Source organism: Kitasatospora sp. NPDC096128 (assembly GCF_040303105.1).
GTDB lineage: Bacteria > Actinomycetota > Actinomycetes > Streptomycetales > Streptomycetaceae > Kitasatospora.
The window spans coordinates 285511-342908 of the sequence record NZ_JBEOSP010000004.1 but is presented as its reverse complement, the minus strand read 5'-3'; the positions used below and the strand labels follow the sequence as shown (position 1 = coordinate 342908).

The following is a 57398-nucleotide window of genomic DNA, read 5'->3' as shown; positions in this document are numbered from 1 at the left end:
CTGAACATCATCGAGCCGTACGAGGACCCGGACACGTTCGACGCGTAGACCAGGTGCTTGCCGTTGTAGACGACGTCGGTGAAGTCCTTCACCGAGGCCCACCCGTTGCCCGGCTTCGCCAGCGAACCCGTCGAGGACCAGTGGTACGTCGACGGCAGGGCGCAGGTGCTGCCCGACGGCGCGGGTGTCGTCGGAGTGGAACCGGCCGGGGTGAGGTTCCAGTGCTGGTTGGCGGCGCCCCAGGAGTCCCAGATCTGGACGGGGGTGCCGTTGGCGGTCTGGTTGCCGGGCGTCTCCAGGGCCTTGCGGGTGGCGACGTTGGTGAGGGTGTAGGAGCCGTCGCTGTTGCGGGCGGCCTTCCAGTGCTGGTTGGCGCCGCCGTTGTCGTCCCAGACCAGCAGCTTGGTGCCGTTGGCGGCCTGGCCGGCCGGGTCGTCCAGGACCCGGCCGCTGGCGAGGTTGGTGAAGGTGTAGGAGCCGTCGCTGTTCCTGCCGGCCCGCCACTGCTGGTTGGCGGCGCCGCCGGCGTCCCACACCTGGACCGGGGTGCCGTTGGCGTTCTGCCCCGCGTACTCGTCGAGAATGCGGCCGGCGGCCACGTCGGAGAGGGTGTAGACGGCTCCGGAGGTGATGCCCCCGCCCGGCGTGCCGCCGTCTCCGCCGCCGTTGCCGCCGCTGCTCGCGCTCAGGGTGGTGAGGACCGCGCCGTAGGCGGGCTTCTTGTTGCCGTTGCCGTCGAACAGCAGCGCGTTCTCGCCGGTGCGCCAGGAGTCGCTGTCACGGATGCCCCACACGGTGATGCCCGTGCAGCGGGCGACGTTGAGGCAGTCCTGGACGGCGGCGGTGTACCCGCCGGTGGGTGCCTGGGCGATGTCGAGCTCGGTGATCTGGACGTCCACGCCGAGTGCGGCGAAGCTCGACAGGGTGTTCTGGAAGCTCGCCGGGGGGCCGCCGGCGCCGAAGTGGCTCTGGAAGCCGACGCAGTCGATCGGCACACCGCGGGACTTGAAGTCCTTGACCATGCGGTAGACGCCCTGGGTCTTGGCGTCGGACCAGTTCTCGATGTTGTAGTCGTTGTAGCAGAGCTTGGCGGAGGGGTCGACGTTCCGGGCGGTGCGGAAGGCCTCCTCGATGAAGCCGTCGCCCAGCACGTCCTGGAACACCGAGCTGCGGTGCCGGCCGCTGCCGTCGTCGGCGAACGCCTCGTTGACCACGTCCCAGGCGTAGATCTTGCCCTTGTAGTGGGACATCTCCTGGGTGATGTGGTTGTCCATCACGCCGCGCAGGGTGTTGGCGTCGGTGGTGGCACGCACCCAGGCCGGCAGCTGGGAGTGCCAGACCAGGGTGTGGCCGCGCATCCGCTGGCCGTGCGCGGCGGCGTGACTGACGATCGAGTCCGCGGGGGCGAAGTTGAACGACCCCCGGGAGGGCTCGGTGGTGTCCCACTTCATCTCGTTCTCCGGGGTGATCGCGTTGAACTCCCGGTCGAGGATGGTGGAGTACGTCGGGTCGCCGAGCCTGCCCGAGGACACCGCCGTGCCGAAGTAGCGGCCGCTGCCGGCCGCCGCCTCGGCGGTCGTGGTCGGTGCGGCGGCTTTCGACGTGCGGGCGGCCTGGGCGATCAGCGGCACGGCGGCGCCCGTGGCGGCGAGGGCCACGGCGACGGCGATCACACGGCGGGTCGCCGGGCGGCGGCGATGGGAACGGTTCTGATCGGGCAACGGCTTCTTCCTCTGGCACGGTGGGCCTTGGTCCTGGCCTCGTTCACCTGCTGGTTGCCGCCGCCCGCAGGAAGGTTGCCGTGATCCGGGAAATTTTTTTCAGCGGATGCGGGAGCCGGTGAAGCGGGCGACTTCGGCCAGGTCCTCCCCGATCCGGCGCGCGGCCTCCCGCAGCGGTGGGAGGACGGTGCCGTGGATCCGGTCGGCGGCGCCGCGGCCGGCGCGGAGGGCGAAGTCGGCGGCGGTGCAACCGCCGCAACCGCCGCAACCGCCGCACTGCCTCCGGAGGTCGGGACCTCGGGGACAGTACGGCAGTTGCGTCCGGTGACCGCTCAGACGGCCCACTTCTGGTTGCTCTGGCCGTTGCAGGTCCACAGGTCGATCAGGGCGCCGTCGGCGGTGGACCTGGCGGTGACGTCGAGGCAGAGCCCGGACTGGGCGCTGGTGATGGTGCCGTCGGCGTTCACCGTCCACTGCTGGTTCGGCTGGTTGTTGCAGGTCCAGATCTCGACCTTGGTGGCGGGCGCGGTCTGGCCGTTGTACGCGTCCAGGCACATCCGGGTGCCGCCCGAGGAGACGGTCAGCTGGCCGGAGGAGGTGCGGGTCCAGGCCTGGTTCGGTTGGCCGTTGCAGTCCCAGATCTGCAGCTGGGTGCCCGGGGTGGTGGTCGAGTTCGGCACGTCCAGGCACTTGTCCGCGCCGACCGCGCGCACCGGGCCGGTTCGGTCCGTGCCGCCGCCGGTGCCGCCCGCGACGCGGAACATGGTGGTGCCGTGCGCCGGAACCGAGGCGCTGATGGTGCCGGTGGTGGTCGAAGTCGCGCCGGACCACAGGTCGGTGAGGCTGTAGCCGGAGGCGTCGGCCTTCCCGATCGCGGCGGCGGTGGTGCTGATGGTCGCGGTCGATCCGGTCTCGTTGAACAGGGCCACCGAGACGTCGCCGTTCGCCAGCGGCTTGGCCAGCACGTCGAGACCGCCGGTGGAGGAGACGAGGGTGCCCTGCTTGCCGAGCGGGTCCTGGTCGACCGCGATCACCCGGGCATTGGTGAGCGTGGCCAGGGTGGCCGCGCCGGCCGAGGCGATGTTGGTGCCGGAGATCAGCGGAGCCGCCATCTCTGCCCACAGGCTGAACTCCGAGCGGCTCTCGGTGTCGGTGAGCGGGCTGTTGCCGACCTCGAGCATGTCCGGGTCGTTCCAGTGACCGGGCCCGGCGTAGGCGGCCAGGTTCACGTTGCTGTGGAAGATCGACAGCATGCTGGAATAGCCGGCGTTGATGTCGCCGGTGGTGCGCCAACTGTTGCCGACGCCGGCGCCCCAGGTCCACACGGCGTCCTCGCCCCAGCTGCACAGGCTGAACAGGACGGGCCGGCCGGTCGCGGCCAGGGCGTCGCGCATCGTGGCGTACCGGGTCTGCGCGGGCGCCTTGGTGCCCTGGGGGCAGGAGTTCTGCCAGCAGCCAGGCCCTGCATAGCAGTTGTCGTACTTCAGGTAGTCCACGCCCCAGTCGGCGAAGGTCTGTGCGTCCGTGGTCTCGTGGCCCAGGCTGCCCGGGAAGCCGGCGCAGGTCTGCAGTCCGGCGTCCTCGTAGATGCCCAGCTTCAACCCCAGCGAGTGGACGTAGTCGGCGGTGCCCTTGATCCCGTCCGGGAACTTGTTCGGATCAGGCACCAGACGCCCGTCGGAGCCCCGAGCGCGGGTCATCCAGCAGTCGTCGATGTTGACGTACTCGTACCCGGCGCTCTGCATGCCGTTGTTGTGCATGGCCAGCGCCGTGCTCTTGATCAGCGGCTCGGAGACGTCGCAGCCATAGGCGTTCCAGTCGTTGAAACCCATCGGCGGCGTGATCGCCAAACCGTTGCCCACGGCCGGTGCGGCCGGTGCGGCCGCGCCGAGGGCCGCAGCCGGCTGGGCTGCGCCGAGGGAGAGCAGTGGAATCGCCAAGGACAGGAGTAACGCCGAGAGTACGCAGGCAAGCGTCCTCCGCAGCCGTGCGCGTGCCGTCGGCCGGGTGACGCGCGGGTTCGCGTGGAGCATGTGGTCGCCTCCTGGCGGGAGTGGTGGGGGAGGTGTCTGTTTCTCGCGGTTCGGCATCAACCCGATATAGGTGTGGGCATGACAAGCACATTTCGGTGGATGGCTCCACAGTTGTGGTGTGGGGGCTCCGAGAGGACCCGATCGGGGGCGGTGAGGTCGCAGCGTGAAGAAATGGAGGACTGTGCGCCGGTATTTCCGGTGCGGCTCCCCCGGCATGTCGGGGCGGCGAATCCATCCCGGATCTCCGGTTCGGCCTCGTGGGCGCCGGAAGAATCGGAGAAGCGGCCGCACGAGCCGCGCGGGTGGCCGGTCGTGGCGCTCAGGTCCGCATGCCGGCCTCCCGATCGGCGGTGGATTCGACGGCTGAGTGTTAGCGCTAACAATCACTCGCAAAAAATGTCACCGGGATGAATGCCCCCGGCGTCGGCCAATTGGGAGCTTCCAATACCCTGCGCGCAGTGTCAACCCTTCTCGCGACAATGCACGCCTCCTGGCGATCTGTCCGGGTTGATACCGGTTCAGATGGCCGAGGTGGCTCATGAGCCAATGCCGCCACGCCGCCTTCCTGCTGCCCTCACCGCGCCTGCGGCTCGTCCGGCGACCGGCTCGCCCCTGATGAGGAGCCCACGCCTGCCGACGGCCGGGGCAGTGCCAAACGGTGTCCTGACGCCGGGGATGAGCCACAGTCGCATCGGCATGCAGTGGCGGCTGCTTGCGCCGCGTTCTGGCGTTGTGGGCCGCTCGGCGGCAGACTGTGCGTGACTTCCAGTCAGGAGGTCGTCACGCTATGGAGGCGTTGAGGCATGGGCATGCTGTCGGCTGATCCGCGGACCTTGGCCCGCGAGGCGTACACCTACCTCTACCCGCTGGTCATGATGGACGTCACGCGTCGGCAGGCCACCTCTCCGGCGGCAGCGCAGAAGCCGGGCTACGGCGCGCCGAACGAGTTCCATCACCTGCGCGAGTTCCCCTCGGCGGAGTTCCGTGCCGTGGTGCGGCCGAACTTCGACACGCTGTACTCCAACGCCTGGCTGGACCTGACCGACGGCCCGGTGGAACTGCACGTCACCGACACCGCCGACCGGTACTTCATGCTCCCGCTGATGGACATGTGGACGGACGTGTTCGCCACCATCGGCAAACGCACCACCGGAACCGGCGACCAGGACTACCTCATCGTCGGTCCCGGCTACGCCGACACTCCCCGGGCCGGGGTGACAGTGCTGCGGGCGCCGACACCCTACGTGTGGATCATCGGCCGGACCCAGACCAACGGCCCGGCCGACTACGCCACCGTCTGGAAAGTCCAGGACGGCTACACCCTGACCGCGGTTCCCCCGCGCGGGTACGTGCCCGGCGAGCCGATTGACGTCCAGACCGACGCGCTCGCCCTGGTGAACAATCTCAGCACTGTCGAGTTCTTCACCTCGGCTGCCCAGGCACTGGCGGTCAACCCGCCGCACGCCGCGGACTTCTCCACCCTGGCCCGGATCGCGCACCTGGGTATCGTGCCGGGCCAGGCCTTCGATCCCGGCCGGTTCACCGATGCCGACCTCGCCGAGATCGACGCCGGCGCCAAGGAGGCACTTGCGAAGATCCTCGGGTCGATGGCGAGCTTCGGCGTCGCGGCCAACGGCTGGCGGACCTCCCTGGACACCATGGGTGTCTACGGCAACAGCTACTTCAAGCGCGCCGTGGTGGCTGCCGGCGGCCTCGGCGCCAACCCGCCGGAGGACGCCGTCTACCCGGTCCTCGCCGCCGACGCGGACGGCGACCCGGTCAACGGCGACCACGACTACACCCTGCGGTTCGAGGCCGGTGAGATGCCGCCGGCCGGTGCCTTCTGGTCGGTCACCATGTACGACGGCGAGGGCTACCAGGTCGCGAACGACATCGACCGCTTCGCCCTCGGCGACCGTGACGACCTGGCCTACGACGAGCAGGACGGCTCGCTCACCATCTTCATCTCGAAGCACAACCCGGGCCCGGAGCGGGTGTCGAACTGGCTGCCTGCCCCGTCCGGCCCGCTGGGCATCACGATGCGCCTCTACGCACCCGAGCCCGAAGTCCTCGACGGGACCTGGAACCCGCCCGCAGTCGTCAAGGGCACAACAGATCGTTCGACGATGGGTTGAGCCCGGGCCCACCACCCGGTGATCCGGCCCGGCAGGGTGTCCGGATGCGCATGGATCCTGTTCCGGACGATCTGTGGGAGCGGGCGGATCCGCTGTTGCCGCCCGCTCCTGAGCGGGCGGCAACAGCCCGGCCGGCTGCGTGCTTCCGGCCGGGCGGCACTCGCCGGGGGTTCGGGCCGCCGCGGTCCGTCAGTTGGCCGGGAGCCTCGGGGTGCGGGTCGGCTCGGTGCGGCGCCGGCCGGTGGCCTCGAAGGCGGCGGCGAGGCGCAGGAGGGCGGTGTCGTCGTATGCGCGGCCCGCGAAGGTCAGCCCGACCGGCATGCCGGTGTCGGTCATGGTGCCCATCGGCACGGTCACGGTCGGGATGCCGAGGTGGCGCGGCACGAGGTTGCCGTTGGCGACCCAGACACCGTTGCGCCAGCCGAGGTCGGCGGAGGCCTCGTCGACGTCCATGTCGGCCGGGCCGACGTCGGCGACCGCGGGGAAGACCACGGCGTCCAGGGCGAGTTCGTCCATCCAGCCCTCCAGGTCGAGGCGGCGGGTCTCCTCCAGCCCGCGCAGTCCCTGTTCGAGGTGGGGGATCTCGGTGAGCGACGCGTACGGGCGCTCGCGCACCAGTCGCGGGTAGTCGGCGATCGTGTCGTCGAACCCGGCGTAGCGGTCCGGCAGTTCGCCGGGGTGCTTGGGCCAGATGCGCGCGGGGTCGACGTCGGCGAGGGTCGGCAGGGCCGGGTCCCCGTTGGCGCGCAGGAAGTCGTCCCAGGACCAGGCGGACAGGTCCTCGATCTCGACGGTGAGGAAGTCACGGCCGACGAGGCCGCGGGTGAACAGCGACGGAGCGCCGGGGCGGTCGGACTCGTAGTTGGTCACCACCGGGAAGTCGACCTCGACGACCTCGGCCCCGGCGGCCTCCAGGTCGCGGCGGGCGGCCTGCCACAGGGCGAGGACCGAGGCGCGGGTGTCGATCCGCTGCCCGGTCTGGCCGCCGATGCCGCCGTCGGGGTTGGTCCCGGCCTCGGGGTCGGCGTTGATGTACATCCGGGGCACGCCGACGCGTCGGCCGGCGAGGGTCGAACCCGCCGCCGCGGTGTCGGCGGGGGCCAGTGCGGGGTACGAGGCGGGGCGGACCTCGGAGGCCGCGGGCAGCGGGATCCAGGGCTGGGAGCGCCACAGGTCGCCGCGGGTCTCCGCGTCGTCGGCGACGATGACGTCGAGCAGTTCGAGGAGGTCGGCCATGGTGCGGGTGTGCGGGACCACGACGTCCATGGTCGGGACCAGCGGCCAGTTGCCGCGCACCGAGATCACGCCGCGGCTGGGGGTGTAGGCGCACAGCGCGTTGTACGAGGCGGGCGCCCGGCCCGAGGACCAGGTCTCCTCGCCGAGGCCGAACGCGCCGAAGGAGGCCGCCGTGGCGGTACCCGAGCCGTTCGAGGAGCCGGAGCCGTACGCGCTGGTCAGCCAGTCGGCGCTGTACGGGCTCTCGGCCCGGCCGTAGACGCCGCGCTGCATGCCGCCGTTGGCCATCGGCGGCATGTTGGTCAGGCCGATGAGGACGGCGCCGGCGGCGCGCAGCCGCTCGATGGCGAAGGCGTCGCGCTGGGCGACGAGGTGCTCGAAGGCCGGCGAACCGGCGGCGGCGGTCAGGCCCTTGGCGAGGTAGCTGTCCTTGGCGGTGTAGGGGATGCCGTCGAGCGGGCCGAGGGTGCGGCCCTGCGCTCGGCGGGCGTCGGAGGCCTCGGCGTCGGCGCGGGCGTCCGGGTTCATCACGACGAGCGAGTTGAGCGCTGTGCCGGTGCCGGGCCGGTCGTAGGCCTCGATCCGGGCGAGGTAGGCGTCGAGCAGGCCGACCGAGGTGGTCTCGCCCTTCTCCAGCGCCGCGCGCAGGTCGGCGATGCCGGTCTCGACGACGTCGAAGGCGTGTGTCATGCGGGTTGCTCCAGGGGTGTTCGGTCGAAGGTCGAAGGTCGGAAGCGGAAGGTCGGAAGCGGAAGGTCGGAAGCGGAAGGTCGATGGTGCCACCGTCTCGGGGCAGCGGGGCAACTACACGACGGCGGGCGCGAGTTCGTCGCTGTGCGGGCGGTCGTGGGCCGGGTCGGGCATCCGGCGGTCGGGGCGGCGTGCGAGCAGGTAGGCGAGGCCGGCGAGGGTGACGGTGCCGACGCCGAGCGGTGCCGCCCAGATCTGGTACCAGGGCGCTCCGGCGGGGGCGAGGATGGCGCGCGGCCAGCAGATGTTGACCACCTCGAAGCCGGTCCACAGCACCGCGAGGACGTTGAGCGGGGTGCCGAGTCGTCCGTAGCCGACCGCTCCGGCGGGCTGCCAGGTGCCGCGCAGGCGGGCGGTCAGGGCGACCACGGTGAGCAGGAAGAACGGCACGAAGGTGGCGGCACTGCCGAAGGTGATCAGGCTGCCGATGGCGGAGGTGTTCAGGCCCAGGGGCAGCGCGGCGCAGCTGATCACCGTGGCGGCGAGCAGGCCGCCGATCGGTGCCTTGTGCCGGTTGACCTTGCGGATGTGGCGGGAGAAGGGGAAGACGTCGTCGCGGGCGAGGGAGTAGAGGCCGCGGGCGGCGCCGCCCTGGGAGGCCATCAGGCAGGCGGTGAAGCTGATCAGGACGACCAGGACGAAGGGCTTGTCGGCCCAGCCGCCGAAGGCGTGGGTGACGGCGGTGGTGACCGGGTCGAGGTCCTTGACGGCGACGACGTCGGCGGGGTCGGGGTGGGCGAGCTCGACCGAGACCGCGTTGAGGATGACGACGAGCCCGACGCTGATCAGCGACCACCACATGGCCCGGGGGACCTGCCGGGCGGCGTCCTTGGTCTCCTCGGCGGTGGACACGCAGGCGTCGAAGCCGATGAACGCCCAGCCGGCGACGGCCACGGCGGCGAGCAGGGCGCCGGTGTCGCTGACGCCCAGTCCCTGCGGGGCGTCGAGGAAGTCGGTGAGCAGGGACAGGCCGTGCTGCCGGAAGACCAGCAGCAGGGTGAGGCCGACCAGGACGGAGGCGACGGCCTCGGCAGCGATGCCCAGGCTGACGAACCAGCGCAGGAGGTTGATGCCGTAGGCGTTGACCAGGGCGCAGAAGAGCATGAAGCCGACCGAGACGAGGACCTGCTCGGCGGGCGTCGGGACGGTGCCGAAGAGGGCGAAGAGCCAGGGCGAGGCGAGGTAGGCGACGGTGGTGTTGCCGAACATCACGGCGAACTGCCACAGCCAGCCGCTGAGCCAGGCGACCGCCGGTCTCGCCAGGCGTCTGCTCCATTGGTAGGCGCCGCCGGCCAGCGGCCACTGCGAGGCGAGTTCGGCGTAGACGGCGACGACCAGGCACTGCCCGAGCAGGCACAGCGGCAGCGCCCAGACCCAGGCGCCGCCCGCGACGCTCATGCCGACCTGGACGGCGGCGTACAGCCCGACGACCGGGGAGACGACGGCGAAGCCCATGGAGATGTTGCCGAGCACGGTCAGGCTGCGCCGCAGCTCCTGCTGGTAGCCGAGCGCGGCCAGCCGGTCGGCGTCGGTGGCGTCGCCGGCATGGGTGGCATCGGTGGGGGTGTTCTCGGCCACGGGCGGCGCCCTCCTGATAAAACTAACTTTGTTAGCAACTGCTGTCGGTCTGGCACGATAGCCCCCGGACACGGAGAGCGGAAGAGGGGAATTTTTCGGTGGGCCGACCGAGCAGAGCACTGCTGACCCGCGAGCGGATCGCGCGCGCCGCACTCCAGGTGGTGGACGAGGAGGGTCCCGACGGCCTGACCATGCGGGCGCTCGCCGAGCGGCTCGGGGTCAAGGCGGCGTCGCTCTACAACCACGTACCGAGCAAGGACGCCCTGGTCGACACGGTCTCCGGGCTGGTCAACGACGAGATCGACCACGCGCCGCTGAGCGATCCGGACTGGCGGGCCGGCCTCGCCGGGTACGCGCGCGGCTACCGCGCGGTCTTCCTGCGGCACCCGAACGCCGTCTCCCTGCTCGCCCGCCGCCGGGTCGAGGCCGACAGCGCACTGCGCGGCTACGACGCGCTGCTCGCCCTCCTCGGCCGGGCCGGCCTCGACCCCGCGGACGCGGCGGAGGTCGCCGCGGCGATCGACTACCTGGTGCTCGGCTCCGCGGTGGAGACCTTCGGGGCGGGCTTCACCCGGGAGCCGGCCGCGTACCGGCCGCAGTACCCGGCGCTCGCGGACGCCCTGGAGGGCTCCGCGGCCCGGGGCGGTGGCCCGGCGGGGCTCGACGACCGGGGGTTCGAGCTGGGGCTCGGGCTGCTGCTGGACGGCGTCCAACGGCGGACGGCGTAGGCGGGGGCGTGGGGGGCTCGGTCCCGCGGCCGGCGCGTCTCGCACGTCGCCACAGCCCGAGCGGCGGCCCCCCGTCCCGGTGATCGGGACGGAGGGCCGCCGTCGGGGATGATCCGGCCCGAGTGGGGGATCGGGGGATCAGCCGGCCATGGTGGTCTGGATGAAGTCCTTGAACGCCGTCACGTTGGTGTAGATCGAGGGGTCGACCGCGCAGGTGGAGGAGCTGCCGCCGGCTCGGCTGGTGGCGCCGAGCAGCCGCCACTCACCGTTGATCTGCGCGATCGCCGGGCCGCCCGAATCGCCGTAGCAGGCGCCCTGGTTGTTGCCGTCCGGGCCCTGCGGGTTGTTGACGCAGAGCTCGGAGGAGGGGTCGTAGCCCTCGGCGCAGCCGCTCGGGAGCAGGCTGGTGTCGAGCTCCTTGAGCTGGTCCGGGCCGTTGTCGCCGCCGGGCTGCGGCGTCTCCTGGCCCCAGCCGAGCAGCTTGGTGGCGGTGCCGGCCGGCGCGCTGTCGGCGATGGCGATCGGGGTGGCCTGGACGGGGCCGGCGAGTTGGAGCAGGGCGATGTCGTTGTTGGTGCTGTAGTTCGGGTGGGGGACGATCTTGGCCAACGAGGCGACCTCGCCGCCCGAGGTGCGGTCGTTGGAGCCGACCCGGACGGTGAACTGGTCGGCCGTGCCGCCGGCCACGCAGTGCGCCGCGGTGACCGCCCAGGTGGGCGAGATCAGCGAGGCGCCGCAGATGTGCTGGCCGTTCTGCTGCAGCGAGACGATGAACGAGTAACCCTGTGCGGCGGTGCCGCCGCCGATGATGGTCGGGCCCGGCAGGCTCGCGGCCGAGGCGCCGGTCGCGGGTACGGCGAGGGCGAGCGCGGTGGCCGCCGCGGCGGTGGCCAGGATCCTGGGCAGGGGGAAGCGACGCATGACGTGTCCTTGTCCGGCGGTGTGTGGGGCCGCCTGTGGGGGTGACGTGAACCTGTCGAACTGCCCGCAAGGCTGGCCCCTGACGGATCGTCGGGGAAATCCGCCACTCGGCGGGAAGAAGTCCACCCCCAGGAGGCTTGCGTCGACACGCAAATATGCGCGAGGATCGCGCACCCGAGGCCGGGTGGCGGCACGGTGACTCGCGGGCCCGGCCGCGGGGGAACGAAACGAACAGCGGACCTTCTCGTGGGCGTAGCCCGGCCCTCCACCGTCCACAGGCCGAGGCCGCACCTGCGGGGGCAGGTGCGGCCTCGGCCTGTGGGGTGGTCAGACCGTCGCCGGGGCGTCGGCCTCCTCGGTGGACTTCGCGGCCGGCTTCGGCCGGGCGAAGTACTGGTAGGCGATGGTGAGGGCCGCCAGCGATGCCCCGACCAGGCCGGTGACCGCGAAGCCCCAGGCCGGTGCGGAGTGGTCGATGACGGCGCCGGCCAGTGGTGCGCCGATCGCCCCGCCGATCGTCATCGCCGAGCCCTGGAGTCCCGCGGCCTGGCCGACCACCGACGGTGGCACCGCCCGGGTGATCTCCTCGGAGGCAGAGGCGAGGGTCGGCGCGCACATGAAACCGGAGGGGAGCATGGCCACGGCGAGCCAGATCCAGCCCGCGTGGCCGGCGATCCCGACGGGCGCGATGGTGAGCCCCATCAGCAGCATCAGCCGCGGCAGCCGCCAGGGCCGGCTGGTGGCGCCGTGCCAGAAGCCGCCGACCAGGGAGGCCGCGCACCAGATCGCCACGCAGACCCCGGCCCACTCGGTGTCGCCGACCCCGCGCAGGACGGCGGTGATCGAGATCTCGCTGCCGGCCAGGACGAGGTTGGCCGCCAGGCTGACGCCCAGCACCAGCAGGAAGCCCGGACGGAGCCAGAGGCTGCGCCCGGTCGGCTCCGGGACCGCCGGGTCCTTCGGCGCGGCCGCCGCCCCGTCGGCCCCGGCCGGGGCGAGCCGGGTGAGCAGCAGCCCGGCTCCCAGGTAGAGCACGCCGATCCCGGTCATCGTCGCGGTGGCGTCGTTCACGGCGGTGATGGCACCGACCGCGACGGCCGGTCCGACCATGAACACCACCTCGACCAGGATCGCGTCCAGGGCGAAGGCCTGCCGCTGCTGCTCCGAGGGGATGTTGGTGGCGATCGCCCGGCGGATGGCCGTGAACACCGGGAGCCCCATGAACCCGGCCACCAGGGAGGCCGCGAGCAGCCACGGGTAGGGGAGGTAGGGCGCTCCGATCCAGAACACGGCGTCGACCGTGCCGGTGACGAGCACCACCGGGCGCACGCCGAAGCGGTCCAGGGAGCGGCCCAGCAGGGGCGCGCCCACGGCCCCGCCGAGCGTCAGCATCAGGTCCGCGAGCCCGGCCGCGCCGTAGCCGCGGTCCAGGTCGATGACGACGTGCAGGGCGAGGGCCATCGAGGCCGCGGTGAACGGGAGACGGGCGAGCAGTCCGACGACGAACACGGTGCGCGCTCCGGGGAGCGCCAGGAGTCCCCGGTAGGACGCGAAGGCCTTGAGCACGGGTCACTCCTCCCCGACACGGACGAGCATCTTGCCGGTGTTGTCGCCCCGCAGCACCCCGAGGAACGCCTCGACGACGTGCTCGAAGCCCTCGACGACCTGCTCGTCGGCGACGATCCGGCCGGTCTGGAGATGGGGCGTCAGCCAGCTCACGGCCTCCTGCTGGAGGTGCATGAAGTGCCGTACCTGGTAGCCGCGCAGATGGATGCTGCGGTCCGACACGGCGTAGAGGTTCCGGGGCGCCGCGGGCGGCCGGTCGGGGCGGTTGTACTGGGAGATCGCGCCGACCCAGGCGATCCGGCCGAACTCGCGGGTGGCGCCGATCGCGGCCTCCAGGTGGTCGCCGCCGACACCCTCCAGCACCGCGTCGACGCCCTTCGGGGCCGCCTGCGCCAGCAGGTCGGCCACCGGGCCGTCGTGGTAGTCGAAGGCGGCGTCGAAGCCGAGCCGTTCGACGACGTGGCGCACCTTGGCCGCCGAGCCGGTGCTGCCGACCACGTGCCCGGCGCCGGCCAGCTTCGCGATCTGTCCGGCCACGCCGCCGACCGCGCCGGCGGCCGCCGAGACGTACAGCGCCTCCCCGGACTGGACCCGGAGGATCTCGCGGACGCCCACGTAGGCCGTCAGGCCGGTCGCGCCGAGCACCGACAGGTACGTGGCCGTCGCCACGCCGGCGGCCGGCCGGATCACGCGTCCGCGGCCGTGCTGGATCAGCGCGTGGGTGCTCCAGCCCCCGCCGTGCTCCACCAGGTCGCCCACCCGCAGGTCGGGGTCCGCGGAGCGGACGACGCGGCCGATGGCCCGGCCGAACCCGAGTGGTTCGTGCAGCGGCCACTCCTCGTCCATGAGCTCCCGCATGTACGGGTCGACGGACAGGTAGATGTTCTCCGCCAGGGCGGTGCCGGGTTCGACCGCGGGGAGCGGGTGCTCCACGACGGCGAAGTGTTCGGCGCCGGGTACACCGTCGGGGCGTGCCACCTGGTGTACGGCGCGGAATGTGGAAGACATCGTCTCCGTCCTGAGTTGTGGGCCGGGGGGCGTCGGAAGCGGGGTCGGGAGCAGGGGGTCGGAACTTGGGTCGGAACGGGCGTTGGGACAGTAGCTTCAGCGCAACTCGGCGTCCTGGCCGGGGTACAGGAACATCGGGGCCAGCCGCCGGTCGGTGGAGTCGGCCGGCTCGCCGGAGTGCACCAGCCGTCCGCCGCCGCCGCCCAGGCCGCCCGGCACCCAGTACAGGCCCAGGCAGGCGTCCCAGGACTCCGTCCGGCCGGTCTCGACGTCGACCGCGAACTCCGCACGGGGGACGACCCGTTGCTGGGCCACCGCGCCCTCCTCGGCGCCGAGCCGCAGCGCGTCGGCCCACTGCTGGTCGGAGACCAGCCAGCCGCAGGTGATGCCCTGGCCGCCGAAGCCGCCGTCGGGCTTGAGGATCAGCTGCTCGCGGCGCTCGCGGCAGTCCGCGACCACCGTCTCGAGCCCTGCCGCACCGGGTACCAGGGCGCGGGTCCATGGCAGCACCCGGTCCACCAAGTCCCGTTCGTCCTGCGACATGTGACCGCGCAGTCGGGGGTCCGACAGGTACGCCAGGAAGCGCTTGTTGTCGGTCAGGTCGCTCTCCAGCGGGGCCCAGAGCGCCACCTGCCCGGACCGGTGGGCGTCCCGCAGGCGGACCGTGGTGCGCCAGGCGTCCTGGTCGTCGACGACCTGGTCCAGGTCGTACAGCCGGTACACCAGGTCCACCGGCCGGCCCTGGAAGCGCGCCCCGGAGGCGGTCACCTCCAGCTCCTGGACCTCCCCGATCAGGCAGTCGAACCCCTCGGCCTCCAGCAGGCGCCGCAGCAGGTACCACGAGCCCTCGGCGTAGAGGTCCAGGCCGCCGGTGCCCTCGACCATGGCGATGACCGGGTCGCGGCCCGAGCACACCCTGGCTGCCGCCTCCCGCAGCGCGCCCGCCAGCAGCGTGGTCTGGGGCAGGTGGTACAGGCCGTGCGCCGTCCCGAACGCGCGGAAGGCGTCGTCGGCCCAGAACATCTCCGCCAGCGGCTGCACCCACTCCTGGCCGCCCACGGATCCGCCGACGTTGAACTCCAGGACCCGCAGCGCCTCGCCGTCGTGGTAGGCGTCGATCCGGCCGAAACGCGGCGGGCGCTCCTGCTCGAAGTCCCCGACCAGCTCCGCCTTGCGCGGGTCCAGGCCGAGCGCCCGGCAGGTCCGTTCGACGTCGCCGTCGAACAGCCGCGTCGGCAGGGTGGTCAGCAACTCGACCGCGCCGAGCAGGTCGGCCTCGAAGGCGCGCACCTCGGACTCGGGGTAGACCAGCGGCCGGCTCAGGTACCGGGCCCGCTTCAGGTCGGCGAGCACCGGGTGGCGCCGGGGATCGATCGACCGCAACGGGCTGTCCGGCCGGGCGAGTTCGGCATTGAGCAGGGCGCTCACCGGCTCCTTCGGCGGTGCGGCCGCCATCACGCCCCCACCCGCCGGTCGATCACGCCGCGGACCTTGCCGCTGACCGGGTGGCGCGGCAGCTCGCCCTCGCCGAGGCACTCCACGGCGAAGTGGAACAGCAGCTCGTCGGTCTCGAACTCCTGCCGCGAGCCGAGCAGCGAGAACTTCGACTCCAGGTGCGCCTTCACCGCCGCCGGATCCAGCGGGCGGGCGGACTCGGTCCGGATCACGATGGACTCGTGCCGGTCCCGGGAGGCCACCTCGACCTGCACCTGGGAGACCTCGAACGGGGCCAGCTCGGCCACCACGTCCGCGTAGAGCATGGTCTGGGCGTGGGCCTTGATCTGTCCGTCGGACCGGCCCAGGTACTCCAGCACCCGGCCGCTGAGGCCGCAGCCGCAGCTGTGCCGGAAGATCCGGCCGATGTCGCCGATCCGGTAGCGGATGAGCGGCCCTTCGAGCTTCTGCAGGCTGGTCACCAGCAGTTCGCCGACCTCGCCGTCGGGCAGCGGACGGCCCTGCTCGTCGACCACCTCCAGCAGGTTGTAGTCGTCGCAGACGTGGTGCAGCGTGCCGCTCATCTCGGAGCACTGGTAGCCGAGTTGGGCGCCGTCGTTGGCGGCGAGGATGCTGGCCACCACCTTGGCGCCCAGCTCGTCGCGGAGCCACTGCTTGTCGGTCTCCATCATCGGGCTGCCGCCGTACAGCACCTTCTCGATCCGCAGCTCGGGGAAGGCGGCCTTGGCGGCCCGCAGCACCGGCAGCAGCAGCGCGGGCATGCCCAGCACGGCGTTGGCGTCGAAGCTGCGCACCAGCATCAGGATGTGGTCCGCGCTCGCGCTGCCGCCGACGGTGTAGGTCTCCACCGGCATCCGGGAGAGCTCGTTCTGACTGGTCACCAGCCCGCCGTAGAGCTCCCCGCCGAACAGGGTGTTGATCACCCGGTCGCCCGGCCGCAGGCCCAGCGCGTACAGCACGGGGATCGCCTCGCGGATCATGTTGGTCCAGTCGGCCCGCGAGTAGACGATGTACCGGGGAGTGCCGGCGGTGGCGCCGCTGCGCAGGACCTCGCCGCTGGGCCGGTCGCCGCCGGACAGGTCGTGCGAGGTGGGCAGGGAGTGCCGCTCCAGGTCCGACTTGTTGAGGACCGGCAGCCGCTGGAGGTCGGCGCGCTCCGTCACCCGCGGCAGGTCGAGCCCGCCGTAGTACGGGGTGCGCCGGGCCCGCTCGACGAGGTAGCGCAGGCGCGCCGCCACCCGGCCGTCCAGCCCGTCGGCGGCCGCGGCCCGGGCCCGGGCCAGCGTGGTGCCCGGGAGGTACTCGCGCCGGGACAGCCCCTGGGCCCAGCCGGAGGTGCAGTCCAGCCGGAAGCGCCGGGCGTTGACGGTGGTGTCCGGCGTGTCGGCGCTGCCGCCGGCGCCGCCGACCGCGGGCAGCGGCGGGACGTCGACCACGACGGCGCCCGGGAAGGACTCGCCCCGCGGGGCGGTCCGCAGAGCGGGCAGCGGGAAGCCCGGGGCGCGCAGCAGTTCCTCGACCGTCCGCCACCACCGGGGCCGCGCGGTGCGGACGATGACGTCGTCGCCGGAGGCCCAGGCCAGCAGCAGGCCGCGGACGGCCGGCTCGGCGGAGTCCGGTGCGGGGTCGTCGAGGACGACCGTGCCGACCGGCGAGAAGGCGATCACGTCGTCGCTGTCCGTCAGCGGACGCCACGGGTACTGGCTCACGCCGCCGAAGAGCTCGTCGAGCCCATCGGCCAGCTCCTCGGTCCGGAACAGGAAGTCGACGCCGGCGTCGAGGAGCGCCCGGACCGCCGGCGAACCGGGCTCGCGGGTCAGCGCCCGCTCGACGTGTTCGACGGCCAGCAGCAGATCGGTCGGGTGGTACGGCCCGGCGGCCGCGGTCTGCGGCTCGGCCGCCGAGCGGCTCGGGGTGGTCGTGGCGGTCACGGCCTGGGACCTCCTGGGGTGTTGGCCGGTTCGGGCTGGCTCACCCGGATGGACCGGGTGCAGTCGGCGAGGAACCGGGCGAGGACGACGGGGTCGGGGTGCGAGGCCTCGATGAAGGCGGGGACCTGCCACTCCTGGTAGGTGATCCGGGCGGAGCCGCCCGAGGGCTCGGTGCCGGGGTCTTCGAGCAGGTGCAGCCGGTCCAGCGCCGGGTGCTCGCGCAGGTGCTCGGGCACCTCGGTACGCCAGGGCCGGGCGGGGTCCAGCTGGTGCCCGGGGAAGATGGCGAAGCCGTGGTACCGCCCGCTCGGCGCCAGCCGCTCCGGGCGCGGCAGGCCGAGCCGGATCGCGATCTCGTGCCGGGCCAGGTGGACGCCGGTGTGCCGCAGGTGGGCGGTGACGATGCCGCCGCCGCCGAGCCGGTTCGCCACCTCCAGGAACACCAGCTCCCCGGCGGCCGTCTCGAAGAACTCCAGGTGGATGCACCCGGCCTCGATCCGGAGCGCCTGGACCACCCGCTCGGTGAACGCCGTGTGGCGAGGGTCGGGCGGCAGCTGTCCGGTGGCGATGGGGGCGCCGGCGGCGAAGTCGACGGGCTTGCCGACGTACCGGCTGACCACCAGGTCGGACACCCGGCCCGCGGTCACCAGCCCGTCCGCGTGCAGGAGTTCGCCCTCGACGTACTCCTCCAGCTGGTAGGCCTCCCGGTCCGGCAGGCCGCGGTGGTGGGCGACGGCCTCCTCGGGCGTCGGGTGGATGGTGACCCCGTCGCTGGAGGCGCCCAGCCGCGGCTTGACGACCGTACGGCCGGTCCACGGCAGCCGGCCCGAGGCCGGGGGAGCCGCCACGAACCGGGGGTGGCGCACGTCGGCGTCGACGAGTGCCCGCTTCATCGCGACCTTGTCGCGGATCAGCTCCAGGGCGGCCCGGTCGGGGCCCGGGATCCCGAGGTGCTCGCGGATCGCCGCGGCCTCGAGGATCCCGAACTCCGAGAGGGCCAGCACCTGTTCCCACCCGTCCTCACGGCGGGTGCGGGCGATGATCTGCTCGGCCGGTCCGCCCGGACCGTCCAGGACCACCCGCCCGCAGCGCAGCGGCTCCGGGATCTCCGCGATCGACTCGGCCGTCCCGAAGTACGTGACGTCGTGGGCCTCGTGGTCGAGTCCCAGGTGGTAGTCGATCTTGCGGTACGGGACCTGATGCATCACCAGGATCTTCACCGGCGGCACTCCAGGGCCGTGATCCCCCAGCTGAACCCCATCGCGCTGGTGGCCAGCAGGATCAGGTCGCCGTCGTGCACCCGGCCCTCGTCCACCAGCTCGCGCAGGGCGATGAAGGTGTCCGCGCCGCCCATGTGGCCCTGCCGGTCGTAGGCGAACACCGACTTCTCCTCGGGCAGCCCGAGGGTGGTCAGCAGCCGCCGGTGCATCCGCTGGTCGCCGTGGTTGATCAGCAGGTGGGCGACGTCGTCGACCTTGGCGCCGAGAGCCCGCAGGGTCTCGTCGACCAGCGCCCCGAAGTTCCTGACGTAGGCGTCCGCCAGGCCGCGCCGGTGGGGCTCCTGCCGGATCACCACGCCGTCGGGGCGGTGCTCGCCGCGGTAGTAGTCGGCCCAGCTGCCGTCGGTGCGCATGGCGGTGTGCGCCAGGGTGAACGGCCCGGGACCGGCGGTGAGCAGGACCGCGGCCGCGGCGTCGCCGAAGTTGAACAGGTCCAGGCTGTCGGCGTCCGAGCGGTCGACCAGCCGGGTCAGCCGGTCGGCGACCAGGACCAGGGCGTAGCCCGAGCCCTGGGCGTCGAGCCGGTCGCCGGCGACCCGCAGGGCGGTGGCGCCGGCGTTGCAGAAGTTGGCGACCTCGAAGCAGTGCGCCCGCTCGATGCCCAGTGCGTGCGCGGCCTTGGCGGCCGGGGACCAGAACGGATGGTCCCACTCGCCCGAGCCCGCGAAGATGACGGTGCCGATCTGCTCCGGTGCGACCCCGGTGCGCTCCAGGACGGCGCGGGCGGCGTCCCGCGCCAGCTCCCAGGAGGCCTCCCCCTCGCCCAGCCCGGGGAACCCCTGGGCGTGGGTGACGTCGAGGATGTCGGCCACCGGCACCCCGGAGGCGGCGTGCAGGTCCTGCACGTCGACCCGCCCCTCGGGGTACCGGACGGCGAAGTCCGCGATGGCGCTCACTGCACCCGCTCTTCGACCGGCTTCGTGTTGCTGTCCGCGGCCTCGATGCTGACGCGGTGCACGGTGCGTCCGACGCCCGGCTCGACCTCGGTGGCGATGTGGTAGGTGGTGCGGGTCTTCCAGATCACCAGGTCGTGCGGCGTCCACACGTGGGTGTAGACGTGGCTCTCGTCGGTGATCAGGCTGTCCAGCAGCGCGAAGAAGGCCTCGTTCTCGTTGGGGTCGAAGCCCTCGACGCCGTCCATGTACTCCCGGCTGCCGTAGACGTAGGTCCGGCCGCTGCGCTCGTCCTTGGCGACCACGGGGTGCTGGACCGGCGGGTGCTCGTACTCGGCCTGGGCCTTGAACTCGGCCGCGGACAGGCCCACGTGCTCCGGACGGATGCGCAGCCGCTTGCTCACGGTGTGGTTGCCGGTCCGGTCGGCCAGCCGGGCCTTCCACTCCTCGGGGAGGCGGTCGTACACGTCCGCGGCGCTGGCGAACTTGGTGTGGCCGCTGGTGGAGGGCACGTTGACGCCGTGCAGCATGGTGAACGGCGCCGGGTCGGCGACGAAGGTGGAGTCCTGGTGCCAGAAGTTGCCGACCCGGGCGACGCCGACCGGCTTGCCGTCCTTCTGCTCGTTGGAGGAGATCATGATCTCCTCGAACTCCGGGTGCCGGTACTTGCTGATCACGAACGGCACCGGGCGGCCCAGCCGGCGGGCGAGCTCGATCTGCTGCTCGGGCGTCAGGTCGATGGAGCGGACCACGACCACGTCGTGGGCGTGCAGCGAGTCGATCAGGTCCGCCCACAGGGTCGGGTCCTGGAGGTCCTCGTAGGTGACGTCGGTGAACTCCACGCCGACGAACGGGTTGCTCTGCTTCTTGGTGGTCATCGTGCTTCCTCCGGGGTGGTCGAGGTGGTCGAGGTGGTCGAGGTGCTGGGGGTGGTCGAGTTGCTCGGGGTCGCGGGGTCGACGGCCCGCAGGCAGTCGTGCAGCGATTCGGCGAAACGGGCGATCTGCTCCGGGGTCCGGAACGGGGCGACCGTGACGCGGTAGCGCTCGCTGCCCTTGGCGACCGAGGGGTAGTTGATCGGCTGGACGTAGATGTCGTGCTGCTCCAGCAGCATCGAGGCCACCTGGCGGACCCGCTCGGCCCCGCGCACCATGACCGGCACGAGGTGGCTGTCGGCGTCCAGGAACTCGATGCCGCGGATCCGCAGCTCGGCCTTCAACAGGGCGACCTTGGCGTCCAGTTCGGCCCGGAGCGCGCTCCCCTTCTGGACGATGTCCAGGGTGCGGAGGGTGGCGTCCATGGAGGCCTGGGGCAGCGCCGTGGTGAAGATGAAACCGGGGGCCTGCGACCGCACGAAGTCCAGGGCGACGTCCGGGCCGGCCACGTAACCGCCCACCGTGCCGAGGGACTTGCCGAAGACCCCCTGCACGAAGGTGGCGCGGTGGTCGCCGAGCTCCTCGCTGAGGCCGGCGCCGGTGGCACCGCGCACCCCGATCGAGTGGGTCTCGTCGAGCCAGGTCAGCGCGTCGAACTCCTCGGCGAGGTCGAGGATCTCCGACAGCGGCGAGGTGTCGCCGTCCATGGAGTACACGGACTCGAACACGATGAGCTTCGGCAGGTGGGCGGGGGTCGCCGCCAGCCGGGCGCGCAGGTCGGCCACGTCGTTGTGCGCGAACACCTGCTTGGGCGCGCCGGAGCGGATGATGCCCTCGATCAGCGACCGGTGGTTGAGCGCGTCCGAGAACACCACCATGCCGGGCGTGGCGGCGATCAGGGTGCTGAGCGACTCGAAGTTGGCCACGTAGCCGCTCGAGAAGACGAGGGCGCGCTCCTTCCCGTGCCACAGGGCCACCCGCCGCTCCAGCTCGACGTGCGCCACGCTGGTGCCGGCGATGTTGCGCGAACCGCCGGTGCCGGTGCCGTGCCGGGCGACCGAGGCCTGCTGGGCGGCGATCGCCTCCGGGTGCTGGCTCAGGCCCAGGTAGTCGTTGCTGCACCAGACCTGCACCAGGCGGTCGTCGTGCCAGGTGTGGCCGGGTTGGGCCGCCTGATGGGCGACCGGGAGGAAGTCCCGGTAGAGCCGGTTGGCCCTGAGTTCGTCGAGCCTGAGGCGCAGTGGGTCCAGGATCGACGCGCTTGTCGGTGTTTCCAGGATCTCGGCAGTCATTGGTATCTCCGCTGGCAAGTGCGATGCGTCCGTGGCGGCGTGCAGCCGCGGCACCGCTGCGGAAAAGACTGCCGAGGACGCTTCCCGTTCCGTTCCCGCGCCGCTCCCGGTCGGGTTCCCGATCGCCCTCCGGCAGGCGCAGTCGGAGGTGCTTCCGGCCGGGTGGAGCGGGACCGGGATAAGCGCGAATTGTTGCGCCAGGTAACATCGGTCGGCGGGTGTACGAATGGCTCAAAAGCCTTGCAAGCGGGGAGGTTTGACTTTGCGGCAGGTTGTGGCACACAGGCCGCGAAATCAGACCTATTGACCCGTCCTTCCTCGGCATTACGACCGATATGCCGGAAATGCCATGAGTCCCCTCGAAGACGGAGTACTGAATTCCGGCCGGTCGTCCGGGTGTTGCCGCACGTCAAATCCCGGGAAACGCGCGATGGATCCCGTTCCGGAGATCGATCACGGCCCTAGAATGCGGACAGTTGTGCCAAACGGTGCGCGTATACGGGAGGAGGGAGCATTGTGGGCGATCCTCGGTTCCTGCTGTTGGGGCCCTTGGAAGTGTGGGCGGGGGACCGGCGGGTACCACTCGGCGGCAGGGTGAACGAGAAGGTCCTGACCATGCTGCTCCTGGCACCGGGTCAGGTCCTGTCCGTGCCGCGGATCGTCGAGGGGATCTGGGGCGAGGCCCCACCCGAGACCGCCACCCACCAGGTCCGCAAGGCGGTCTCCAACCTGCGCACCCGGCTCCCCGGCGGCAAGGCGCTGATCGAGACCGTCGGCACCGGGTACCGCATCGCGGTGCACGACGACGACCTGGACTCGACGCGGTTCGCCGCGGCCGTCCAGCGGGCGCAGGCCCTGCTCGGCGACGGCCGGGGCGACCTGGCGGCGGAGGAGCTCCGCACCGCCCTGGACCTGTGGCGCGGCGCCTCCCTCGACGACCACGGGAGCGCGGTGATCTCGGCGGCCTCGGCCGCCCTGGAGGAACGCCGGATGGCCGCCCTCGAACAGCTGCTGGCGCTCCGGCTGGACGCCGGCGAGGGCCCGGAACTCATCGGCGAACTGCGCGACCTGGTCGCGGCCAACCCCCTGCGGGAGCGGCTGTACGGTCACCTGATGCTCGCCCTGTACCGCTCCGGCCGCCGGGCCGACGCGCTCGACGTGTTCCGGTCCGTACGGCGGCTGCTGCGCGAGGACCTCGGCGTCGACCCCGGCCCGGAGCTGATCGGCCTGCACGAGGCCGTCCTGAAGGACAGCCCGGACCTCCTGGCCGCCGCTCCCGCGCCGCGGACGGCCCCCGCACCGCGGACGGCGCCCGAGCCCGCCGAGCCCCCGCAGCAGACCGCGACCGTCCCCCGGATGCTGCCGGGCGACCTGCCGGACTTCGTCGGCCGGACGGCGGAGCTGGCGGCGGTCGTGGCGGCCGCCGCCGAAGCCGGGACGGCCGGCGGGCGGATCGTCGCCGTCGACGGCATCGGCGGCTGCGGCAAGACCTCCTTCGCGATCCGGGCGGCCCACACCATCGCCGAGGCCTTCCCGGACGGCCAGATCTTCCTGGACCTGCAGAGCCACACCCCGGGCGAGGAGCCGATCAGCGCGAACGCCGCGCTCGACATCCTGCTGCGCTCCCTCGGCAAGCGCCCGGACGAGATACCCGACGACCTCGCCGGCCGTACGGGGATGTGGCGCAACTGCCTGACCGACCGCCGCTACCTGCTCGTCCTCGACAACGTGCGGGAGGTCGGCCAGATCCGGCCCCTGCTGCCGGCCACCGCGGGCAGCATCGCGATCGTCACCAGCCGCGCCCGGCTGGTGGACCTCGACGGCGCCCGGTGGGTCTCGCTGCGGGAGCTCTCCCCGCACGAGAGCTCCGCGTTCCTGGCCGAGACCCTCGGCGCCGACCTCGTCGCCGCCGACCTGCGCGGCGCCCGGGACCTCGCCGAGTTCTGCGGCCACCTCCCGCTGGCGCTGCGGATCGCCTCCGCCCGGCTGCTGAACCGCCCGGGCTGGACGCTGGACCGGATGGTCCGCCGACTCGCCGACCAGACCAGGCGCCTGGACGAACTCAGCAGCACCGACCGCAGCGTGGAGGCGACCCTGCGGTCCTCGTACGACGCCATGGAGCCGCCGGTCCGCACCGCGTTCCGGCTCACCGCCCAGCACCCGGGCGGCGCGCTCGACGTCCACTCGGCGGCGGCCCTGCTCGGCCGCGACCTGCCCGCCGCCGACTCGGCCCTGGAATCACTGATGGACGTGCGGTTCCTGCAACTGCGCAACGACGGCCGGTACGGTTTCCACGACCTGGTCCGGGCGTTCGCGCTCCGGCTGCCCGACACGGACGGCGAGGCCGGCGTCGCCCTGCGGCGGCTGCTCGACCACTACTGCCAGGCCAGCGACGACGCCTGCGCCCGGGTGTTCCCGTACTGGCGCCGGGTGGACACCACCTTCCGGCCGGAGTCGCCGTACCTGCCGCGTTTCCCGGACCACGGCGCCGCCCTGGAGTGGCTCGACCGCGAGCACTCCAGCCTGATCGCCGTGGTCCGGCGGGCCGAGCAGGAACGGCTGGACCTGCACGCCGCGTACCTCGCCCGCAACCTGGCCTACCACCTGAACCTCCGCGGCTGCTTCGAGGACTACTACGAGGTCGCCAAGATCGCCGTCGCCTGCGCCCGACGCCTCGGGGACTCCTCACTGCTGCTGCTCAGCCTGTCGAACCTGGCCGCGGTGTGCTGGAAGGTCGGCCGGCTCCCGGAAGGGGTCGCGGCCGCCGAGGAGGGGCTCGCCGCGGCCATCGCCATCAACGACGCCCACGCCGAGGCGCGTTGCCGCGGCACCCTCGGGATGCTGCTGACGACGGTGGGCGCGTACGACGCCGCCCTGCCGCACCTGGAACGGAGCATCGCGCTGGGCACCGAGGCCGGCCTGCACCGGGAGACCGCCGAGTCGCTCACCGTGCTGAGCATGCTGCACGAGAACCGCGGCGACTTCCGCCGGTCCGTCGAATCGGCCCAGGCGGCCGTGGACCTCAGCCGCCGGCTGCACGCGGTCGAGATCGAGATCGCGGCCCTGACCGACAAGGCCGTCGCCCACCTGCGCGGCGGCGAACTGCCCCAGGCCCGGGCCTGCGTGGACCTGGCCAGGCTGCTGTCGGACGAGTCGAGACTCCCCGGCAACGTCGCCCTGCTGCTGGCGGTCTGTGCCGAGGTCGCCGCCCGGAGCGGGGACCGGGAGGCGGCCGTCGAGCCCATCGAGAGCGCCCTGCGGCTGGCCGAGGCGAGCCGCACCCCGGTGCGCCAGGCGGCCGTCGCGAACATCGTGGGCCGGGTGCGGTTCGCCGTCCAGGACTTCGAAGGGGCGCTGGAGGCGCACCGCTACGCCTACCGGCACGCGAGCGCGATCGGCTACCGGATCGAGGCGGCCCGCGCCCTGGAGGGCATGGAGGCGGCGGCCGCCGTGCTCGACGGCGTGGGGCGGCCGAGCCCGGGGCGCATCCCGGTCTGAACCGGTCGATCGGCCCCGGGCGACCGGCTCCGGTCAACAGGCCCCCACCGGGCGGTATCGGAGCGGGAACCGCCCGGGATTGTCATGGCCGAGGCTACGTCGGGAACGGGAAACCGATTCCTTCAACTGTTGCATCCAGCGGTTGCATTCAACGGATTCCTTCAACGGATTCCTTCACGAGAGGACATGAAGGGCCATGCTCAAGAAGATCGCCGTCCTGGTCGGGGACATCGGCGCCGCGGTGGCACCCGCGCCCTCCCCGGCGGCGTCGCACGAGCCCTCCGTCCACGGCGGCGGCTCCGGCGGAGGCGCCGACATCGGGCCCAGCTGATCCGCTGGGGCTCACGACCACCCCGGTTCCCGCTTCTCACGGAAGGTCCTCATGCACATCGGCAGAGTCCGAAGATTCCGCAGATTCCTGGCGAAGGCGGGTGTCGTGGCCGTCGCCGCCGCGACCGTCGGAGCGGCCACCACGGTCGCCGCCGCCGACCCCACCGACGGTACCGGCACCGGTGCGGGCGCCACGTCGGTCGGCAAGCCGCACCCCAAGCACGGCGGGACGGTCCGCATCGCCCAGCGGCCGAACGACAGCCCCAACGTGATCTGGCCGTTCATGGACGTCAACCAGGTCACCTCGATCAACATCGGGGAGTTCCAGCAGTTCTTCTTCCGGCCGCTGTACTTCGCCGGACGGGACGACCGGATCGCCATCGACGACGACCTGTCGCCGGCCCGCGCCCCGGAGTGGAGCGCCGACGGACGGACCGTCACCATCGGCCTCAAGAACTGGAAGTGGAGCAACGGCGAACGGCTCACCGGCCGCGACGTCCAGTTCTGGATCAACATGTCCAAGGCCGAGAAGGACCACGACGGTTACTACACCCCGCCGATGACCATCGCGGGGAAGACGACCAACTACTTCCCGGACGACGTGGTCTCCACGGCGGTCGCCGAGCACGGGATCTCGATCACCTTCGACCAGGCCTACAACCGGACCTGGGTGCTGCAGAACGTCCTCACCACGATCACGCCGATGCCCCGGGCCTGGGACGTGACCGGCCCCGACGGCGCGCGCGGCCGGTGCGCGGCGGACGCGGTGGACAGCCCGACGCTGAAGGCCGACTGCGACCCGGTCTTCCGCTACCTGAGCGCGGCCTCCGTCGACAAGAAGACCTTCGCGACCAACCCGCTCTGGCAGATCACGGACGGCCCCTGGAAGCTCAAGTCCTACGACGCGGCCTCCGGTTACTACTCCATCGTCCGCAACAAGGCCTACTCCGGCGTCCACAAGCCGTACCTGGACGAGGTCGACTTCGTCCCGTACAAGAACGCCGAGGCCCAGTACGCGGACCTCCAGGCCGGCGCGTCCAGCCCGAACGCCCTGCAGATCGGCATCCTGCCCAAGGCACACGCGGCGCGCTACGACCCGAACGACCTCCAGGCCGGCAACCCGCTGGCCGGGCAGGGCTACCACATCGCGCCGCTGACCTACCTGGACTCGATCAGCTACTACCAGCTCAACTTCCGCAGCACCCGGCACGGCAAGCTGTTCCGGCAGCCCTACTTCACCAAGGCGCTCCAGGACTCCTACGACCAGCAGGGCGTCATCGACGGTGCCCGCAAGGGCTGGGGCCACCCCACCATCGGCGCCGTCCCGGCGATCCCCGCGGGCAACCCGCTCTCGCCCAACGCCCAGCAGCACCGGATCAAGTTCGACCTCGCCGAGGCGCGCAGCCTGATGCTCGCCAACGGCTGGGACCTGAGCACCACCCCGGCCGTCTGCCGCAACCCGGGGACGGGCCCCGGGCAGTGCGGCGCCGACATCGCGGCCGGCGACAAGGCCGAGTTCGACCTGGACTACCAGGCCGGCAACGCCGACCTGCCGGGGATCATGGCCTCCTACCGGGCCAACCTCGCGCAGTCGGGGATCTCCGTGAACCTGGCCGAGGTGCCCGTCGACCGCCTCCAGACCGAGGCCTCCCTGTGCGCCCCGGCCAACCCGGCCGGCTGTGCCTGGGACGCCGCCCTGTACGGCGGTTGGGTCTACTCGCCCCAGCTCTACCCGACCGGCGACTCCCTCTTCGCCACCGGCGCCGCGGCCAACGTCTGGGGCTACTCGGACCCGCACCTGGACGAGCTGATCGCCAAGTCGATCACCAGCAACGACGTCCAGGACATGTACGCCTACGAGGACTACGTCAACGACCACCAGCCGGTGATCTACACCGACGAGATCGTGGCCGTCTACGAGGTCTCCAACAACGTCCACATGCCGGTCCAGGACCCCTTCGAGGGCTACCAGCCGGAGTTCTGGTACTACACCGGGTGAGACCCGAATCCGTGGGGCCCTGTTCCGAGATCCGGAACAGGGCCCCACGGTGCGTGTTCGGCAGGCCGTCCCCGCCTCCGCGGACACCGGCGCCGACTACCCGGTCGACCTGCCCGGGGCCCTGGGTCACCCGGGGAAGACCTGGCCCAGCAGCCGCTGGAAGGTGTGCCGATCCGCCTCGTCCAGCTGCGCCAGCCCGGTGAGGCTGGACATCAGCTCCACCCGAATCTGCCGCACGGTCCGCTCGCCCTCCTCGGTCAGCAGCACGTTCTTGATCCGCCGATCGGCCGGGTCCACCTCGCGGCGGACCAGTTCGCGGGCCTCCAGGCGGTCGACGATGCCGGTGACGTTGGAGGCGTCGCAGGCCAGCAGATCGGCCAGGGTGCGCATCGGGCGGGGTTCGCGCAGGAGGCTGAGGGTCTTGCCCTGCATGAGGGTGAGGCCGCGTTCGGCCGCCAGCGCGGCGAAGTGCCGGTAGTAGGCGGCCGCGGCGGCGGCGACCTGGTCCATCAGCTCGACCGGCGTGGGAGCGGCGGCACCGGCGACGGGCGGGGTGGTGGTCTGGGTCATGCGTCGAGTGTAGGCGGGATTGCTTGACTTCTTCAATCTTTCAGGTCTACCTTCAAGGCATTGCTTGAAGACATCAACCTTGCAGGCTTCAACCGTCCAGGTCCCGCCCGCTGCCTTCAAGCGTCGGCCCGGCCCGTTCCCCGTGCGGCCGGCCCCTCCCGGAAGGACCCCCCCTTATGAGCCACGCCGCCGCTCGCGCCGTGCCCCGATCCGCCACCGGCGCCGCCGCCGGACAGCGCAGCCGTACACCCCTGATCCTGACGCTGGGCCTGGCCGCGATGGTCGTGGCCATGGCGCAGACCCAGGTCGTCCCGATCCTCGCCCTGCTGCAGAAGGAGCTGCACACCGGTGCCGCCGGAGTCAGCTGGGTGACCACCGCCGCGCTGCTCTCGGCCGCCGTCTTCACCCCGCTGCTGGGCCGGGTCGGCGACCAGTTCGGCAAGAAGCGCACGCTGCTCGCCGTCCTCGCGGTCATGGTGGTCGGCTCGGTCATCGCCGCGACCACCACCTCGCTGGCCCTGCTGATCGTCGGCCGGGTGCTGCAGGGCTCCGCCACCGCGATCTTCCCGCTCGCCCTCTCCGTGATCCGCGACGAGGTGCCGCACGAGAAGCTGCACGGCGCGATGGCCCTGGTCAGCGGAACGCTGGCGTTCGGCAGCGGCCTCTCGCTGGTGGCCACCGGGCTGCTCACCCAGGGCTCGCACCCCGACTACCACCTGGTCTTCTGGTTCTCCACCGCGCTGACCGTGCTCGCTCTGGCGGCCGTCGCCGTCGTGGTACCGCACGGCGGCTCGCCCTCCGGGGGCCGGGTCGACGTACTGGGTGCCCTCACCCTGGCCGTCTTCCTGGTCCTGCTGCTGCTCGGCATCTCGCAGGGCCACGAGTGGGGCTGGTCCTCCGCCCGCACGCTGGGCTCGCTGGCCGGTGCCGCCGTCTTCGCCGCCCTCTGGGTGCTGGTCGAGCGGCGGGTCCGCAACCCGCTCGTGGACATGCGGATGTTCGTCCACCGCCAGGTGCTCTTCACCAACCTGACCGGGCTCTTCGTGGGCTTCGCCTCGTTCGCCCAGTTCATCGGCATCTCCTACCTCGTCCAGATGCCGGGTCGGCTGACCGGCTACGGCTTCACCGCCTCGGTCCTGCGCGCCTCCGTCGAGTACCTGCTGCCCAGCGCCCTGATCGCGCTGGCCGCCGCCCCGGTCGGCGGCCGGCTGGTGCGACGGATCGGCGCCCGCTCCACCCTCGCGGTCGGCGCGCTGATCGGCGTCGCGGGCTTCGCCTGGCTGGCCTTCGGGCACGGCGCCGAGGGCGCGGTGATCACGGCGGGCATGCTCACCGGCATCGCGATCTCCTTCGGCTACGCCGCGATGCCCGCGCTGATCGCGGCCAGCGTGCCCCTGGAGCAGACCGGCATCGCCAACGGGATCAACTCCATCTCGCGCTCGGTCGGCAGCTCGATCGCGAGCGCGGTGGTGACCTCGCTGCTCGCCTCCAAGACGGTCAGCTACGCCGCGCTCGGTGGTGCAGCACTGCCCGCGGAGAGCCAGTTCACCCTCAGCTTCGTGATCGCCGCGGTCGCCCTGCTGCTGGCCGCCGTGGTCGCGATGGTCGGGCTCAGCAAGCACCACCGGCCGCTCACCGCGCGGGCCGACGAGCAGACCGACGGGCGGACCGACGAGCAGCCGCGCGCCGTGGCGGCTACCGTGGCGACCGGTGCCGAGGCCGTCCCCAGCAACTCCTGATCGACCCGCCGACTCCTGAAACCCCTGATCAACCCGCAACTCCCCGCCGACCTGGAGCACCAACCATGACTTCCGCCCTCTTCGTCGTCACCGGCGCCGCGCACTGGACCCTCGCCGACGGCACCGCGCACCCCACCGGCTTCTGGGCCGAGGAGCTCGCCGAGCCGCACCGGATCTTCACCGAGGCGGGCTTCGAGATCACCATCGCCACCCCCGGCGGCGTCGCCGCCCCCGTCGACCGGGGCAGCCTGAGCGTCGAGGCCAACGGCGGTGCCGCGGGCGGCGGACAGGAGAAGGCCGAGTGGCTGGCCGGCTACCTGGAGTCCATCCGCGCGGACCTGGAGCACCCCGCGAAGCTGGCGGAGGTCGACCCGCAGGCGTACGACCTGGTCTTCTACCCGGGCGGCCACGGCCCGATGGAGGACCTCGCCGTGGACGAGGCCTCCGGTCGGCTGCTCACCCGGGCACTGGAGTCGGGCAAGCCGCTGGGCGTGGTCTGCCACGCCCCCGCCGCGCTGCTCGCCGCCCGGCACGAGGACGGCAGTTGGCCCTTCGCCGGCTACCGGATGACGGCCTTCAGCAACGCCGAGGAGCAGGCGGTGGGCCTGGCCGCAGGCGCCAAGTGGCTGGTCCAGGACCGTCTGGTCGAGCTCGGCGCCGACTTCGTGGAGTCCGCGCCCTTCACGCCGCACACCGTGGTCGACCGCAACCTCTACACCGGCCAGAACCCGGGCTCCTCGGCCGAGTTGGCCCGCACCCTGGTCGCCGCCGTGGCCACCGACCCGGCCACCGTGGTGGCACGCGTGCGCGCCACGTTCGCCACCGGCCGTACCAGGACGCTGGATTGGCGCCTGGCCCAGCTGCGTGCGCTGCGCGCGCTGCTCAGCGAGCAGTCCGAGGCCTTCCTGGCCGCGCTCCACACCGACCTGGGCAAGAGCGCGACCGAGGCCTACCGCGGCGAGGTCGGCTTCACGCTGAACGAGATCGACCACACCCTGGAGCACCTGGAGCAGTGGCTGCAGCCGCGGCCGGCCGCCGTCCCCGGCGCCTTCCTGCCCGCCGAGGCCCGGGTGGTCCGCGACCCGCTCGGCGTGGTGCTGGTCATCGCGCCGTGGAACTACCCGCTGCAGCTGGCCCTCGCCCCGCTGGTGGGCGCCCTCGCGGCGGGCAACACCGCCGTGGTCAAGCCCAGCGAGCTCACCCCGGCGACCTCCGCGGCGATCGCCCGGCTGCTGCCGCGCTACCTGGACCGGGAGGCCGTGGCCGTGCTGGAGGGCGGTGTGCCGGAGACCACCGCGCTCCTGGAGCAGCGCTTCGACCACATCTTCTACACCGGCAACGGCCAGGTCGGCCGGATCGTCATGACGGCCGCCGCCAAGCACCTGACCCCGGTCACCCTGGAGCTCGGCGGCAAGAGCCCCGTGGTGGTCGAGCCCGGCGCCGACCTCGCGGTCACCGCCCAGCGGGTGGCGCGCGGCAAGTTCCAGAACGCCGGACAGACCTGCGTGGCCCCCGACTACGTCCTCGCCATCGGCGACACCGCCACCGCGCTGGAGGCGCACCTGGCCGAGGCCGTGCACGCGCTGTACGGGGCGGACCCGGCGAGCAGCCCGGAGTACGGGCGGATCGTCAACGAGCGCCACCACGACCGGCTCACCGCCCTGCTCGGCGCCGGCCGGACCGTCATCGGTGGCGGCCACGACCGCGCGCAGCGCTACCTCGCGCCGACCGTGCTGGCGGAGGTGTCCCCGGAGGCACCGGTGATGCAGTCGGAGATCTTCGGCCCCATCCTGCCGATCATCGCCGTGCCCGACCTGGACGCCGCGATCGCCTTCATCAACGAGCGCGACAAGCCGCTCGCGCTGTACGCCTTCACCGAGTCGGAGCAGACCAAGCAGCGGCTGGCGGCCGAGACCTCCTCGGGCGGCCTCGTCTTCGGTCTCACCGTCTCCCACCTGGCCGTGCCCGAGCTGCCGTTCGGCGGTGTGGGCGAGAGCGGGATGGGCCGTTACCACGGCGAGTACTCGATCGACACGTTCAGCCACGCCAAGGCCGTCCTGGACAAGCCCCTCGGCTGACCGGGCGGGGCACGCGGCTCCCGCTGGGAACGCGGTGACAGCGTCCGACCCGGCGGAGCCGCCGCCCCGGCCGGCGCAGCCGCGGCGACCGTCGAGGACGGACGGGAGCGGGGGAGGGCAGTCGGGTCGACTGCCCTCCCCCGCTCCCGCGTTCCGCCGGGATTCCGCTGTGCCTGTTGCAGAATTGACGTCATGTCAGTTCACGTGCACCGGCGGGTCCGGAGCGGGCACTGCGTGCACGGCGTGGACCCCGGTCGGCCGGCGGGGGCGGACCCGGCCCGGCGGCGATCACACAACAGCCGATCGATCAACCCCTGGGACAGTCCTGTGCACGTCGGGGGCGGTGGGACCTAGGTCCTATATTGACCGGCCCGGAACCATGCGACGCTGAAGGAACGCGATCAACACGTTGGGGAACCACCCGGGGATTCGCCAGGACGGATTCCGTTTACTGGACGACTGATTCTCGCCTAGCGCGGCCCGGGCATCAGATTTCGAGCCGATCGAAAGGTGGGTCTTGGTCGTGAGCGGCCTGTCAAGCCAACCGCAGTCAAACTCGAACGATCTGAGAGTGCACTGGAACTCGCCGCTCAGCGGGCAGCGCAAGGCCGCGGGGAAATACACGGTGGGCCAGCTCGACTTCGACGAGATCGTCGAATTCGCGCAGGAAGCGGACAGTCTGGGTGTGGACTCGCTCCTCATGGGGATCGGCTTCCACATGCCCGACCCGCTCCCGATGCTCGGCGCCCTGGTCCGCGAGACCGAACGCGTCAAGTTCCTCCTCGCGTACCGCCCCGGGCTGCTTTCGCCGACACTCTTCGCGCAGGTGATCAACACGGTCTCGTGGATGTCGGACGGGCGGATATCCCTCAATCTGGTCGCCGGCACCTCCCCGGCCGAGCAGGCCTATTACGGCGACTACCTCGCCCACGACGAGCGCTACGCACGCTCCAACGAGTTCCTGGAAATCCTCCACCGGTTCTGGCGCAACGAGACCCCGATGACCTTCGAGGGCGAGCACTACCGCCTCAAGGACGCGCAGATCGGCCTGGGGTACAAGGGCGGCGGCCGTCCCGAGATCTACATCAGCGGGGCCTCGGAGGTGGCGCAGCAGACCGCGGTGGACCACGGTGACTGCTGGCTGCGGTACGGCGACACTCCCGAGGGGATGCGGGAGGCGGCGAAGAACGTGCTGGCGCAGGGCGGCCGGGTGGGGACCCGCATGCACGTGCTGGCGCGGGAGACCCGGGAGGAGGCGCTGGCGGATCTCGCCGCGATGATGGGCGATCCCGACGCGGAGCACCGGAAGCGGATCGCGGACGCCGTGGCCGCCACCGACTCCGTGGCGGTGAAGACCACCTTCCAGCTGGCCGAGACCGCGGAATCCGACTGGATCTCTCCGATGCTGTACTCCGGCGCCGTGGCGTACCGCGGTGGGCCGGCCCTCTGTGTGGTGGGCAGCTACGAGGAGGTCGCGGCCTACCTCCACGAGTACAAGGCGGCCGGGATCAGCGAGTTCATCTTCTCCGGCTGGCCGACGCGGGAGGAGATGCGGATCTTCTACACCCGGGTGCTGCCGCTGGTGCGCGAGCTGGAGCGCGCCGGGCGGCCGGCGTGAGGGTCGGCGTCCCCCCGTCGTGTTCCGCGGGTTGACCGTGCCGTGCGTGGGCGGGTTCCCTGCGGGCCGACCGTGAGGCGGCGGGTGCGGGCGGAGCCTCTGCTTCCCCTGCTTCCTCGCGCCCTGCCTCGCCCGGCGCGACCGCACCGCTGAAGCCCTGGAGGCCCCACCTTCGATCACTGCTGTGCCCCGCTGTGCCGACCGCACCTCGGCAGGGCCGACCCCGCTGTGGCGTCGGCCGCCCGACGGATCTCCTACGACGGATCTTCTGCGACGGATCTTCTGCGACGGATTTCCCACGGCGGATCTCCCACGACGCGAGGGATTGACGATCCCGGCATCCCCGACCATCGTGAAGCGGACCGGTGGAATCCGCTGTCCCGCCGGCCCCGGCCGCATGGCAGGGCGCCGGCGGGTCTGTGCGGACATCGACTCTTAACACAAAGCACTGGCCTGCCGGTGGCATCGATGAGTAGACTGAGTTGCTTTTGATCATTTTCAATCTGCATCTCGATCGGGCTGTGAGGGGTGCTCTTGACCGGTCATAAGCGTGCCACCTGGTGATCGCTGCACCATCTCTTCACCGTGTCGCCATATTCGTATGCGAACGTTTTGCTGCCGGTACGGGGGATCGCATTGACGTCATGCCGCCGTGTCCTTTCCATGGGTCCATTGGGCTCCTGTGTCCACTGCCCTGGCCGATGCCCCCTGTGACGTTCTGTGCTCCCCGGATGGAGCCCTCGGGCGTTTTTGTCGCACTCCTTGAGTGAAGGAAAGAAGAGGCAAGACGTGGAAGAGGCATCGGCTTCCAACCTCACCCTCCGCGAGTTAGACGTGCTCCGCCTGCTGGCCCGGGGGCTGAGCAACCGGCTCATCGCCCGGAGGCTGGACATCTCCGAGAAGACCGTCAAGAACCACCTCAGCAGCATCTATCCGAAGATCGGTGCCACCGACCGCACCCAGGCCGCGCTCTACGCCCAGCACGTCGGCCTGACCGACCCCCGGGAGGCGGCCCCGTCCCCCTCGGCGTCCGCGCTCGTCCCCGAGCTGGGGGAGCCGCCGACCGACCCCGCCCTCACCGCCCGTGAGTGGGGCGTACTCCGTTTGCTGGCAAGGGGGTTGAGCAATCGGGTGATCGCCCGGAGGCTGGAGATCTCCGAGAAGACCGTCAAGAACCACCTCAGCAGCATCTATCTGAAGATCGGTGCCGACCATCGCACCCAGGCCGCGCTCTACGCCCAGCACGTCGGTGGTGCATCCTGACGGTTCGTCAGTCGTTCTCGACGAGGAACTCCCGTACCAGCCTTCCCGCTTCGTCCTGGCACTCCTCGAAGTAGGCGTGCCGGGCGCCCGGGAAGAGGTGTGTCCGGGCGCCGGGTATGCGGGAGGCGAGGAGTCGCAGGTTGTCCGGCGGGGTGAGCCGGTCCTGGCCGCCGTGGAGGACCAGAGTGGGCGCCGTGATGCCCGGCAGTTCGCTCCAGGCGTCGTGCTCGTTGCTGGCGACGAGGTGGCCGCGGCGCGCGTGCGGGGGCATCAGCGGGTCGCCGAGCGTACGGTAGGGGCCGGGGTGCGCGGCCCGCCAGGCGGGGGAGTACATCAGGTCGGCCAGCACCCGGCGGACGGCCTCCGGGTCCGGCTGCGCGAGCGAGCGCCGCACCGACGCGTCGCGCTCCACGGCGTACGGGCCGCCGGGGGAGGTGCACCCCAGGACCAGCCGGCGGACCCGCTCCGGGTGGCGGATCGCGAGCCACTGGGCGACCCGGCCGCCCATCGAGGTGCCGTACACATCGGCGCGCGCGATCCCCAGCGCGTCCAGGACCGCGACGACATCGTCCGCGAACTGCTTTACGGAGTAAGGCCCTTCGGGCTTGTCGCTGTCGCCGGTGCCGCGCAGGTCCAGGGTGAGGGTGGAGCGCACGGGGTGGAAGTCCTCGCGCACGCCGTCCCACCAGTGGTGGTCGTTCGCCTGCCCGGCGAGCAGCACCAGGGGCGGCCCCTCGCCGTGGTGCTGGTACGCCAGGGCGGTGCCGTCCTGGGCGCGGGTGAAGGCCGGGGCCGGCCGGCCGTGTTCGGTCATCGACGTCCTTCGAAGGGGCCTGTGGGGCGCGTGCGCGGCGCGCGCTGTCCTGGGTCCTCCTCACGGTAGCGTGAAGCGGGACGCGCCACGAGCGCTATCGGTGTTCTGCCGGGTGGACTCCAGTGGGGCTCGACCGATCGTCGGCGCCGTCCACGGGCGGGGCCTCAGGCCCGCCAGTCGCCGGCGATCTTCAGCAGGCGGTCGTTCTGCTCGGGGATGCCGATGGTGATCCGCACCCCCTCGTCGCCGAAGGGGCGCACCATGACCCCCGCCGCCTCGCACGCGTCGGTGAACGCGGTCGACTGCGAACCCAGGCGCAGCCAGACGAAGTTGGCCTGGCTGTCCGGAACGGTCCAGCCCGTGGCCCGCAGCGCCCGGCTGACCCGCGTCCGCTCGGCCACCAAGGTCCCTACCCGGTCCAGCAGTTCGGGAGCCGCTCGGAGCGAGGCCCGGGCGGCGGCCTGGGCGAGTCCGCTGACGCCGAACGGCAGGGCGCAGGCCCGCAGCGCGGCGGCGACCGGCGGGTGCGCGACCGCGTAGCCGACCCGCAGTCGGGCCAGCCCGTACGCCTTGGAGAAGGTGCGCAGCACGGCGACGTTGGGACGGTCGCGGTAGAGCTCGACGCCGTCGGGCACGTCGGTGTCGTCGACGAACTCGCGGTACGCCTCGTCGAGCACCACCAGCACGTCGCCCGGCACCCGGTCGAGGAAGCGTTCGAGCTCGCCGCGGCGCACGGCCGTGCCGGTCGGGTTGTTCGGATTGCACACGATGACCATGCGCGTGCGGTCCGTCACCGCGGCGGCCATGGCCTCCAGGTCGTGCCGCTCGTCACGCAGCGGAATCCGCAGGGGAGTCGCCCCGACGGCCCAGACGAGCATCGGGTACGCCTCGAACGAGCGCCAGGCGAACAGGACTTGGTCCCCTGGGCCGGCCGCGGCGGCGAGCAGGTCCCTGGTGACCCCGAGGGATCCGGCGCCGGGCACCAGGTGCTCCGGGGGCACCGCGAGGGCTGCGGAGAGGTCGGCGACCAGTTCGCCGCTCTTCGCGTCGGGATAGCGGTTGACGCGCCCCAGCTCCTCGCGCAGCGAGGCGATGACCGACGGCAGCGGGGGGTAGGGGTTCTCGTTCGACGACAGCTTGTCCACCTGGTCGCCGGGCGCGGGCCGGCCGGGGACGTAGCGGGGCAGCCCGGAGACGTCGGCGCGCAGCCGGGGGGCGGGTGCAGGGGGCATGGCGGGAACTTCCTGGACGGGAGAGGGCGGACGGTCGTGCGGGGCGTCGTGGCGCCGGGAATCCGGACGGCGTCCGCCGGGACGGGGCGCGCGGGCACGGGATCCGGCCCGCGCGCCGGGACCGGTCAGGCGACGGCCGCGGTGGGCGCTTCCTCCTCCTCGACGGCCGTGGTCCGCACGCCCGCCTTGGCGAACTCCTCCATGAAGCTGGGGAAGGACAGCCGGACGTCCTCGAAGCCCGAGAACCGGTTGGCGGACTGCATCCGCAGGCCGGCCACGAACAGCGACATGAAGATGCGGTGGTCGCCCCAGCTGGACAGCGTCACTCCGCCGGGATAGGTCCGCGCGCCGCGGACCTCGAAGCCGTCGCAGATCCCGTCCTCGTACAGGACCTCGATGTCAACCCCCGCGCGGGTCAGTTCGGCGGCCATGGCCTCGATGCGCGACGCCTTGTGGAAGCGGGTGAGACGGCCGCCGGTCACCCGCAGGCGGCCCTGGACGTACGCCCCGATGGCGGCGAGGGTGGGCACGATGTTGGGGCAGTCCCGCACGTCCACCTCGAAGTCGCCGGTCAGGCTGCCGGGCGGGGTGTCGACGGTCAGCGACTGGGTGTCCCGGTCGAGGGTGACGCCCACCCCGAGCTGCTCCAGGATCGGGACGATCGCGAACTCGCCCTGCATGCTGTCGCCGTGCACGCCGGTCAGGACCGTCCGGCCCGGGAAGAGGGCGGCGGCGGCCAGCAGGTACGAGGCCGAGGTGTAGTCCTCGTGGGTGGTGACGTCATGGGCCTGGTAGGTGGAGGGCACCACCTGGTAGTGACGCATGTCGTCCGAGGCGGACACCTTGATCCCCGCGTCCGTCAGGCTCGCCAGCGTCTGCCGGATGTACGACTGGGAGAAGACCTCGCCCGTCACCTCGATCTCCACCGGGCTGTCGGCCAGCGGGGCGGCGAACAGGATGGCGGTGATGAACTGCGAGCTGATGTCGCCGGGCAGCCGGCAGGTGCCGCCCTTCAGGCCACCGCCCCAGTTGACGACCGGGGCCTTGTCCTCGTCGACGATCGACTCGATGTCCGCGCCGAGTTCGCGCAGCGCGTGGAAGAGGGGTTCCATCACGCGCTTGCGCAGGGTCGCGTCGGCCGCCACGACGACCGGCGTGGGCAGCGCCGAGGCCAATGCCGTCATGACACGGAACACCAGACCCGAGCCGTGGGACTGGATGACGCGCCGGACGCTCGGGAGCGTCCCGCCGATGCCCCGGATCTCCAGGAATCCGTCGTGCTCGGTGATCTCGGCGCCGAGGGCGCGGCAGGCGTTCTTCATGGTCTCCGTCTCGGCGCAACGGAGGTCGTTGTAGACGCGTGACGTGCCCTCGGCCAGCGTGCCGGTCAGAATTGCCCGCTGCGTCTCCGGTTTCGAAGAGGGGACGCAGAAAGTTCCGGAAAAGGAATCGATCGGATCGACCTTCAGCAGCATCCTGGTATCTCCCGTTTCCCATCGGTCGCCGTCTCATGTCGTGCAGGAGATGTCGCTTTGATGTCCGGGGCCGGCGATGTCCTCGGAGCGTGTCACCCCACCGCTTGACGCTCGATGTCAGGGGCGGGAGTTCGGAGAACTCCTCGGTGCGCGTGATGGTGCGCGTGACGGCGCACGTGACGGCGCACGTGACGGTGCGCGTGACGGCCCGCCGCCGGCGGTGGAGGGCGCGATCGGTATCGCGATCGGAATCCTGCGTCCCGTGGATCGCGTGCGGCATTGGGCCCGTCTGCCCCTGGTGTCTCCGGCGCGGGGTGGTCCGGACCGCGGCCGGGTCCTCGCTCAGGCCAGCGCCCGGAAGGACTTCTCGTAGTAGATGGCGGGGGTCACCGGGCCTTCCCCCAGGCGTGCGTCCGACACCCGGCCGATCAGGATCGTGTGGTCCCCGGCCGGGTGCCTGGCGTACACCTCGCAGTCGAGTTCGACGAGTGCGCCTGCGACGGCGGGCAGCCCGCCGGGCGTGCGGGACAGGCCGCCGGAGGCGAACTTGTCGGCGCCCTTGGTCGCGAACGTCTCGGCCAGCGGCTGGTGTTCGGGGCCGAGTACGCTCACCGCGAAGTGCCCGCACGAGTCGAACGCGGCGAAGGAGTCGGCCGAGTTCGCCAGACAGACCAGGATCAGCGGCGGGTCCAGCGACACCGAACAGAACGAACTCGCCGTGAAGCCGCGCGGCAGCCCGCCGTCGTCCAGGGTCGTCACCACCACGACCCCGGCCGCGAACCGCGCCATCGCCGCCCGGAATTCCTTGGAGCTCATCCGCGGAACGGTCTTCGTTCCCTCCGGCACGGCAGCATCACCACCTCTCCCGCGAAATTCGGTCCGGATGTGCAGCCCAGCGGCGGGACCGCTTTCCCGTTGCGCGCACCGTCGGCGATATCGGCGGAGCGGGAACACGGCCTCCGTCGGCGGTGCAGGGCGCCATGGGAATCCTGAAGCCCCTCGGGTGCGGGCGGCAATAGGCCCATCTACCCATGGCGCTTCGGGCACGAGGCGCTCCAGGCCTTCCCGCGCCGGTGCTCGGCGCGGGCCGTGGTGCTCGGCGGCGTCCTCGGGCGGGGAGCGCCCGGGTGTTCGGGTGCTGAGCGGCGGCGCACCCGCGAGGCCGGGGCGGGGCCGGCATCGGGGCGGGACCTAGGTCCTATTCTGACCGGGCCGGTCCCGTGCAAGGCTGTGGCGGCGCGAAAAACACGGTCAGGGCCGCTCCCGGGATTCGGATTCGGGTCGATCCTTCGGTTCCGAAAGGCCCGCCGTCGACCGGCCTCCGGCCGGGCGCATCCCTGCTCTCCCCGTGAACCGTGAGGCGACCTCCATGCCCAACGCAATCCTGTACATGACCCGCTGGCCCTTGTACGAGGACCAGCGGCGTTGGGAGAACCGCCTCGCCGGACCCGAGCTGATCTTCGACCCGGCGGTCGACCACGTCACCTACGTCTGCGACGAGGCCAGCCGCAGCGGAGTGCCCGCCGACGCCGAACGGGTGCACGTCGTACCGGACCTCGACGATGTGGACGGCGTGCTGAAAGTGGTCGACGCCGTCGTCCGTGACGAGGGCCCGTTCGACTACGCCATCGGGCTGTCGGAAGCCCTCCTCGAGCTCGCGGCGACCATGCGCGAGCGGTACGGCATCCAGGGCTCCGGCCGCGAGGAGACCGTCCGGTTCCGCGACAAGACCGTCATGAAGGAGCTGGTGGGGCAGGCGGGCCTGCGGGTGCCGCGCTGGGCTTCGTGTCGCACCGAGGAGCAAGTCCTCGCGGCCGGTCAGGAGTTCGGCTATCCCGTGATCGTCAAGCCGGTGCGGGGCGCGGGCAGCGTGGGGGTCAGCCGGATCGCCTCGGCCGAGGAGTTGCGGGCCCTGTGCGCCGAACGGAGTCTGAAGGACCTGGAGATCGAGGAATTCGTGCAGGGCGACGTCCTGCACGTCGACGGTGTCCTGGACGCCACGGGCCGACCGCTGTTCCTGTGCACCTCGCGGTACGTCTCCAACTGCCTGGACTTCGAGCTCCAGGGCGAGCCCCTCGGTTCCGTCCTCCAGACGGACCCGGCGGTGCGCGACCGCTGCGAGGACTTCGCGGTCCGCTGCCTCACCGCGCTCGGTCTGCGCAGCTCCGCCTTCCACCTCGAACTCTTCGACACCGGTGATGAGTTGGTGTTCCTGGAGGTCGGCGCCCGGGTGCCGGGTGCCGATGTGCCGTACGTCGTCCACGACGTCCACGGCGTGAACCTGTTCCGGCTGTGGGTCGACGTGCTGCTCGGCCGTCCGGTGGACCTGCCCGCTCCCGTCCCGGAGCAGAGCGGCGGCTGGCTGATGGTCCCCGGCCCCAGGCCGCTGCCCCAGAAGGTCATCGGCGCCACCCCGCTCATCGGTGAAGTCCCCTATGTGTACCAGGAATTGGTCCCCCGGCCGGGCGAGGTCCTGGAATACCGGCCCGGCTCGTACGCCAGGATCCAAGGCGGCCGCTTCCTCTTCCGGGGCGGCACCCAGGAAGAGATCGAGCAGGCCGTGCTCCAGGCGCGTGAGCAGTACCGCCTGACGGCGGAGCACGTCCAGTAGCGCGCCCGCACCGTCCCGTGCCATCGGCCCACCGTCCCGTGCCATCGGCCGTAGAACCGTCGAGTCCGTGGAGGAAGACATGGCTCAGTTGAACCAGGCGGAGCTGATCGACAAGAAGTACGTGCTGTTCGCCGAGGGGTGTTTCGGACTCTTCACGAGCAAGATCGGCGCCTCGGTGCTCCGCTACCGCGGGGACCGCTGCGTCGCGGTGATCGACAGCGGCACGGCCGGCCGGACCGTCCAGGACGTCCTCGGCTACGGCGGCCCGATCCCGATCGTCAGCCGCGTCGAGGACGCCCTGCACCTGCGGCCCGAGGTCATGATCGTCGGCAAGGGGCTGCACTCCGGAGACCTGCCCCCGGACTGGAAGCCGCACTTCCTCGCGGCCGTCCAGAACGGCCTCCATGTGATCAACTCGATCCACTTCCGCCTCACGGACGACCCGGAGATCGCCCGCGCCATCCGGGACAAGGGCGTCACCGTCTGGGAGACCAAGGACGCCCCGAAGGTCCCGCTCAACATGGCCCGAGTCCGGGACCTGGACGCGTGGATCATCCACACCTGCGGCAGCGACTGCAACATCGGCAAGAAGACGGCCGGCCTGGAGATCTGGAACGAGGCCAACCGCCGCGGCATCCGCACCGGCTTCGCCGCCAGCGGTCAGAGCGGCCTGCTGATCTCCGGCCACGGCGTCGCGGTCGACGGTGTGGCCGGCGACTTCATGGGCGGAGCCATCGAGAAGGTCGTCATGGACGCCGCCGTCGGCAACGAATGGGTCGTCGTCGAGGGCCAGGCCGCCCTCAACCACGTCCAGGGCAGCGGTGTCGCCCTCACCATCCTCCACAGCTCCATGCCGCACGTCCTGGTCTTCTGCCACCGCCTCGGCGCCGAGCGCACCAAGGTCTGGGAGACGCCCATCCCGCCCATCCCCGAGATCATCCGCATGAACGAGGAGCTCAGCGCCTTCAGCGGGCGCCCCGCCAAGGTCGCCGCGGTCAGCGTCAACAGCGTCGGCTTCTCGGCGGAGGACTACCGCCGCGAGGCCGAGAAGCTGGAGGCCGAGACCGGACTGCCCGTCGTCGACCCGCTCCGCGCGGGCGGCGCCGGCCGGCTGGTGGACATCCTGCGCGCCCACCAGCGCGAGACGGAGGACCAGCTGCCGGGCCGACGGCGCTGAGGGCGGACCCGGAATCCGGAGGAGATGCACCGATGAAGAGAGCAGTCCTGCTCCTCATGCACCAGGGCAAGTCGTACATGGAGCAGATCGCCGAGGCCGTCGCCGGGGTCGGCGTCTCCCTGGTGGCCGTCAGCTCCCGGCCGAAGACGCCGGAGGTCCTGGAGGCGAGCAGTCGTCACCTGGCGGACTGGGTGGTCACCGAGGAACCTGAACTGCAGTCCGGCGACGTCGAGAAGGCCGTCCGCGAGTTCGCCGACCGGGGCTACCGCATCGAGGCCGCCTTCGCCAGCTTCGAGGGCTACCGGCTCCTGATGTCCGAGCTCAACGAGCGACTCGGCGCCCGCGACTGCGCCGCGCCCGCGCTGCGGTTGTGCCTCGACAAGTTCGAACTGCGCCGGCACCTCTTCGCCGAGGGGCTGAGCGAGGTCCGGGGCCACCGGATCACCCCCGGGGTGACCCCCGAACTCGACCCCGCCGCACGCTGGTTCGTCAAGCCGGTGCGCGGTGCCGCGTCCTTCGCGGCCTTCCTCCTGGAGAACGTCGAGGACCTGGCCGAGCTGCCCGCGATCCAGGAGCAGATGCGCGCCGACCAGTCCATGCGGGCGATCTTCATGGACCGGTACGACTTCCTCGTGGAGGAGTACGTCGAGGGCCCGGAGTTCAGCTTCGAGACGTTCGTCCTCGACGGCCGGGTGCACCACCTGTGCGTCCACGAGAAGGCCCGCGTGGAGCGCCTGGAGCGGACCACCCTGGAGGGGATGTCGGTCAGCCCGCCGGTCAGCCTCGACCGTGAACTCCTCCTGGAAGGCGCCGACTTCGTCACCGATTGCCTCGCCGCGCTGGCGGGGCACGGGCTGACTACCGGCCCGCTCCACATCGAGGTCAAGTACTGGGAGGCGAAGAGGCGCTGGGAGATCATCGAGATCAACACCCGGATGGGCGGCAGTCTCATCGACCCCAGCGTCCGGACCGTCACCGGGCTCTCCTCCTTCGACCTGTGGATCGAAGCCCTGCTGCTGCCCGACGGCGAACGGGACGCCTTCCATGAACGGCTCGCCCGCGCCTCCCAGTTGGAGGCCCTGCGGGCCGGCTCGCCCACCCGGGCGACCCTGTTCCTCAGCAAGTACGGGGAGAAGGGGCGGACCATCGACGAGATCCGCTTCGAACCGCCGACCCGTCCGCCCCGGATCCTGCGCGTCCACGTGGCGGAGGGAACCCGACTCGAGGACTCCGACCGGGCGATCTGCCTGATGGACGCCCTGTGGGACGTGGCGGCCGAGGACCTCGACGCCGAGATCGCCTTCCTCGACCGACACGCGACCGAGCACTTCCACGTCCGCTACCGCTGACCCTTTTATCGGCAACGTTCCCCCGCGAACCCCCTTGTGAAGGAGAACGCGATGAACCGCGTGCAGAACACCGGGATCACCTACCCGAAGCCCCTCTACAACGAGGAGCAGAGCAGGCTGAAGAAGGCCGAGCTGGACCGCTACATGGACAAGAAGATGGCGGAGTGGAAGGCCACCATCCCCTTCGCGTCCCACCTGTCCGAGCCCGACCTGCACCAGGCGTACTACCGCCGCACCCTGATCGAGCACGTGTGGCGGATCCGCCTCTCCCGGGTGAGCCAGACCAAGGCCATCTACAAGATCGCCCAGATCGCGCCCAGGGCCGCCCGCGACTACGCGCAGTACCAGGCCGACGAGATGCTCCACGACCGGCTGTACGTCAGCGACGCCGCGGCCGCCGGCATCACCGAGGAGGAGATCCTGGCGACCGAGCCCTACCTGTCGACCCGTCTCCTGGAGGGCTTCTTCTACTACGCCCTGGAGCACGAGGGGGTGCTCGCCCCGGTCGTCTCCAACTACCTGGTGGAGTACACCCAGGTGAAGCTCCAGCCGGCCATCGTGGAGAACCTCACGGAGCGGCTCGGCAAGGAGAGCGTCAAGGGGCAGGCCGCCCACCTGCACGTCGACACCACCGAGGACCACTCCCAGGAGATGTGGGACATCCTCCACCAGCTGATCTTCAGCGAGGAGGACTTCCAGAAGGTCTTCAAGTACATCGACGACGTCCAGGAGATCCTCGCGCTGTTCTTCCGGGAGATCTACCAGGACACCGTCGCCAAGCACCAGAAGACCGCGGTGTGACCTCGCCGGAGACCGATGGCGCCTCCTGAGCCATCGCGGGTCCGCCGGGCGGTCGTCGCCGGGCGGACCCGCACGAGCTCCACCCCACCGCGCCCCGCCACCCAGCAGAGAGGAACCCCGCGCATGTCCGCACCCGACACGGCCGCACTCGTCAAGGAGTACCGCGCGAACGGCTTCGCGGTCGTCGAGCGCCTCTTCGACCAGAGCGAGGTCGCCGAGCTCAACACCGCCATCACCGAGATCCTCGACGTCTCCGACATCAGCTCCGTCGCCGAGGTGGAGCCGGGCGACAACGGCATGGCCCGCCGGATCTGGTCGCCCACCAAGCAGCACGCCGCGTTCGAGCGGGCCGCCGCCCACCCCGCACTGCTCGACCACATCGAGGCGCTGATCGGCCCCGACATCCTGTTCCACTACAGCAAACTCCACCTCAAGGCCCCGCAGGTGGGCAGCGTCGTGGACTGGCACCAGGACTTCTCCTACTACCCCCACACCAACACCGACCTGGTGACGGCCCTCATCTACCTCGACGACACCACCACCGAGAACTCCGCCCTCCAGGCCGTCCCCGGCTCGCACCTGCGCGGTCTCGCCGACCACTACGTCGACGGCTTCTTCCGCGGCAAGGTCGTGGGGAGCGACACCCCCGACCCGGCGCTCGCCGTGCCGATCGAGGCGCCCGCGGGCAGCGTGGTCTTCATCCACCCCCTGCTCCTGCACTACTCCTCCCCGAACCGCTCCGACCGGTACCGCCGCGCCTTCCTGCCGGCCTACCGGGCGGCCGACGCCTTCCCGATCCACTTCGGCCCGCACGCCGGCCACAACGAGGCCGGGGTGAAACTGCTGCGCGGTAAGGTGTCCGACACGGCACGGGTGGAGGCGGGGGCATGGCGCCTGCCGTTCGCGGAGCGCCCCTTCGGCTCGCTCTTCCAGCTCCAGGAGGGCGCCCACCAGGCCGCGGACGCGGCGACCACCGGGTACGCCACGCTGGAGGAGGCGAAGTGACGGTTCGATGAGCACACCGAACGTGGCGGTCGTCCGCGCCTGCCTGCGGGCCGGCGCGGGCGGCAGCCCGACAGCCGTCGTCCTGGAGGACGGCGCGGCCGGCCCGGGCGGCCCGGACGGCGCCCCGCTGGGCGACGACGAGCGGCGCCGGATCGCGGTCGCCCAGAGCACCTCGCACACCGTGTACGTCCGTCACGTCGGTGACGCCACCGAACTGCGCTTCTTCACCGCGGAAGGGGAGTTGCCCGCCTGCGGGCACGGCACGATCGCCGCCCTCGCCCTCCTCGCGGCGCGGCACGGCGGCGTCGGGCCCTACCGCGCCACCCTCCGCGCCGGCGGGCGCGAGTTCGCCGGGCGGGCCGAGCGGGCCGGCGGGCTGATCACCGCCGCCTTCGACCCCGGCCCCGTCGATCTGCGCGAGCCCACCGAGGAGGAACGCGCCCTCGTCCTGCCGACCCTCGGTCTCGCGCCGGACGAGGTCGGACCGGACGTCCGGATCGCCGGCGTGGGCCGGGAACGCGTTCTGGTGCCGGTCCGCACCCGGGCCGCGCTCGCCGCGCTGCGCCCGGACCTCGACCGCCTCAGGGCGGCCTGCGACCGGTTCGGCCTGCTCGGTGTGTACGTCCACTCGGAGCCCTCGCCCGAGGGCGCGCTCGGGGCCCGGATGTTCGCGCCGTCGATCGGTGTTCCGGAGGACCTCGCCAACGCCAACAGCACGGCCTGTCTCGCCGCCCACCTGGCCGGCCGGGGCACCCACCGGATCGCCGTCGACATGGGCGACGCGCTCGGCAGCCCGGCCACCATCACCGCCGCGGCGGGGCCGGACCTGCACGTCGAACTCGGCGGCTCCGCAGTGGTCGTGACGGAGGGTCCGGCCGACCGGTCCGCCTGAGGGATAGTCGGAGGAGCGGGCCGGAGGAGCGGGTCAGAGGAGCGCCCGGCGGGCCCGGGCCGCCTCGATGTCCGGGACGTGTTCCTCGGCCCAGCGCCGTACGGCACGGAGCGGGACGAGCAGCGAGCGGCCCAGCGGGGTGAGGGCGTACTCGACGCGGGGCGGATTCTCGTCGTACTCGTGGCGGCTGATCAGGCCGTCGGCCTCCAGGGAGCGCAGTGTCTCGGTCAGGGCCTTCGGGGTGATGTCCTGGATGTGTGCCTTCAGTTCGCTGAAGCGGCGGGGCCCGCCCTCGAGGGCGTTGACGACGAACACGGTCCAGCGGGCACCGATGCGGTGCAGCACCGTGCGGCTCGGGCAGGTCGCTGCCATCACGTTGTAGGCCTTGCCCATGGCTGCCCCCAGTTTCGTTGAAGATACCGGTATCAAATCCATACCCTTGCACCCGATCCTAGGAGAGGGAGTGAGCTCGATGGAGCGGATCCTGGTCATCGGCGGTGCACGGGCGCTCGGCGCGGCCATCGCACGGCGGGCGAAGAAGGACGGGTACGACGTGGTCGTCGGTGCCCGCGACCTGGCCGCGGCCGAAGCGCTGGCGAGCGAGATCGGTGCCACGGCGGTGCGGGTCGACCTGCAGGACGAGTCGACGATCGCGGCCGCGGCGGAACGGCTGAACGACGGGGTCGACCACATCGTGACCACCGGTTCGGCGCCGCACGACGTCCGCGCGACCGAGCTGGACCGCGACAAGCTGCTGGCCGCGTTCACGGCGAAGGTGGTCGGCCCGATGCTGGTCGCCAAGCACTTCGCGCCGGTGCTCCGGCCGACCGGGTCGCTGGTGCTGTTCTCCGGAGTCGTCGGCTGGCGCCCCGGGCCGGGATCGCTGGTCAAGGGGATCACGAACGGCGCGCTCGAGTACGCCGCGCGCCACCTGGCGGCGGATCTGGCGCCGGTCCGGGTCAACGCGGTCTCGCCCGGTGTCGTGGACTCGGGTGCGTGGGACCGACTCGGCGACAAGAAGGCCGCCTTGTTGAGCAAGAGCGCGGCTGGGACCCTGGTCGGACGGCACGGCGAGACCGACGACGTCGTCGACCTGGTGATGTGGCTCCTCCGCGCGGGCTTCATCTCCGGCGAGACGATCCACATCGAGGGCGGTGCCCGCCACAAGCTCGCCTGACGGGCACCCGAGCACAGCCAACCAGGAGTCGGAGGACAGTCAGGTGGACACCACCAGCCAGCACCGCCCGCCGGGCGGACGGACCGAGCCGGCGGCCGGGACGGATGCCGAACGAGGGTTATCGGCCTGGCTGGTGGCCCGCGGCCTCCTCCCCGAAACGGGCGCCAAACGCGCCTTCGCCGCCGCGACCTTCGTCAACCAGATCGGCAAGGGCCTCTTCATCGCCGGGGCCGCGCTGTTCTTCACCCGCTCGGTGGGCCTGCCGGTGGCCCAGGTCGGATTCGCCCTGGGCGCTGCGGCCCTGATCGGACTCGCCGCCGGCATCCCGGTGGGCTACCTGGCCGACCGGTACGGTCCGCGCGACGTCTTCCGGGTCACGCTCTTCGTGCAGGCCCTCGCCGTGGCGGGGCTCGTGTTCGTGCGGTCCTTCCCCGCGCTGATCGCCTGCCTGTGCGTGGCCGAGCTGGCCGTCTCGGCCGGCACCGCCGCGCGCGGCCCGCTGACCCGCGCCCTGGGCGCCCCGAACCCCACCCGCTACCGCTCGTACCTGCGGGCCCTCAACAACATCGCCGTCGGTGCCGGAGCCCTCGCGGCCGGCGTCGTCGTCCAGCTGGACACCAGGACCGCGTACGTGTGCCTGATCCTCGGCACCGCCGCCGCGTTCCTGCTCTCCGCGGCGGCCTCCTCCCTCGTTCCGTCCGTGCCGCCGGTGGCCGCCCCGCCGGGCGGCAGCCGTTGGCCGGCGCTGAAGGACAAGCCGTACGTCGCGCTCACCGTCCTGGACGGCATCATGTCCATCCAGAACCAGGTGCTGATCTTCGCCCTGCCGTTGTGGATCATCGGGCACACCGAGGCGCCGCGGTGGTTCGTCGGCGCGAGCGTGGCGGTCAACACCGCCCTCGTGGTCTGCCTCCAGGTGCGGGTCAGCCGTGGCGTCCGCGACAACGCGTCGGCCGGCCGCACCGCGCGCCGCGCGGGGGCCGCGCTGCTCCTCTCCACCGGCCTCATCGCCGCGGCGGGGGGTGTGCCCGGATGGGTCGCCCTGGTCGTCGTCGTGCTCGGCGTCGTGGCCCTCACCGTGGCCGAACTGTGGTACACCGCAGCCTCGTTCGAGTTGTCCTTCGGGCTGGCCCCCGAGCACGCGCAGGGCCAGTACTCGGGCCTGTTCGCGATCGGCCAGGGCCTGTCCAACGCGATCGGCCCGCCGGTGCTCGGCCTGGTGTGCCTCGGCTGGGGTGAGCCGGGCTGGCTGGCCATGGGAGCGCTGTTCCTGGTCGCCGGCCAGGCCGTTCCGCTCGTCGTGAGGTGGTCCGACCGCACGCGCAGCCACGACCCGGTCGCCTGATCACCCGCCCGCTCCGGCCCGCCGTCAGCGACCCGAAGCGGACGCCGTTCGGCTACACCTGCTGCAACTGTCCGCCCGGTACCCGGGACACCTCTCGGGCGATCGCCGAGACGGTGTCGAGCGTGGGGTCGGCGATGAACCGGCCGAGTTGGGACATGAACTCGGTCTCCGTCCGCGGCGGCAGGACCTCCCGGCAGACACCGGCCAGCATGGTCAGCACGGAGAGCGAGTCGCCGCCGAGCTGGAGGAAGTCGCTGCGGGCGTCGATCCGGGCCTGGTCGACCCCGAGGACGTCCGACCAGATCAGCGCGACCCGGGACTCGATCGCGTCCCGGTCGGGATCGACGGCGGCGGCCGCCGCGGCGGCCGGGGCAGCCGACCCGGGGAAGGCGGCCGAGCCGGCGGGCGTCCGGTCCGCGAAGGGGTCGGGAAGGGCGCGCGCATCCACCTTGCCGGCCACGCTGTAGGGGATCTCCGCCACCAAGAGGATCGCGGCCGGGACCATGTAGGCGGGCAGCCGCCGGGCGGCATGGGCCTGCAGCTCCTCGGCGCTCACCTCGGCGTTCACCAGGACGTAGCCGTAGAGCGCCTTGCCGGAGCCGTCCGCACGGCTGCGGGCCACGACGACGGCGCGATCCACCCGGGGGTGCTCCTCGAGGGCGCCGGCCACCTCCGCGGGCTCGACGCGGTGGCCGCGGACCTTGACCTGGTCGTCGATGCGGCCCAGGAACTCCAGCGTGCCGTCGGGAAGCCGCCGGGCCAGGTCCCCGGTCCGGTACACCCGGGTGCCGTCGGCCAGCGTGGGGAACCGCTCGGCGTCCAGGTCGGGCCGGCCCAGGTAGCCGCGGGCCAGTTGGACCCCGGCCAGGTACATCTCGCCCACCTCGCCGTTCGGCACGAACCGGCGGTGGGGATCGAGCAGGTGGACCCGGGTGTTGTGGGCCGGGACACCGATCGGGACCGCGGCGCGGCCGGTGTCCGCCACCGGGTCGAAGGTGTGGGCCGTGCAGCCGATGGTGGCCTCGGTCGGGCCGTACTCGTTGATGATCCGGCAGTCCGGGCCGAACATCTCCTGGGCGCGCGCGGCGACCTCGGTCCGCAACTGCTCGCCGACCACGACGATGCTGCGGAACCCGCGCGGCGCGATGTCCAGGCGGCCGATCAGCTCCAGGTGCGAGGGGGTGAGGTTGAGCATGGTGGCGCCGGAGTCCTCCAGCATCCGGCGCAGCGTCAGATGGGTGGGCTGGTCCTGGACCAGGACCACGGTCCCGCCGGTGATCAGCGGCAGGAAGATCGAGGTGCCGGACACGTCGAACGACAGCGAGGTCAGCAGTGGGAGCCGGGTGCTCGCGTCGACCCCGAACTCCTCGGCGCCCCAGTGCAGGTAGTTGAGCAGCGCGCCGTGTTCGACCTGGACGCCCTTGGGGCGTCCGGTGGAACCCGAGGTGTACAGCACATAGGCCAGGTCGTCGGGGCGCGGGTCGGCGTCCGGCTCGCGGGCGGGCGCGGCCGTGGCCGCCGCCAGGTCGTCCAGGCCGAGCGGCTCGCACCCGTCCGGTGTGTGCTCCCGGGTCCGCTGCGACGCCTCCACCAGGCAGTAGCGGGCACCCGAGTCGCCCAGCAGGTCGGCCAGCCGCGCGTCCGGGTGCTGTGTGTCGAGCGGCAGGTAGGCCGCCCCGGCGCGCAGGATCCCCCAGATCCCGGCGATCGCGCCCGGCGTCCGCTCCGCCAGCAGACCGACCACCTCACCGCGGCCCACGCCCCGGGCCCGCAGCGCATTCGCCACCGCGTCCGCGCGCAGACTCAACTGGCGGTAGCTGACGTCACCTTGATGGCCCGTCAGGGCGATCGCGTCGGGAGTGAGCTCGACCTGGTCGCGGAACATCCGCAGCAGCGAACGCGACGACGCGGGCTGCCGATCGGTGCGGTTGGCGGCCTGCTCCCGGTCGGCCCGCGGCGACAAGGCCTCCGCGATCGCGTCCAGCACGGCGTCCATCCGCTCGGCCGCGCCCGGCACGTCGCGCCAGGCGATCACGATCTCGGTGCGGCCGCCGCTCTCGACGACGTCGATGCCGGGGGGAGCCGAGGGGCCCACACTGCCCAGGATGTACACCGTCGAAGCCCGGAACGACCGCGCGCTGTACTCCGCCAGGTCGACCGAGCCCATGCTGGCGACGAACGCGGCGCCCATGTAGCGCTGCTTGCGCCGCGCGGTGTCCTCCATGCTGTCGCCGAAGAAGCGGATCACCGGGAGCGGCATCCTCAGCAGCCACGGGGCGGGGCGCAGCGTGAACTCCCGGCGCTCGGCCAGCGCGGTCAGCAGCTCCCGGTGCACCTGTTCCCAGCCGGTGCCCGGCTCGACGTCGAGGTACACGGAGAGCGACAACCAGCCCGTGGAGCGCAGATCCGGCTGGTGGCGGCGCAGATCGACGGGGACGAAGTGGCGCGACACGGGCTCGTCCGGCGTCATCGCGGCGACGGCGGCGATCACCTTGGCGGTCACCGCGGGGTGGACGCCGTCGACCGTCCGCCTGCGCCAGACGTGACCGTACCGAGGCCCCCGGGGGGCCGGCGCCATCGGCGTGGTCCACTCCGGCTTGCCCACGCCCTGCTGGATGGGCGGCAGGCCCTGGGGCACCAGGTGCTGCAAGAACTCGCCGGTGTTGAGGGTGGAGGTCGCGCCCTGCGGCTCCTCGCCGCGCAGCGCCTGGAAGACGTTGGCCGCCCACACCAGCATGCCGCGCGCGTCGGTGATCCCGTGGAAGCCCCGGAAGACCAGCCGCAGCGGCCGGCCTGTTCTCCCGGGACCGTCGGCGCCCTCCCCGGCAGCTCCACCGGCAGCTCCAGCGGCAGCTCCGGCGGCGGCCTCACCGGGGGCGGCCTCACCGGGCACGAACAGGACCTCGCAGGTCGCTCCGCCGTCGTTGAGCGTCGTCTGCAGGGCGGGGTGGGCCAGCAGGTCCTGTCCCGGTTCGAGGTTCACCACGCGCACCTCCGGGGCGACGCCGCCGTCGACCCAGGCCCGCTTCCTCCGTCGCAGGCGCGTCCCGGGGCAGGCGTCACCGGCCTTCTCCACGGCTGCGGCCAGAGCCTCGACGGTCAGGTCTCCGTCACCTTCGTACACGTGCTGGCAGACATTCGGGATGCCCATGCCGACGTACGTCCAATCATCCGGCCCGATGCGCCGGGTGTACGGCGGGGTGGATGCATTCACGGAGTCCTCCAGGGCTGCGGTGCGATGCCAGGTACAGGTAAGTGGCGTTGCCCGGCGGCATTCAACTGCTCAGAACGCGCAGTTGAATGCCGCGGCCCGCCGGGTCGCCCGTCGGCTCACCCGGTGAGGCGTTCTTGCCGCCGACCGGGCCGACGTTCCGGTGGGCGGCGGCGCCGAGCGCGATCACCGCGGCACCCCGCGTCCGTATCCGCCGCCGCCAGGGGTGCGGATCTCCAGGGCGTCGCCGGCCTCGAGTCGGGCGCTGCCGCAGCCGGGCAGGTCCTCGACGGTGCCGTCGTGACGCAGGACCCGGTTGGCGCCGAGGGCCCCGGGGGAGCCGCCGGCCAGGCCGTACGGGGGGACGCGGCGGTGGCCGGAGAGCAGGCTGACGGTCATCGGTTCGCGGAAGCGCAGCCGGCGCAGCGCGCCGTTGCCGCCGTGCCATCGGCCGTTGCCGCCGCTGCTGGGGCGGACGGCGAACTCCTCGACCAGGACGGGCAGGCGCCATTCCAGGACTTCGGGGTCGGTCAGGCGGGAGTTGGTCATGTGGGTCTGGACGACATCGGCGCCGTGGAAGCCGGGGCCGGCGCCGGAGCCGGAGGCGATGGTCTCGTAGTACTGGTGGTCGGCGTTGCCGAAGCTGAGGTTGTTCATCGTGCCGGAGCCCTCGGCCTGCACGCCGAGCGCGGCGTAGAGCGCGCCGGTGATGGCCTGGGAGGTCTCGACGTTCCCGGCGGCGACGGCGGCCGGGTACTCCGGGTCGAGCATCGAGCCGGGCGGTACGACGATCCGCAGCGGGCGCAGGCAGCCGTCGTTGAGCGGGATGTCGTCGGCGACCAGAGTGCGGAAGACGTACAGGACGGCTGCGGTGACCACGGCGGAGGGGGCGTTGAGGTTGCCGGCGAGCTGGGGCGAGGTGCCGGTGAAGTCGATGGTGGCGCTGCGGTCGCGGTGGTCCACGCGTACGGCGACGGCGATCACGGCGCCGGAGTCGGTCTCGTAGCGGTAGGAGCCGTCGGCGAGGCCGTCGATGGCGCTGCGCACGGCCTGCTCGGCGTTGTCCTGGACGTGCCGCATGTAGGCCTGGACGACGTCCAGGCCGAAGTGGTCGATCATCGCGTCGACCTCGTCGACTCCCTTGCGGTTGGCGGCGATCTGGGCGCGCAGGTCGGCGAGGTTGGTGTCCGGGTCGCGAGACGGGTACGGCGCCCCGGTGAGCAGACGCAGGGTCTCGGCCTCGCGGAGCCGTCCGTCCGCCACCAGTGGCCAGTCGTCGAAGAGCACGCCCTCCTCCTCGATCCGGCGGCTGTCGGCGGGCATCGAGCCGGGGGTGATGCCGCCGATCTCGGCGTGGTGGCCGCGGGAGGCGACGAAGAACAGCACCTTCACCCCGGCCTGGTCGAAGACCGGGGTCACCACGGTGATGTCGGGCAGGTGGGTGCCGCCGTGGTACGGGTCGTTGACCGCGTAGGTGTCACCCGGGCGCAGCCCGGGGCCGCGGCGGCGGAGCACCTCCTTGACGGTGGTGCCCATCGAACCCAGGTGGACCGGGATGTGCGGGGCGTTGGCGACCAGGTTGCCGTCCGGGTCGAAGAGTGCGCAGGAGAAGTCCAGCCGCTCCTTGATGTTGACCGACTGGGCGGTGGACTCCAGCCGGGCGCCCATCTGCTGGGCGATCGCCATGAAGAGGTTGTTGAAGACCTCCAGCAGGACGGGGTCGGCGGCGGTGGTGACGGCCGCCTCGGCGGGGGCCCGCACCTGTTCGACCAGCAGGTGCCCGGCTGGGGCGACCGTGGCCTTCCAGCCGTCGTCCACGATGGTGGTGGCGTTGGCCTCGGCGATCACGGCCGGGCCGGTCACGGTGGACCCCGGTCGCATCGATTCTCGTTCCAGCAGCGGGACTTGGTGCCAGCTGCCGCGGGTGTACAGCGACACGGTGGTGGGCTCGGCCGCAGTCGCGGGTTCGGCGGAGAGGGTGCCGAGCTCCGGCTGTTCGGTGAGACCGGTGCCCTCGACGGCCAGGGCTTCGATCACGAGCGGGCGGTCCATCAGGAAGGAGTAGGTGGCGCGGTGCCGCTCCTCGAACTCGGCCCGCATGTCCGCCGGTTCTCCGAGCGGGACGCCGATCGTGGTGTCGGTGCCCTGGTAGCGCAGCCGGGCCCGGTAGGCCAGCCGGATCCGTTCCTCCGGCACGCCCTGGTCGAGCAGCTGCTCGGTGGCCGCCGCCGCCAGCTCCTCGGCCTGCTCCCGTACGGCGGCCATCTCCTCGTCCGCCAGCGGCCGTTCCACGGCGTGCTCGCGCAGGACGGTGGTGTCGGCCAGGCCGATGCCGAGCGCGGACAGCACGCCGGCCATCGGCGGGACCAGGACGGTACGGATGCCCAGTGCCTCGGCCACCGGGCAGGCGACCTGGCCGCCCGCGCCGCCGAAGGTGGTCAGGGCGTAGCGGGTGACGTCGTGGCCCCGCTGGACGGAGATGCGCTTGATCGCGTTGGCGATGTTGCCGACCGCGATCCGCAGGAAGCCTTCGGCCGTCTCCTCCGCCGAACGTCCGCCGATCTCCCGGGCCAGTTCGACGAACCGACGGCTCGCCAGTTCCCCGTCGAGCGGCTGGTCGCCGTCCGGGCCGAAGACGTGCGGGAAGTGCTCGGCCTGGATCCGGCCGAGCAGCAGGTTGGCGTCGGTGACGGTCAGCGGTCCGCCGCCCCGGTAGCAGGCCGGTCCGGGGTCCGCGCCGGCCGAGTCCGGCCCGACTCGCAGGCGTTCCCCGTCGAAGCGCAGCACCGAGCCGCCGCCCGCCGCGACGGTGTGGATCGCGAGCATCGGCGCCCGCAGCCGCACCCCGGCGACCCGGGTGGTCACCACCCGCTCGTACTCGCCCGCGAAGTGCGACACGTCCGTGGAGGTGCCGCCCATGTCGAAGCCGATCACCCGGTCGTAGCCGGCGAGTCCTGACATCCGCACCATGCCGACGATGCCGCCGGCCGGGCCGGAGAGGATCGCGTCCTTGCCCCGGAAGTGGCCGGCTTCGGCCAGTCCGCCGTTGGACTGCATGAACATCAGCCGGACGCCGGCCAGTTCGTCCGAGACCTGCCGCACGTAACGGCGCAGGCCGGGATTGAGATAGGCGTCGACCACGGCGGTGTCCCCGCGCGGCACCAGCTTCATCAGCGGGCTCGCCTCGCTGGACAACGACACCTGTTCGAACCCGAGTCGCTCGGCGAGCCGTCCGATCTCGCGCTCGTGCGCGGGGTGCAGGTAGCTGTGCAGGCAGACCACGGCGGCGGAGCGGATGCCGTCGCGCAGGCAGCCGCGCAGCTCCGCGGCGAGCCGGTCGAGGTCGGGCGGGCGCAGCACCGCGCCGTCGGCGGTGACCCGTTCGTCCACCTCGACCACCCGTGCGTACAGCGGCTCGGGCAGCACGATCTCGCGGGCGAAGATCTGCGGCCGGTTCTGGTAGCCGATCCGCAGCGCGTCCGCGAACCCGCGGGTGACGACCAGGACGGTCGGCTCGCCGGTGCGCTCCAGCAGGGCGTTGGTGGCCACCGTGGTGCCCATCCGGACCGAGTCGATGTCCGTTCCGAGGTCCGCGTCGGGCGGCAGCAGGGCCCGGATCCCCGCCACGGCGGGATCGCGGTAGCGGGCCGGGTCGTGCGAGAGGAGCTTGTGGGTCAGCAGGCGGCCGTCCGGGGCCAGCGCGACCACGTCGGTGAAGGTCCCGCCCCGGTCCACCCAGAACTGCCAGCCCCTGGATGCCATGACCGGCTCCCTCCGCCGTGCCGGGTGGCGCCCCGTGCGTGAGTGGCCGCGTGTGCGGGTGGTCCTGCGCACGAGTATCCGACCGGGTGAACCGCCCGGGCAAACGGAACGTACTGGTCCGGCACAGCGCGTCGGCGGTGCTCGCCCGCCTCCTGCGGGGCGGGGCGCTCGCGGCGGGCCCGGTTCTGGGCCCGATGCCGGTGACCGACCGTGCATGGTGCCGCACGAACCCGCCACGAGGTTGCTGCCGGAGGCGACCGCTGTCGAGGGCCTGCCCTGACCATCGGCCGCAGGCCGCGGCGCGCGAGAACAGCACGGCGTGGCGGGCAATCGACCCCGGGTGGTCGGCGCAGTGCGGGTAGCAGCAGGACGGCACCACGAGGTCGGCGGCGTCGACCGGGTCCACCGGCTCCTCCCGGATCGGCAGCTCGTACAGCAGCCGCTGCCGTTGGTGGACCTCGTGCACGTCCGCCGGCAGGTCTGCGACGGAGCTGCCCGGGGCCACCCCGTGGGTCGGCGGGGCCCGAGTTCGGATAACCCGACGACAGGTCCCGGCCCGTAGCATTGGTACATGCGTGTCTTGATCGTCGAGGACGAACTGTACATGGCAGAGGCCATCCGTGACGGGCTGCGCCTGGAGGCGATTGCGGCGGACATCGCCGGTGACGGCGACACCGCCTTGGAGTTGCTGGGCGTCAACACCTATGACATGGCGGTCCTCGACCGCGACATCCCCGGTCCCTCCGGCGACGAGGTCGCCGCACGGATCGTCGCGGCGGGAACGGGCATGCCCATCCTCATGCTCACCGCCGCCGACCGGATCGACGACATGGCTTCCGGGTTCGGGCTCGGTGCCGACGACTACCTCACCAAGCCGTTCAAGATGCGTGAACTGGTCCTCAGGCTCAGGGCGCTCGACCGCAGGCGCGCGTACATCAGACCGCCGGTGCGGGAGATCGCGGGCCTGCGGCTGGACCCTTTCCGTCGCGAGGTCTACCGCAACGACCGCTACATCGCACTCACCCGTAAACAATTCGCCGTGCTCGACGTGCTCGTCGCCGCCGAGGGGGGCGTCGTCAGCGCGGAGGAATTGTTGGAGCGGGCCTGGGACGAGAATGCCGACTCGTTCACCAACGCCGTGCGCATCACGGTCTCGACTCTGCGCAAACGCCTCGGTGAGCCTCAGATCATCGCCACGGTGCCCGGCGTCGGATACCGCATCACCACCCAGGAGGACATCAGGCGGGAGGGAAATGCGGGCGCCTAGAACACCAGGCTTGAGCGTCCGTCTGAAATTCGCCCTCAGTTATGCGGGATTCGTCATGCTCGCGGGCGTGCTGATGCTGGCCACGGTGTGGGTGTATCTGCTGCGCGGCCTGCCCAGTGCGGCGAGCAGCCCCAACGGGCTCGTGCCCATCCGCACCATCGTGCTGCACGTCTATGCCCCGGCGTCGGCCGTAGTGCTGGCGCTCCTGCTGGTGTTCGGCCTGCTGGGAGGCTGGCTGCTTGCCGGCCGCATGCTCGCCCCACTGAGCCGGATCACCGACGCCACCTCCATGGCCGCGAACGGGTCGCTCTCCCACCGGATCGAACTGGAAGGCCGCGACGACGAGTTCCGCGAGCTGGCCGACGCCTTCGACACCATGCTCGCGCGCCTCGAAGCGCACGTCGCCGAGCAGCGGAGGTTCGCGGCCAACGCCTCCCACGAGCTGCGCACCCCGCTGGCGATCACGAGGGCCCTGCTCGAAGTGGCAATCAACGACCCGGCACGGGACTCGGGCGAGCTGTTCCGACGCCTCGACACCGTCAACTCCAGGGCGATCGACCTCACCGAGGCGTTGCTGCTGCTCAGCCGTGCCGACCAGCGGTCCTTCACCCGGGAGCCCGTCGACCTGTCCCTGAACGTCGAGGAGGCCGTCGAGACGCTGCTTCCCATGGCCGAGAGACACGGCGTGACCATCGAGGCCTCGGGCGACATCACCCCGACCATCGGCTCCCGCGCGCTCCTGCTGCAGATGGCAGTCAATCTCATCCACAACGCGATCGTCCA

The 57398-nt window shown here is 71.8% G+C and carries 41 protein-coding genes (1 of these 41 running past the window's edge); 19 read left to right on the top strand and 22 right to left on the bottom strand.

Features of this window, described 5'->3' with window-relative positions; all coding sequences use genetic code 11:
* Both ABTY61_RS07515 and ABTY61_RS07510 read right to left on the bottom strand, forming a co-directional pair.
* Positions 1 to 1673: glycoside hydrolase family 10 protein (locus ABTY61_RS07515; RefSeq protein WP_350503995.1), on the bottom strand; the 1673-nt coding region annotated here is incomplete at its 3' end.
* Positions 1674 to 2053: 380 nt separating this feature from the next.
* Complete coding sequence (locus ABTY61_RS07510; protein WP_350503984.1) at positions 2054 to 3754, bottom strand: glycoside hydrolase family 27 protein; 1701 nt, start codon at positions 3752 to 3754, stop codon at positions 2054 to 2056.
* A gap of 803 nt (positions 3755 to 4557) precedes the next feature.
* Here ABTY61_RS07510 and ABTY61_RS07505 point away from each other — a divergent pair.
* The gene (locus tag ABTY61_RS07505; protein ID WP_350503983.1) at positions 4558 to 5889 is read left to right on the top strand and encodes a DUF1254 domain-containing protein; all 1332 of its coding nucleotides are present in this window, start codon (positions 4558 to 4560) and stop codon (positions 5887 to 5889) included.
* A 189-nt stretch (positions 5890 to 6078) separates the two neighbouring features.
* On the opposite strand, the gene ABTY61_RS07500 is transcribed toward ABTY61_RS07505, so the two are convergent.
* Both ABTY61_RS07500 and ABTY61_RS07495 read right to left on the bottom strand, forming a co-directional pair.
* The gene (locus tag ABTY61_RS07500) at positions 6079 to 7815 is read right to left on the bottom strand and encodes an amidase (RefSeq protein WP_350503982.1); all 1737 of its coding nucleotides are present in this window, start codon (positions 7813 to 7815) and stop codon (positions 6079 to 6081) included.
* Positions 7816 to 7929: 114 nt separating this feature from the next.
* Positions 7930 to 9453 carry an APC family permease gene (locus ABTY61_RS07495; RefSeq protein ID WP_350503981.1) on the bottom strand — a complete coding sequence of 508 codons (1524 nt, stop codon included), beginning with the start codon at positions 9451 to 9453 and terminating at the stop codon, positions 7930 to 7932.
* Positions 9454 to 9551: 98 nt separating this feature from the next.
* Here ABTY61_RS07495 and ABTY61_RS07490 point away from each other — a divergent pair, with 98 nt between their 5' ends.
* Positions 9552 to 10181, top strand: a complete 630-nt coding sequence (locus ABTY61_RS07490; protein WP_350503980.1) for a TetR/AcrR family transcriptional regulator — start codon at positions 9552 to 9554, stop codon at positions 10179 to 10181.
* Between the two features lie 138 nt (positions 10182 to 10319).
* Here ABTY61_RS07490 and ABTY61_RS07485 read toward each other — a convergent pair whose 3' ends face one another.
* From ABTY61_RS07485 to hemA, 9 genes are all read right to left on the bottom strand, one after another.
* Positions 10320 to 11102: a S1 family peptidase gene (locus tag ABTY61_RS07485; RefSeq protein WP_350503979.1), complete on the bottom strand. Its 783-nt coding sequence runs from the start codon at positions 11100 to 11102 to the stop codon at positions 10320 to 10322.
* 327 nt (positions 11103 to 11429) lie between these two features.
* Entirely contained in the window at positions 11430 to 12668 is a 1239-nt protein-coding gene (locus ABTY61_RS07480; RefSeq protein ID WP_350503978.1) for an MFS transporter, read from the bottom strand.
* A gap of 3 nt (positions 12669 to 12671) precedes the next feature.
* Positions 12672 to 13676, bottom strand: coding sequence for a zinc-binding dehydrogenase (locus tag ABTY61_RS07475; protein WP_350503977.1), 1005 nt, complete (start codon positions 13674 to 13676; stop codon positions 12672 to 12674).
* A 96-nt stretch (positions 13677 to 13772) separates the two neighbouring features.
* Entirely contained in the window at positions 13773 to 15131 is a 1359-nt protein-coding gene (locus tag ABTY61_RS07470; RefSeq protein WP_350503976.1) for a hypothetical protein, read from the bottom strand.
* Entirely contained in the window at positions 15131 to 17062 is a 1932-nt protein-coding gene (locus ABTY61_RS07465) for a phenylacetate--CoA ligase family protein (RefSeq protein ID WP_350503975.1), read from the bottom strand. The genes ABTY61_RS07470 and ABTY61_RS07465 overlap by 1 nt, the downstream gene beginning before the upstream one ends.
* Positions 17059 to 18267, bottom strand: coding sequence for an ATP-grasp domain-containing protein (locus ABTY61_RS07460; protein ID WP_350503974.1), 1209 nt, complete (start codon positions 18265 to 18267; stop codon positions 17059 to 17061). Before ABTY61_RS07460 ends, ABTY61_RS07465 begins: the two co-directional genes overlap by 4 nt.
* 11 nt (positions 18268 to 18278) lie before the next feature.
* Positions 18279 to 19238 (bottom strand): 3-oxoacyl-ACP synthase III family protein, encoded by a 960-nt coding sequence (locus ABTY61_RS07455; RefSeq protein WP_350503973.1) that lies wholly within the window; start codon positions 19236 to 19238, stop codon positions 18279 to 18281.
* Positions 19235 to 20113, bottom strand: coding sequence for a TauD/TfdA dioxygenase family protein (locus tag ABTY61_RS07450; RefSeq protein ID WP_350503972.1), 879 nt, complete (start codon positions 20111 to 20113; stop codon positions 19235 to 19237). Before ABTY61_RS07450 ends, ABTY61_RS07455 begins: the two co-directional genes overlap by 4 nt.
* Positions 20110 to 21402 (bottom strand): 5-aminolevulinate synthase, encoded by a 1293-nt coding sequence (gene hemA, locus ABTY61_RS07445; RefSeq protein WP_350503971.1) that lies wholly within the window; start codon positions 21400 to 21402, stop codon positions 20110 to 20112. The genes ABTY61_RS07450 and hemA overlap by 4 nt, the downstream gene beginning before the upstream one ends.
* A gap of 594 nt (positions 21403 to 21996) precedes the next feature.
* Between hemA and ABTY61_RS07440 the strand changes: the two genes are divergently transcribed.
* The 3 genes from ABTY61_RS07440 (at position 21997) to ABTY61_RS07430 (ending at position 27229) form a co-directional block, all read left to right on the top strand.
* Positions 21997 to 24900 carry an AfsR/SARP family transcriptional regulator gene (locus tag ABTY61_RS07440; protein ID WP_350503970.1) on the top strand — a complete coding sequence of 968 codons (2904 nt, stop codon included), beginning with the start codon at positions 21997 to 21999 and terminating at the stop codon, positions 24898 to 24900.
* 196 nt (positions 24901 to 25096) lie between these two features.
* The gene (locus ABTY61_RS07435; RefSeq protein ID WP_350503969.1) at positions 25097 to 25231 is read left to right on the top strand and encodes a hypothetical protein; all 135 of its coding nucleotides are present in this window, start codon (positions 25097 to 25099) and stop codon (positions 25229 to 25231) included.
* Between the two features lie 51 nt (positions 25232 to 25282).
* Entirely contained in the window at positions 25283 to 27229 is a 1947-nt protein-coding gene (locus ABTY61_RS07430; RefSeq protein ID WP_350503968.1) for an ABC transporter substrate-binding protein, read from the top strand.
* 126 nt (positions 27230 to 27355) lie between these two features.
* Here ABTY61_RS07430 and ABTY61_RS07425 read toward each other — a convergent pair whose 3' ends face one another.
* Complete coding sequence (locus ABTY61_RS07425; protein WP_350503967.1) at positions 27356 to 27799, bottom strand: MarR family winged helix-turn-helix transcriptional regulator; 444 nt, start codon at positions 27797 to 27799, stop codon at positions 27356 to 27358.
* Positions 27800 to 27975: 176 nt separating this feature from the next.
* Here ABTY61_RS07425 and ABTY61_RS07420 point away from each other — a divergent pair, with 176 nt between their 5' ends.
* The 4 genes from ABTY61_RS07420 to ABTY61_RS07405 all read left to right on the top strand — a co-directional run bounded on the left by ABTY61_RS07420 (position 27976) and on the right by ABTY61_RS07405 (position 34497).
* Positions 27976 to 29538: an MFS transporter gene (locus ABTY61_RS07420; RefSeq protein ID WP_350503966.1), complete on the top strand. Its 1563-nt coding sequence runs from the start codon at positions 27976 to 27978 to the stop codon at positions 29536 to 29538.
* 65 nt (positions 29539 to 29603) lie between these two features.
* Positions 29604 to 31616 carry an aldehyde dehydrogenase family protein gene (locus tag ABTY61_RS07415; protein ID WP_350503965.1) on the top strand — a complete coding sequence of 671 codons (2013 nt, stop codon included), beginning with the start codon at positions 29604 to 29606 and terminating at the stop codon, positions 31614 to 31616.
* Positions 31617 to 32187: 571 nt separating this feature from the next.
* Positions 32188 to 33234: an LLM class flavin-dependent oxidoreductase gene (locus tag ABTY61_RS07410; protein WP_350503964.1), complete on the top strand. Its 1047-nt coding sequence runs from the start codon at positions 32188 to 32190 to the stop codon at positions 33232 to 33234.
* Between the two features lie 789 nt (positions 33235 to 34023).
* Entirely contained in the window at positions 34024 to 34497 is a 474-nt protein-coding gene (locus ABTY61_RS07405) for a LuxR C-terminal-related transcriptional regulator (protein WP_350503963.1), read from the top strand.
* Between the two features lie 7 nt (positions 34498 to 34504).
* Here the strand turns inward: ABTY61_RS07405 and ABTY61_RS07400 are convergent, their stop codons facing one another.
* The 4 genes from ABTY61_RS07400 to ABTY61_RS07385 all read right to left on the bottom strand — a co-directional run bounded on the left by ABTY61_RS07400 (position 34505) and on the right by ABTY61_RS07385 (position 38834).
* On the bottom strand, positions 34505 to 35311 hold the full coding sequence (locus tag ABTY61_RS07400; RefSeq protein ID WP_350503962.1) for an alpha/beta fold hydrolase: 807 nt from the start codon (positions 35309 to 35311) through the stop codon (positions 34505 to 34507).
* Between the two features lie 164 nt (positions 35312 to 35475).
* On the bottom strand, positions 35476 to 36543 hold the full coding sequence (gene hisC / locus ABTY61_RS07395; protein WP_350503961.1) for a histidinol-phosphate transaminase: 1068 nt from the start codon (positions 36541 to 36543) through the stop codon (positions 35476 to 35478).
* Between the two features lie 125 nt (positions 36544 to 36668).
* The gene (gene aroA / locus ABTY61_RS07390; protein ID WP_350503960.1) at positions 36669 to 38018 is read right to left on the bottom strand and encodes a 3-phosphoshikimate 1-carboxyvinyltransferase; all 1350 of its coding nucleotides are present in this window, start codon (positions 38016 to 38018) and stop codon (positions 36669 to 36671) included.
* A 342-nt stretch (positions 38019 to 38360) separates the two neighbouring features.
* Positions 38361 to 38834: a flavin reductase family protein gene (locus ABTY61_RS07385; protein ID WP_350503959.1), complete on the bottom strand. Its 474-nt coding sequence runs from the start codon at positions 38832 to 38834 to the stop codon at positions 38361 to 38363.
* A gap of 553 nt (positions 38835 to 39387) precedes the next feature.
* Between ABTY61_RS07385 and ABTY61_RS07380 the strand changes: the two genes are divergently transcribed.
* From ABTY61_RS07380 to ABTY61_RS07355, 6 genes are all read left to right on the top strand, one after another.
* On the top strand, positions 39388 to 40629 hold the full coding sequence (locus tag ABTY61_RS07380; protein ID WP_350503958.1) for an ATP-grasp domain-containing protein: 1242 nt from the start codon (positions 39388 to 39390) through the stop codon (positions 40627 to 40629).
* Between the two features lie 79 nt (positions 40630 to 40708).
* Complete coding sequence (locus tag ABTY61_RS07375; RefSeq protein ID WP_350503957.1) at positions 40709 to 41806, top strand: DUF1611 domain-containing protein; 1098 nt, start codon at positions 40709 to 40711, stop codon at positions 41804 to 41806.
* Positions 41807 to 41838: 32 nt separating this feature from the next.
* Complete coding sequence (locus ABTY61_RS07370) at positions 41839 to 43155, top strand: ATP-grasp domain-containing protein (protein WP_350503956.1); 1317 nt, start codon at positions 41839 to 41841, stop codon at positions 43153 to 43155.
* Positions 43156 to 43206: 51 nt separating this feature from the next.
* Complete coding sequence (locus tag ABTY61_RS07365; RefSeq protein ID WP_350503955.1) at positions 43207 to 43956, top strand: iron-containing redox enzyme family protein; 750 nt, start codon at positions 43207 to 43209, stop codon at positions 43954 to 43956.
* Positions 43957 to 44079: 123 nt separating this feature from the next.
* The gene (locus tag ABTY61_RS07360; protein WP_350503954.1) at positions 44080 to 44961 is read left to right on the top strand and encodes a phytanoyl-CoA dioxygenase family protein; all 882 of its coding nucleotides are present in this window, start codon (positions 44080 to 44082) and stop codon (positions 44959 to 44961) included.
* Positions 44962 to 44968: 7 nt separating this feature from the next.
* Positions 44969 to 45853, top strand: a complete 885-nt coding sequence (locus ABTY61_RS07355; RefSeq protein ID WP_350503953.1) for a PhzF family phenazine biosynthesis protein — start codon at positions 44969 to 44971, stop codon at positions 45851 to 45853.
* A 33-nt stretch (positions 45854 to 45886) separates the two neighbouring features.
* Here ABTY61_RS07355 and ABTY61_RS07350 read toward each other — a convergent pair whose 3' ends face one another.
* The gene (locus ABTY61_RS07350; protein WP_350503952.1) at positions 45887 to 46246 is read right to left on the bottom strand and encodes a winged helix-turn-helix transcriptional regulator; all 360 of its coding nucleotides are present in this window, start codon (positions 46244 to 46246) and stop codon (positions 45887 to 45889) included.
* A 79-nt stretch (positions 46247 to 46325) separates the two neighbouring features.
* Between ABTY61_RS07350 and ABTY61_RS07345 the strand changes: the two genes are divergently transcribed.
* Both ABTY61_RS07345 and ABTY61_RS07340 read left to right on the top strand, forming a co-directional pair.
* Positions 46326 to 47030, top strand: a complete 705-nt coding sequence (locus tag ABTY61_RS07345; protein WP_350503994.1) for an SDR family oxidoreductase — start codon at positions 46326 to 46328, stop codon at positions 47028 to 47030.
* Between the two features lie 43 nt (positions 47031 to 47073).
* Positions 47074 to 48375: an MFS transporter gene (locus tag ABTY61_RS07340; protein WP_350503951.1), complete on the top strand. Its 1302-nt coding sequence runs from the start codon at positions 47074 to 47076 to the stop codon at positions 48373 to 48375.
* Positions 48376 to 48427: 52 nt separating this feature from the next.
* Here the strand turns inward: ABTY61_RS07340 and ABTY61_RS07335 are convergent, their stop codons facing one another.
* From ABTY61_RS07335 to ABTY61_RS07325, 3 genes are all read right to left on the bottom strand, one after another.
* Positions 48428 to 51589, bottom strand: a complete 3162-nt coding sequence (locus ABTY61_RS07335; RefSeq protein ID WP_350503950.1) for an amino acid adenylation domain-containing protein — start codon at positions 51587 to 51589, stop codon at positions 48428 to 48430.
* A gap of 61 nt (positions 51590 to 51650) precedes the next feature.
* Complete coding sequence (locus tag ABTY61_RS07330) at positions 51651 to 51776, bottom strand: hypothetical protein (protein ID WP_350503949.1); 126 nt, start codon at positions 51774 to 51776, stop codon at positions 51651 to 51653.
* The gene (locus ABTY61_RS07325) at positions 51773 to 55348 is read right to left on the bottom strand and encodes a hydantoinase B/oxoprolinase family protein (protein WP_350503948.1); all 3576 of its coding nucleotides are present in this window, start codon (positions 55346 to 55348) and stop codon (positions 51773 to 51775) included. The genes ABTY61_RS07330 and ABTY61_RS07325 overlap by 4 nt, the downstream gene beginning before the upstream one ends.
* Before the next feature lie 571 nt (positions 55349 to 55919).
* Here ABTY61_RS07325 and ABTY61_RS07320 point away from each other — a divergent pair.
* On the top strand, positions 55920 to 56615 hold the full coding sequence (locus ABTY61_RS07320) for a response regulator transcription factor (protein ID WP_350503947.1): 696 nt from the start codon (positions 55920 to 55922) through the stop codon (positions 56613 to 56615).
* Positions 56602 to 57398, top strand: partial view of a sensor histidine kinase gene (locus ABTY61_RS07315; RefSeq protein ID WP_350503946.1) — the 5' portion only. 316 nt of this gene lie beyond the right edge of the window; 797 of the gene's 1113 nt are visible here — the first part of the coding sequence; it begins with the start codon at positions 56602 to 56604; the stop codon falls past the right edge of the window. The genes ABTY61_RS07320 and ABTY61_RS07315 overlap by 14 nt, the downstream gene beginning before the upstream one ends.

Excerpts from the sequence above, each read along its gene's own strand:
- hemA (WP_350503971.1), bottom strand. The coding sequence starts at position 21,402 with ATGACTGCCGAGATCCTGGAAACACCGACAAGCGCGTCGATCCTGGAC.
- ABTY61_RS07365 (WP_350503955.1), top strand. The coding sequence starts at position 43,207 with ATGAACCGCGTGCAGAACACCGGGATCACCTACCCGAAGCCCCTCTAC.
- ABTY61_RS07420 (WP_350503966.1), top strand. The coding sequence starts at position 27,976 with ATGAGCCACGCCGCCGCTCGCGCCGTGCCCCGATCCGCCACCGGCGCC.
- ABTY61_RS07350 (WP_350503952.1), bottom strand. The coding sequence starts at position 46,246 with ATGGGCAAGGCCTACAACGTGATGGCAGCGACCTGCCCGAGCCGCACG.
- ABTY61_RS07385 (WP_350503959.1), bottom strand. The coding sequence starts at position 38,834 with ATGAGCTCCAAGGAATTCCGGGCGGCGATGGCGCGGTTCGCGGCCGGG.
- ABTY61_RS07360 (WP_350503954.1), top strand. The coding sequence starts at position 44,080 with ATGTCCGCACCCGACACGGCCGCACTCGTCAAGGAGTACCGCGCGAAC.
- ABTY61_RS07470 (WP_350503976.1), bottom strand. The coding sequence starts at position 15,131 with ATGGCGGCCGCACCGCCGAAGGAGCCGGTGAGCGCCCTGCTCAATGCC.
- ABTY61_RS07355 (WP_350503953.1), top strand. The coding sequence starts at position 44,969 with ATGAGCACACCGAACGTGGCGGTCGTCCGCGCCTGCCTGCGGGCCGGC.
- ABTY61_RS07485 (WP_350503979.1), bottom strand. The coding sequence starts at position 11,102 with ATGCGTCGCTTCCCCCTGCCCAGGATCCTGGCCACCGCCGCGGCGGCC.
- ABTY61_RS07450 (WP_350503972.1), bottom strand. The coding sequence starts at position 20,113 with ATGACCACCAAGAAGCAGAGCAACCCGTTCGTCGGCGTGGAGTTCACC.
- ABTY61_RS07505 (WP_350503983.1), top strand. The coding sequence starts at position 4,558 with ATGGGCATGCTGTCGGCTGATCCGCGGACCTTGGCCCGCGAGGCGTAC.
- ABTY61_RS07345 (WP_350503994.1), top strand. The coding sequence starts at position 46,326 with ATGGAGCGGATCCTGGTCATCGGCGGTGCACGGGCGCTCGGCGCGGCC.
- ABTY61_RS07325 (WP_350503948.1), bottom strand. The coding sequence starts at position 55,348 with ATGGCATCCAGGGGCTGGCAGTTCTGGGTGGACCGGGGCGGGACCTTC.
- ABTY61_RS07435 (WP_350503969.1), top strand. The coding sequence starts at position 25,097 with ATGCTCAAGAAGATCGCCGTCCTGGTCGGGGACATCGGCGCCGCGGTG.
- ABTY61_RS07500 (WP_350503982.1), bottom strand. The coding sequence starts at position 7,815 with ATGACACACGCCTTCGACGTCGTCGAGACCGGCATCGCCGACCTGCGC.
- ABTY61_RS07510 (WP_350503984.1), bottom strand. The coding sequence starts at position 3,754 with ATGCTCCACGCGAACCCGCGCGTCACCCGGCCGACGGCACGCGCACGG.
- ABTY61_RS07415 (WP_350503965.1), top strand. The coding sequence starts at position 29,604 with ATGACTTCCGCCCTCTTCGTCGTCACCGGCGCCGCGCACTGGACCCTC.
- ABTY61_RS07425 (WP_350503967.1), bottom strand. The coding sequence starts at position 27,799 with ATGACCCAGACCACCACCCCGCCCGTCGCCGGTGCCGCCGCTCCCACG.
- ABTY61_RS07380 (WP_350503958.1), top strand. The coding sequence starts at position 39,388 with ATGCCCAACGCAATCCTGTACATGACCCGCTGGCCCTTGTACGAGGAC.
- ABTY61_RS07320 (WP_350503947.1), top strand. The coding sequence starts at position 55,920 with ATGCGTGTCTTGATCGTCGAGGACGAACTGTACATGGCAGAGGCCATC.
- ABTY61_RS07475 (WP_350503977.1), bottom strand. The coding sequence starts at position 13,676 with ATGTCTTCCACATTCCGCGCCGTACACCAGGTGGCACGCCCCGACGGT.
- ABTY61_RS07460 (WP_350503974.1), bottom strand. The coding sequence starts at position 18,267 with ATGCATCAGGTCCCGTACCGCAAGATCGACTACCACCTGGGACTCGAC.
- ABTY61_RS07400 (WP_350503962.1), bottom strand. The coding sequence starts at position 35,311 with ATGACCGAACACGGCCGGCCGGCCCCGGCCTTCACCCGCGCCCAGGAC.
- aroA (WP_350503960.1), bottom strand. The coding sequence starts at position 38,018 with ATGCTGCTGAAGGTCGATCCGATCGATTCCTTTTCCGGAACTTTCTGC.
- hisC (WP_350503961.1), bottom strand. The coding sequence starts at position 36,543 with ATGCCCCCTGCACCCGCCCCCCGGCTGCGCGCCGACGTCTCCGGGCTG.
- ABTY61_RS07370 (WP_350503956.1), top strand. The coding sequence starts at position 41,839 with ATGAAGAGAGCAGTCCTGCTCCTCATGCACCAGGGCAAGTCGTACATG.
- ABTY61_RS07430 (WP_350503968.1), top strand. The coding sequence starts at position 25,283 with ATGCACATCGGCAGAGTCCGAAGATTCCGCAGATTCCTGGCGAAGGCG.
- ABTY61_RS07375 (WP_350503957.1), top strand. The coding sequence starts at position 40,709 with ATGGCTCAGTTGAACCAGGCGGAGCTGATCGACAAGAAGTACGTGCTG.